This is a genomic window from Rhodanobacter panaciterrae (assembly GCF_014651895.1).
Lineage (GTDB): Bacteria > Pseudomonadota > Gammaproteobacteria > Xanthomonadales > Rhodanobacteraceae > Rhodanobacter > Rhodanobacter panaciterrae.
Window position 1 is genome coordinate 634,388 of the sequence record NZ_BMXT01000002.1, and the last position, 57,671, is coordinate 692,058.

General features: G+C 63.8%; 45 protein-coding genes and 1 tRNA gene (1 of these 46 cut by a window edge). 22 read left to right on the forward strand and 24 right to left on the reverse strand.

The features are described from left to right. The first annotated feature begins 11 nt into the window (after nt 1-11). Complete coding sequence (locus IE071_RS12265) at nt 12-1,052, forward strand: hypothetical protein (RefSeq protein ID WP_229792884.1); 1,041 nt, start codon at nt 12-14, stop codon at nt 1,050-1,052. A 787-nt stretch (nt 1,053-1,839) separates the two neighbouring features. On the opposite strand, the gene IE071_RS12270 is transcribed toward IE071_RS12265, so the two are convergent. The 5 genes from IE071_RS12270 to IE071_RS12290 form a co-directional block, all read right to left on the reverse strand. Continuing rightward, nucleotides 1,840-2,352, reverse strand: coding sequence for a hypothetical protein (locus IE071_RS12270; protein ID WP_189441468.1), 513 nt, complete (start codon nt 2,350-2,352; stop codon nt 1,840-1,842). Between the two features lie 67 nt (nt 2,353-2,419). Then, complete coding sequence (locus tag IE071_RS12275) at nt 2,420-3,433, reverse strand: NADP-dependent oxidoreductase (RefSeq protein ID WP_189441469.1); 1,014 nt, start codon at nt 3,431-3,433, stop codon at nt 2,420-2,422. A 293-nt stretch (nt 3,434-3,726) separates the two neighbouring features. Then, nucleotides 3,727-4,563 (reverse strand): transporter, encoded by an 837-nt coding sequence (locus tag IE071_RS12280; protein ID WP_189441470.1) that lies wholly within the window; start codon nt 4,561-4,563, stop codon nt 3,727-3,729. Between the two features lie 87 nt (nt 4,564-4,650). Next, nucleotides 4,651-5,385 carry a hypothetical protein gene (locus IE071_RS12285; RefSeq protein WP_189441471.1) on the reverse strand — a complete coding sequence of 245 codons (735 nt, stop codon included), beginning with the start codon at nt 5,383-5,385 and terminating at the stop codon, nt 4,651-4,653. 305 nt (nt 5,386-5,690) lie between these two features. Further along, the gene (locus IE071_RS12290; protein ID WP_189441472.1) at nt 5,691-6,272 is read right to left on the reverse strand and encodes a DNA-3-methyladenine glycosylase I; all 582 of its coding nucleotides are present in this window, start codon (nt 6,270-6,272) and stop codon (nt 5,691-5,693) included. A 100-nt stretch (nt 6,273-6,372) separates the two neighbouring features. Here IE071_RS12290 and IE071_RS12295 point away from each other — a divergent pair, with 100 nt between their 5' ends. Both IE071_RS12295 and IE071_RS12300 read left to right on the forward strand, forming a co-directional pair. After that, on the forward strand, nt 6,373-7,260 hold the full coding sequence (locus IE071_RS12295) for a DMT family transporter (protein ID WP_189441473.1): 888 nt from the start codon (nt 6,373-6,375) through the stop codon (nt 7,258-7,260). A gap of 69 nt (nt 7,261-7,329) precedes the next feature. Next, entirely contained in the window at nt 7,330-8,439 is a 1,110-nt protein-coding gene (locus tag IE071_RS12300; RefSeq protein WP_189441474.1) for a sterol desaturase family protein, read from the forward strand. 170 nt (nt 8,440-8,609) lie between these two features. Here the strand turns inward: IE071_RS12300 and IE071_RS12305 are convergent, their stop codons facing one another. Further along, nucleotides 8,610-9,560 carry a pyridoxal-phosphate dependent enzyme gene (locus IE071_RS12305; RefSeq protein WP_189441833.1) on the reverse strand — a complete coding sequence of 317 codons (951 nt, stop codon included), beginning with the start codon at nt 9,558-9,560 and terminating at the stop codon, nt 8,610-8,612. Between the two features lie 8 nt (nt 9,561-9,568). Continuing rightward, nucleotides 9,569-10,582 carry an aldose 1-epimerase gene (locus tag IE071_RS12310; protein ID WP_189441475.1) on the reverse strand — a complete coding sequence of 338 codons (1,014 nt, stop codon included), beginning with the start codon at nt 10,580-10,582 and terminating at the stop codon, nt 9,569-9,571. 65 nt (nt 10,583-10,647) lie between these two features. Between IE071_RS12310 and pepN the strand changes: the two genes are divergently transcribed. Beyond that, nucleotides 10,648-13,290, forward strand: a complete 2,643-nt coding sequence (gene pepN, locus IE071_RS12315; RefSeq protein WP_189441476.1) for an aminopeptidase N — start codon at nt 10,648-10,650, stop codon at nt 13,288-13,290. A 92-nt stretch (nt 13,291-13,382) separates the two neighbouring features. On the opposite strand, the gene IE071_RS12320 is transcribed toward pepN, so the two are convergent. Then, nucleotides 13,383-13,568, reverse strand: a complete 186-nt coding sequence (locus IE071_RS12320) for a hypothetical protein (RefSeq protein ID WP_189441477.1) — start codon at nt 13,566-13,568, stop codon at nt 13,383-13,385. Between the two features lie 576 nt (nt 13,569-14,144). Here IE071_RS12320 and mnmG point away from each other — a divergent pair. From mnmG to IE071_RS12340, 4 genes are all read left to right on the forward strand, one after another. Next, on the forward strand, nt 14,145-16,022 hold the full coding sequence (mnmG, locus tag IE071_RS12325; protein WP_189441478.1) for a tRNA uridine-5-carboxymethylaminomethyl(34) synthesis enzyme MnmG: 1,878 nt from the start codon (nt 14,145-14,147) through the stop codon (nt 16,020-16,022). Nucleotides 16,023-16,093: 71 nt separating this feature from the next. Continuing rightward, nucleotides 16,094-16,873, forward strand: coding sequence for an RDD family protein (locus IE071_RS12330; protein ID WP_189441479.1), 780 nt, complete (start codon nt 16,094-16,096; stop codon nt 16,871-16,873). Between the two features lie 157 nt (nt 16,874-17,030). Next, a complete protein-coding gene (locus tag IE071_RS12335) occupies nt 17,031-19,358 on the forward strand; it encodes a Tex family protein (protein ID WP_189441480.1) in 2,328 nt (775 codons plus the stop codon). 107 nt (nt 19,359-19,465) lie between these two features. Beyond that, nucleotides 19,466-21,484: an autotransporter outer membrane beta-barrel domain-containing protein gene (locus IE071_RS12340; RefSeq protein WP_189441481.1), complete on the forward strand. Its 2,019-nt coding sequence runs from the start codon at nt 19,466-19,468 to the stop codon at nt 21,482-21,484. A gap of 71 nt (nt 21,485-21,555) precedes the next feature. Here the strand turns inward: IE071_RS12340 and IE071_RS12345 are convergent, their stop codons facing one another. From IE071_RS12345 to IE071_RS12375, 7 genes are all read right to left on the reverse strand, one after another. Continuing rightward, nucleotides 21,556-22,449, reverse strand: a complete 894-nt coding sequence (locus IE071_RS12345) for a YbaY family lipoprotein (protein WP_189441482.1) — start codon at nt 22,447-22,449, stop codon at nt 21,556-21,558. Nucleotides 22,450-22,650: 201 nt separating this feature from the next. Then, nucleotides 22,651-23,946 carry a phosphoribosylamine--glycine ligase gene (purD, locus tag IE071_RS12350; protein WP_189441483.1) on the reverse strand — a complete coding sequence of 432 codons (1,296 nt, stop codon included), beginning with the start codon at nt 23,944-23,946 and terminating at the stop codon, nt 22,651-22,653. 93 nt (nt 23,947-24,039) lie between these two features. Next, complete coding sequence (locus IE071_RS12355; RefSeq protein ID WP_189441484.1) at nt 24,040-25,413, reverse strand: AMP-binding protein; 1,374 nt, start codon at nt 25,411-25,413, stop codon at nt 24,040-24,042. A 149-nt stretch (nt 25,414-25,562) separates the two neighbouring features. Further along, a complete protein-coding gene (tsaC, locus tag IE071_RS12360; RefSeq protein WP_189441485.1) occupies nt 25,563-26,135 on the reverse strand; it encodes an L-threonylcarbamoyladenylate synthase type 1 TsaC in 573 nt (190 codons plus the stop codon). After that, nucleotides 26,136-28,640, reverse strand: coding sequence for a DNA topoisomerase I (locus tag IE071_RS12365; RefSeq protein ID WP_189441486.1), 2,505 nt, complete (start codon nt 28,638-28,640; stop codon nt 26,136-26,138). Between the two features lie 130 nt (nt 28,641-28,770). After that, nucleotides 28,771-29,952: a DNA-processing protein DprA gene (gene dprA, locus IE071_RS12370; RefSeq protein ID WP_189441487.1), complete on the reverse strand. Its 1,182-nt coding sequence runs from the start codon at nt 29,950-29,952 to the stop codon at nt 28,771-28,773. A 94-nt stretch (nt 29,953-30,046) separates the two neighbouring features. Beyond that, nucleotides 30,047-31,168, reverse strand: a complete 1,122-nt coding sequence (locus IE071_RS12375; RefSeq protein WP_189441488.1) for a LysM peptidoglycan-binding domain-containing protein — start codon at nt 31,166-31,168, stop codon at nt 30,047-30,049. A gap of 188 nt (nt 31,169-31,356) precedes the next feature. Between IE071_RS12375 and def the strand changes: the two genes are divergently transcribed. The 6 genes from def to IE071_RS12405 all read left to right on the forward strand — a co-directional run bounded on the left by def (nt 31,357) and on the right by IE071_RS12405 (nt 38,405). Next, nucleotides 31,357-31,866, forward strand: a complete 510-nt coding sequence (def, locus tag IE071_RS12380) for a peptide deformylase (RefSeq protein WP_189441489.1) — start codon at nt 31,357-31,359, stop codon at nt 31,864-31,866. Then, on the forward strand, nt 31,863-32,804 hold the full coding sequence (gene fmt / locus IE071_RS12385; RefSeq protein WP_189441490.1) for a methionyl-tRNA formyltransferase: 942 nt from the start codon (nt 31,863-31,865) through the stop codon (nt 32,802-32,804). The genes def and fmt overlap by 4 nt, the downstream gene beginning before the upstream one ends. An 11-nt stretch (nt 32,805-32,815) precedes the next feature. Further along, complete coding sequence (rsmB, locus tag IE071_RS12390) at nt 32,816-34,147, forward strand: 16S rRNA (cytosine(967)-C(5))-methyltransferase RsmB (RefSeq protein WP_189441491.1); 1,332 nt, start codon at nt 32,816-32,818, stop codon at nt 34,145-34,147. A gap of 112 nt (nt 34,148-34,259) precedes the next feature. Continuing rightward, nucleotides 34,260-35,981 carry an ArnT family glycosyltransferase gene (locus IE071_RS12395; protein ID WP_189441492.1) on the forward strand — a complete coding sequence of 574 codons (1,722 nt, stop codon included), beginning with the start codon at nt 34,260-34,262 and terminating at the stop codon, nt 35,979-35,981. A 165-nt stretch (nt 35,982-36,146) separates the two neighbouring features. Continuing rightward, nucleotides 36,147-37,391 (forward strand): O-antigen ligase family protein, encoded by a 1,245-nt coding sequence (locus IE071_RS12400; protein WP_229792885.1) that lies wholly within the window; start codon nt 36,147-36,149, stop codon nt 37,389-37,391. A 12-nt stretch (nt 37,392-37,403) separates the two neighbouring features. Then, nucleotides 37,404-38,405 carry a glycosyltransferase gene (locus tag IE071_RS12405; RefSeq protein WP_189441493.1) on the forward strand — a complete coding sequence of 334 codons (1,002 nt, stop codon included), beginning with the start codon at nt 37,404-37,406 and terminating at the stop codon, nt 38,403-38,405. On the opposite strand, the gene IE071_RS12410 is transcribed toward IE071_RS12405, so the two are convergent. Genes IE071_RS12410 through IE071_RS12420 form a run of 3 tightly spaced genes read right to left on the reverse strand, consistent with a single transcriptional unit; the run spans nt 38,393 to nt 41,147 of the window. After that, nucleotides 38,393-39,247, reverse strand: coding sequence for a glycosyltransferase family 2 protein (locus IE071_RS12410; RefSeq protein WP_189441836.1), 855 nt, complete (start codon nt 39,245-39,247; stop codon nt 38,393-38,395). The two genes, IE071_RS12405 and IE071_RS12410, sit on opposite strands and share 13 nt — an antisense overlap. Before the next feature lie 14 nt (nt 39,248-39,261). Then, nucleotides 39,262-40,200, reverse strand: coding sequence for a glycosyltransferase family 2 protein (locus IE071_RS12415; protein WP_189441494.1), 939 nt, complete (start codon nt 40,198-40,200; stop codon nt 39,262-39,264). Further along, nucleotides 40,197-41,147 carry a UDP-glucuronic acid decarboxylase family protein gene (locus tag IE071_RS12420; RefSeq protein WP_189441495.1) on the reverse strand — a complete coding sequence of 317 codons (951 nt, stop codon included), beginning with the start codon at nt 41,145-41,147 and terminating at the stop codon, nt 40,197-40,199. The genes IE071_RS12415 and IE071_RS12420 overlap by 4 nt, the downstream gene beginning before the upstream one ends. Before the next feature lie 195 nt (nt 41,148-41,342). Between IE071_RS12420 and IE071_RS12425 the strand changes: the two genes are divergently transcribed. From IE071_RS12425 to IE071_RS12440, 4 genes are all read left to right on the forward strand, one after another. After that, the gene (locus IE071_RS12425) at nt 41,343-42,158 is read left to right on the forward strand and encodes a glycosyltransferase family 2 protein (protein ID WP_189441496.1); all 816 of its coding nucleotides are present in this window, start codon (nt 41,343-41,345) and stop codon (nt 42,156-42,158) included. 1 nt (nt 42,159) lies between these two features. Continuing rightward, nucleotides 42,160-43,200 (forward strand): CDP-glycerol glycerophosphotransferase family protein, encoded by a 1,041-nt coding sequence (locus IE071_RS12430; RefSeq protein WP_189441497.1) that lies wholly within the window; start codon nt 42,160-42,162, stop codon nt 43,198-43,200. An 84-nt stretch (nt 43,201-43,284) separates the two neighbouring features. After that, nucleotides 43,285-45,012: an ArnT family glycosyltransferase gene (locus tag IE071_RS12435; RefSeq protein ID WP_189441498.1), complete on the forward strand. Its 1,728-nt coding sequence runs from the start codon at nt 43,285-43,287 to the stop codon at nt 45,010-45,012. Between the two features lie 16 nt (nt 45,013-45,028). Further along, nucleotides 45,029-45,355 carry a hypothetical protein gene (locus IE071_RS12440; RefSeq protein WP_189441499.1) on the forward strand — a complete coding sequence of 109 codons (327 nt, stop codon included), beginning with the start codon at nt 45,029-45,031 and terminating at the stop codon, nt 45,353-45,355. Between the two features lie 12 nt (nt 45,356-45,367). Here the strand turns inward: IE071_RS12440 and IE071_RS12445 are convergent, their stop codons facing one another. After that, nucleotides 45,368-46,261, reverse strand: coding sequence for an LpxL/LpxP family acyltransferase (locus IE071_RS12445; RefSeq protein WP_189441500.1), 894 nt, complete (start codon nt 46,259-46,261; stop codon nt 45,368-45,370). A 113-nt stretch (nt 46,262-46,374) separates the two neighbouring features. Between IE071_RS12445 and dtd the strand changes: the two genes are divergently transcribed. After that, entirely contained in the window at nt 46,375-46,815 is a 441-nt protein-coding gene (dtd, locus tag IE071_RS12450; protein WP_189441501.1) for a D-aminoacyl-tRNA deacylase, read from the forward strand. A gap of 169 nt (nt 46,816-46,984) precedes the next feature. Beyond that, nucleotides 46,985-48,868 (forward strand): RNA polymerase sigma factor RpoD, encoded by a 1,884-nt coding sequence (gene rpoD, locus IE071_RS12455; protein ID WP_189441502.1) that lies wholly within the window; start codon nt 46,985-46,987, stop codon nt 48,866-48,868. A gap of 60 nt (nt 48,869-48,928) precedes the next feature. Here rpoD and IE071_RS12460 read toward each other — a convergent pair whose 3' ends face one another. Then, nucleotides 48,929-49,300: a SnoaL-like domain-containing protein gene (locus IE071_RS12460; protein WP_189441503.1), complete on the reverse strand. Its 372-nt coding sequence runs from the start codon at nt 49,298-49,300 to the stop codon at nt 48,929-48,931. Nucleotides 49,301-49,423: 123 nt separating this feature from the next. Here IE071_RS12460 and IE071_RS12465 point away from each other — a divergent pair. Beyond that, nucleotides 49,424-49,499, forward strand: a tRNA-Ile gene (locus IE071_RS12465). 244 nt (nt 49,500-49,743) lie between these two features. On the opposite strand, the gene IE071_RS12470 is transcribed toward IE071_RS12465, so the two are convergent. Next, nucleotides 49,744-50,118: an ABC-three component system protein gene (locus IE071_RS12470; protein WP_229792886.1), complete on the reverse strand. Its 375-nt coding sequence runs from the start codon at nt 50,116-50,118 to the stop codon at nt 49,744-49,746. Between the two features lie 231 nt (nt 50,119-50,349). On the opposite strand from IE071_RS12470, the gene IE071_RS12475 reads away from it, so the two are divergent. Continuing rightward, nucleotides 50,350-52,686, forward strand: coding sequence for an FG-GAP-like repeat-containing protein (locus IE071_RS12475; protein WP_189441504.1), 2,337 nt, complete (start codon nt 50,350-50,352; stop codon nt 52,684-52,686). A 374-nt stretch (nt 52,687-53,060) separates the two neighbouring features. On the opposite strand, the gene IE071_RS12480 is transcribed toward IE071_RS12475, so the two are convergent. From IE071_RS12480 to IE071_RS12490, 3 genes are all read right to left on the reverse strand, one after another. After that, nucleotides 53,061-54,389: an alkaline phosphatase family protein gene (locus tag IE071_RS12480; RefSeq protein WP_189441505.1), complete on the reverse strand. Its 1,329-nt coding sequence runs from the start codon at nt 54,387-54,389 to the stop codon at nt 53,061-53,063. 128 nt (nt 54,390-54,517) lie between these two features. Further along, nucleotides 54,518-56,074 carry a glycoside hydrolase family 30 protein gene (locus IE071_RS12485; RefSeq protein WP_189441506.1) on the reverse strand — a complete coding sequence of 519 codons (1,557 nt, stop codon included), beginning with the start codon at nt 56,072-56,074 and terminating at the stop codon, nt 54,518-54,520. A 53-nt stretch (nt 56,075-56,127) separates the two neighbouring features. Continuing rightward, on the reverse strand, nt 56,128-57,671 hold the 3' portion of the coding sequence (locus IE071_RS12490) for a glycoside hydrolase family 3 protein (RefSeq protein ID WP_229792887.1). 1,072 nt of this gene lie beyond the right edge of the window; only the last 1,544 of its 2,616 coding nucleotides appear in the window; its start codon lies beyond the right edge, outside the window; its stop codon occupies nt 56,128-56,130.

The following is a 57,671-nucleotide window of genomic DNA, read 5'->3' on the forward strand; positions in this document are numbered from 1 at the left end:
CGCTGCAGGCCATGGCCTGTACGCGGCAACGGGCGTCGCTCCATTCCATGTGTTCCACCGGCCTTGCCTGCAGGAGACTGATGATCGAATTGGAAATCCAGGGCCTTTCGCCAAGCCGGGAGGGCCTGCTGATCGAAGTCGGCCGGTTCGTGATGGCCAACGGATTCACTTTGCAGCGGCAGCGGCTGGTGCAGGATCCCCATGGGATCCTGCTGACGATGGTGGTGCGCGGCCCCTCGCGCGGAAGGAAAGCGCTGGAAGCGGCACTGGGCGCGTATGAGCGCTTCATCAGCTTTCAGATGTTCCCGTATGTAGAGGGCGAGCCGAAACCACATTTCGCGATGTCACTTCCGCGAGCAGCGTATACACCACCGCCGGCACCGCCCACGGTTGCACCCGCGTCGTCTGTCACCCCACCAGCGGCACCGTCGACGAACACTCCCGCAAAGGCTGCCGAAGCAGTTGCCGCGAGCACACCGGTGGATGCGTCTGAGTCGCCGCAAGCTCCGCCCGCGGAACCGGAGTTCGAATTCATCCAGCCCACGCCGCGACCATCTGCACCGCCGCCCACCGCCGTGGTTGCGACGCCATTCGTCGAGCTGGTGCCCTTGGGGCCCGACGAGCCCGCCGTCGAAAAGATGCTGAGCACGCTGGAACGCGACTATCCGAAGATCGTGCCGCAGCTGCTGTTATTGCAACAGTCGGTGGCCGAGGCGGCGCGCGCGTCATCGCTGGCGCTGGCAGGCAAGCGTACAGGGAGCTGGGTTTTCCAGAGCGAATACCTGCTGGATGACGGACTCGATCTGCGCGATGCCATCGAGCGCCTCGGCGTGCCTGCGCTGCACGCGCTGGTTGAAGTCGATCAGGAGGGTAGCCAGCTGCACATCCACGACAGTCCGCTATGCACCGACGGCCATTCCGGTTGCAGTTTCTTCGGCGGCTTTCTGGAGGGTTTGCTGGGACCTGCCATCGCGCCGGGCAGCATGTCGATCTTTCCGGTGTGTTGCCGCAGTTACGGGGCGGATGAGTGTGTGTTGGCGATTTCGGATTAAGTGGTGTGGCTTCGCGGACGATTCCTGCGAAGGGAAGTCCCGCTAAAAGCAGAGCTAGAGCTTTCACCCTCCTTCGGAGGGCGAGGTACTTCTCTTTTGCTTGTCCAAAAGAGAAGTACCCAAGAGAAAACGACACCCCGCTTACGCGCCTTGCGGGCATCCCTGCCCGCAAGGTCCGCGGCCGGGTTACGGGGTTTGTCGACAGGGCATCCTGCCCTGACGCCAAACTGGCCGGCATCCATGCCGGCCACCCTGCGGGCTTTTCCTCCACCCGCCCGCCGCTTCAGAGGGGGCCCGGGTAGAGCAACGCGCATCCTGCGCGTACTTTTCAGAAGAGCCAGATCAACAGCAGACCAAGAGCAAAGCCGCGGCAGAACACGCTTCGCTCTTGCCCTGGCTTTTGAGCTTTTGAGCTTTTGAGCTTTTGAGCTTTTCACCGAGTGCGGGCCACGAAGGCCCGCTGCTCTACCCAGGGCCCCTGTGCGGCGGTGAGCTGGGGACGACAGGCCCGCAGGGGCATCGGCATGGATGCCGATGCCTTTTCGCCAGGGCAGGATGCCCTGTCGAAAAGCCCGGCCTCAGCTCACGGACTTGCCGGGCAGGATGCCCGGCAAGCGCCAAGCGGGGTGGCCTTTCTCTTTGGTTAGCTTTCTCTTTGGCCACACAAAGAGAAAGTAACTCGGGCGCCGAAGGCGCACGAAAGCCCTTGCTTCAACGTTGACCGCAAATAAGCCAGAACGATATCTGGGAACATCTACTTTGGGTGGAGGCGGATATTACAAATCGATCAAAAAACGCCCGCTTCTGTGATACCCGCGTCGATCTTTGGGGGAGAGCTAACATCTAGCGGTGCCGTCAGATCGCACGACACGAGTCCCTGCATGAGAGCCAAAGAACTTAATGTTCGGGGCAAATGTGTTCCAACCAACAGAGACACATATACGCTTGGATAAGCGTCATAGCTGGTCTTCTTGACGCCCACGTAGTCATTTCCACTCTTCACTAAAATCAAAGCGCCGCCACGCCAACGATCGAGTTCGTCGTTAGGAACGACAATCTCTGGTCCGAGGATGTTTGTTCGGAACTGAGCAACAACGCGCCCCTGATAGATCAGACTCGCAAATTCCACATCTGAGGGACCGTTGACCTTGAGGGGCAGCTCGTTAAAGCCGATTAGGCAGATTCCATAGATCGACGATATGGGTCTCGCTTCACCAGCAAAACAGCTCGTCACGCCAAATAAAAGCAACGCGCCCAAGGTCCAAGTTGCCAGCATTCTGGTCGCTCTGAATGTCAACATCCACCCAATCCTTGACCAAATTAGATATGTCCGCCGTCGAAAGCAGACATTACAGAACAACCGCACCTTACGCTTGCGGGTCCACCCGCAACACCAACTTCCCCCGATGACTCCCATCAAACAACCGATTGAGTACCACCGGCGCATTCTCCAACCCCTCCGCCACCGTCTCTTCCGCCTTCAACTTCCCCTCACGAATCCACCCTGAAAGCGCCTGCACCGCCTCACGCGTCTTCGTGTAATCCAGCACCAGAAATCCCCGCATGCTGAGCCGCTTCATCACGAACACACCGTAGTCGTCGCTGGGCCGCTCGCCGCTGTTGTAGCCGGAGATCAACCCGCACAACGCGACACGCCCGCCGATGACCATGCGTGAGAGCACCGCGCGCATCACCTCGCCGCCGACGTTCTCGAAGTTGACGTGCACGCCGTCGGGCGTGGCGGCCTTGAGCTGCTGCTTGAAGTCCGCCGCCTTGTAATCGACGGCGGCGTCGAAGCCCAGCTCGTCGGTGAGGTAACGACACTTGTCGGCGCCGCCGGCGATGCCGACGACGCGCGCGCCCATGATCTTGCCGATCTGGCCGGCGATGGAACCCACCGAGCCGGCCGCTGCGGAGACCACCAGGGTTTCCCCGGGCTGCACCGGGGCGATGTCGGTGAGGCCGTAGTAAGCGGTGACGCCACTCATGCCGCAGGCGCCGAGCAGGGTCGGCAGCGGTACGCCGGGGTCGGCAGGCAGGCGTGTGTAGCCCTTGGCGCTGTCATGCAGAACCAGATAATCCTGCCAGCCGGTGACGCCCTGCACCAGGTCACCTACCTGATACTGCGCCGAACGCGATCGCACCACGCGAGCGAGACCGAGCGCGCGCATCACTTCGCCGATCGCCACCGGTGGCAGGTATTGCGGGATGTCGCGCATCCACACGCGGTTGGTCGGGTCCATCGAGATGTACAAAACGCGCAGCAGTACCTCGCCGTCCTTCAGTTCGGGCACGGCCTCTTTCACCAGATCGAAATTCTCGCGCTGTACCAGGCCTTCGGGGCGCGTCTTGAGGCGAAGTTGGCGGTTGATGAGGGACATGGGGTATCTCCGGGAGCGGGACGACGACATTCACGTCGAACGATGAAGTTGGCCGGACTGTCCGCGCGTCACACCTGCGAGGCAATCCGTAACACCAGCTTCTCCCGATGACTCCCAACAAACAACCGATTGAGCACGACGGCGGCGGTCCTGCGACACAGCGTCAACGTCTTTTCGGTTTCAACCACCCTCTCGAATCCACCCGCAGCTACATCCGCCGCCCGTGGATCGCGGTGCAAATAGCGCACGCCAGCAGACGGCTCCGTGCGGCATTGCGCACGGAGCCGGGTGGATCAGAAGCTGTATTTCAGCGATGCACCAACGCCGTAATCCGGGCTGCCATTGGCGAAGCCGGCGAGCGCGTAGGCTTGCACGCGCAAGCTCTCGTTGAACTTGTGGTTCCAGTAACCGGTGAGCTCGCTCTGCGGTGCGCCGGTATCGGCAATCCGCTCGCGGTAGTAGTAGTACGCGCCGATGCTGTCCGTGGAGCTCAGCTTGTAGTCGGCACCGATGTTCGCGTTGAAGCCGTTCTTCAGCTGGATGTACTGCGAGCTGCCGTATTTCATCCAGCCCACGCCACCGAACGCTGTCCAGGCACCGCTCACCTTGTAGGTATCCAGCGAGACGCCGTAGTCGTTCTTGCCGGTGCCCAGGCCCTGGTTCTCGTCGGCGGTACCGAACTTCACCTTGCCGGTGAGATCCAGGCCGAACGAGTGATCGGCGCTACCAAACAGCTCGTAGCCGGCCGATGCCGTGATGTCGCCCAGACCCGAGGCCGAACCGCTGGTGGTGGTGCTTGGCGTGGGTGTCGTCCCGCCATTGCCGTGACCGTTGCCGCGCCCTTTCGGATTGCCGTTCTTCACCTTGCCCACGCCGGGAATCACGTCGCCCGCACCGCTGATGCTGATGTACGGCACGGTGAGCTTGAACGTCCAGCGATCGGTCTGATACGCCGCCGTTACCGGCACCGACCAGATGTCGGTGGTGGTGTCGGTGCCGTACTTGCCGCTGCTGTAATTGGCACCGGCGGAAACGCTGAACTGGTCGCTGTCGGACGTGGCGGCATGGGCTGCCGGTGCACCGATCAGCAGCAGTCCGCCGACGATCATCCAGTGTTGTGGGTTACGCATGTAAGGGGTTTCCTTGCAGATATGGGAATGGCAGCAGGCCCGGTATCACACCGGGCCTGCATGAATTACAAAATGGGAAGGGCGAGCTCAGCCGCCGGGACGACCGGCATGATCGGGGTGATCCGGGTGCTCGGGACGATCCGGCTTGCTGGGGCGATCAGGGCGATCCACCTTGGCCACATGCTCGGGCTTGCCCGCATGATCGACGCCATGCGTCTTGGCCAGCTCAACCTTCTCCACGTGGACATGCGCATGTCCATTCGCGGCGGCGACGCCGGCAGCCTTCGGCGAACGCATCACGTCACCCAGCTTGAAACCGTCGGCCTTGGCGATCTGGCCCCAGCCCTCGCCAGCGGCACGCTGGGCCAGCACGCCTTTCAGGTCGATGCTGGTGCCATCGGCCAGCACCAGCGTGCCGCCGTTCAGCGCGGCGGTCAGCTCGGCCGCGGTCGGGTCGGTGATGCCGTCTTTTGCGAGAATCGCCTCGGTCAGCGACAGCGCGATCTTCACGTTGCCGTAGCCCATTTTGCCGGTGTCCGGCGTGAACGTTGTCGTCGTCGTTGTGCTCGGCGTGGTGGCCGTAGCTGCGGTGGTCTCAGTCAGCGTGATCGCGGTGCCGTCGCGCAGCCCGGTTACCAGCGCCTGCGAGTTCGCGCTCGAACCGGCGAAGCTGGTGAACTCGGTGCTCAACCGGGTCGACTCGTGATTCGTGGTGCTCGTGGAAACGGGCGTGCCGGCGGTCTGCGCCATCACCGGTGCGGCGGACAGTGCGCCGAGCACCGCGAGGCAGATCAGTGTGGATTTGAGGCGGCGGGTATGCATGGAATGCTCCGAAGGATGCAACGTTGGCGGAATGCCTGGCGAGACGACACCGTATATTTCCTTCCGTGGCCCCTGTGCCCGAATCCCGCCTGATTGACGCTGACGATTCGCTTGCCGGTGAAGTCCCGCGGCATCTTTGCGCCATGCATGCCTGGCATACAAGCACCACTGTCATATTTGTTCAGCACGGATTTCACAGGCTGAACGATAGCTGCCATCGTTTCGCGCGATTGTGTGAGCGGATCGACATTTGCATCAGTCTGCCCACCGACGTGTCGGAAGTTTTTGCGACGCAGCCAGCGCGTTTAACGCAACCTGTCATGCCGGAAACAGCCGACCAGGTGATCGTTGATCATCCCGGTCGCCTGCAGCAGCGAATAGCAGATGGTGGTGCCGACGAAACGGAAGCCGCGCTTCTTCAGCGTCTTGCTCATGCGGTCGGACAACTCGGTACTGGCCGGCACCTCGCTCTTGTCGCGCCAGCGATTGACCAGTGGCTTGCCGTCGACGAATGACCACAAATAGACGTCCAGACTGCCGAACTCCTCGATCACTTCCAGCGCGACTTTCGCGTTGTCACGCGTGGCTGTCACCTTCAGCCGGTTGCGGATGATGCCGGGGTCGAGCAGCAGCTTTTCCAGTTCGCGGTCCTTCATCGCGGCGACCCGGGCGATCTCGAAGTTGTGGAAGGCCTTGCGATAGTTCTCGCGCTTGGCCAGCACGGTGCGCCAGGACAATCCGGCCTGCGCGCCTTCCAGGCACAGGAACTCGAACAGGCCGCGGTCGTCGTGCAGCGGCGTGCCCCATTCGGTGTCGTGGTAGTGGCACATCAAGGCATCGCTGCCGGTGGCCCAGTGGCAGCGTGACAGGTCGGACGGCTTGGTCATGAGAGGCACTGGATGAGTGGGACAATGAGGCGCATGAATGCGCCGGCACAACGTAGCCGACACCGCTAGACTTGTCGCCCCCTTTCCTGCCGGCCTCCGCATGTCGTCTTCCTCATCGCCGCGCCGCGGCGCGGTGCTCGCGCTGCTCGTCACCATCCTGGTCTGGGCCTACAGCTGGGTGGTGATGAAACAGGTGCTGGCGCATGCCGGGCCGTTCAACTTCGCCGCGTTGCGCTACCTGCTGGGCGCGGCGGTATTGTTTGCGGCACTGCTGATCTCGCGACAATCGCTGCGGCCACCACCGCTGCTGCCGACGATCCTGATCGGGCTGTGCCAGACCGCCGCGTTCCAAGGGTTGGAGCAGTGGGCGCTGCTCGACGGCGGCGCCGGTCATGTGGCGCTGCTGGCTTACACGATGCCGTTCTGGGCCGTGTTGCTGGCGTGGCTGCTGCTGGGTGAACGGCCGAGCCGGCGACACTGGCTGGGGCTGGCGCTGGCCGCGCTGGGACTGCTGTGCATCATCGAGCCATGGCATGGCATGGGCAGCGTGGTGAGCACCACGCTGGCGATTGCCGGCGGCGTGGCATGGGCAGCCGGTACGGTGTTGAGCAAGCGGCTGTTCCGCCAGCACACGTTCTCCGTGCTCAGCCTCACCGCGTGGCAAATGCTGGCCGGCGGTGTGGCGCTTGCCGTTGTCGCACTGGCGGTGCCGCAACGCCCGATCGACTGGAACTGGGCGTTCATCGGCGCGCTGGCCTATAGCGTGGTGATGGCGTCCAGCCTGGCCTGGTGGCTGTGGTCGATCGTGCTGCAGCGCCTGCCCACCACGGTGGCCAGCCTGTGCAGCCTCGGCGTGCCGATCGTCAGTGTGTTGCTGGCATGGCTGATCCTGCACGAGCAGCCGTCGATGATGGAAATAGTCGGCATCGCGCTGGTGCTGCTGGGGCTGGTCGCGGTCAGCGGGGTAGGCGCGCGACGGCGCGCTTGAGGAGGCCATTCAGCCTCCGGGCTTGCCACGGCGATATCATGCAACGCTGCCAGAACTGAAGAAATGCCGATGTTTGATCTGTCTCAATGTTGGGCCCACGGAGTCAGCTGGCTGAGTGCCCATGCCGTCGTGCCGCTGCTGACTGTGCTGCATCTGGACGGGTTGGCCGGTGACCCCAACGACATTGCCGCCTCGCTGATGATCGCGGCGCTGCAGGTGGGCATCATCGGTTTCCTGTTCCGTCCGCTGGAGACCTGGTTTCCCGCCGAAAAGTGGACCGATCGCAAGCTGACCCTGGTCGATCGCAACTACACCTTGCTGATGCTGCTCGGCATCTTTCCGCTGTTCACTTATTTGGTGCTGACCCCGTTCAGCCATCTGTTCGGCGGCGTCGACAGCGCCACCTCGAGCACCGGTTCGCCGCTGGCGCTGACGCACTGGGTGCCGTGGTTCAACCAGCATCCGTTCGTGCTGTTCGCGACGTACTACGTGGTGTACGACTTCGTGTACTACTGGATGCACCGCACCCAGCACGCGATCCCGTGGTGGTGGGCGCTGCACAGCATGCATCACAGCACGCGCCAGATGAGCTGCTGGACCAACGACCGCGGCAGTCTCGTGGACGGTTTCATCCAGTCGATGATCCTGGCCACAGTCGGCCTGGTGATCGGCGTGGACCCGGACCAATTCGCGTGGCTGATGCTGATCGGCGAACTGGTGCAGAACTTCTCGCATACCAATACGCGCATCGGCTTCGGCAGGGTGTTCGAGCGGGTGTTCGTCGACCCGAAGTTCCATCGCCTGCATCACATGCTGGTCGACCCTGAGCGACCGACCCTGCATATCTGCAACTACGGCCAGGTGCTCTCGATCTGGGACGTGCTGTTCGGTACGTCGCTGTACGGTCTGGCGCCGCGACCGACCGGCGTGGGCGATCCGGTCGTCGATGCCGACAACGACCACGGCCTGGTCGGCCTGCACTGGGCCGCGCTGAAGCGCTTCTGGGGCGCGGTGCGCTGCATCGAGGGCTGGCGACCGGGCGAGGTGGCGTTCGGCGAGGGTTACCGACCGATTCCGGTGAGCCAGCTGGATCTGCATGCGTTCGAACACAAGCCATCCGTCGCTGTGCTCGCCGAAGCGAATCTGGCGAGCACCGCCACTTCTGCGGAAGTGGCATGACCTAAAGAATTCTCGTCATCCCAGCGAAAGCTGGAAGCGCTCTTCAACAGCGAAGCTGGTCATCCAGTGCCGTTGCAAATCACCGAAGACTCTAGATTGACCAGCTTCGATGTTGTGGAGCTTTTCAGCTTTCGCTGGAATGACGGAAAAAGGCTTAAGTCAGACCCTCTCTAATACCAGGGCAACGCCTGCAGATCGACGTTGCCGCCGGTCAACACCACGCCGACACGGCGCCCGGCAAAACGCTCGCGCTGCTGGAGGATCGCTGCCAGCACGGTGGCACTGGATACCTCTACCACCTGCTTCAGCTCCGACCACAGCAGTTGCATCGCCACGATGGTTTCCGCGTCACTGACCGTGATCACGTCGACCCGATGCGCGCGCAGCGCGTCGAGGTTGCGTTCACCGACCAGCGCGCGCAGGCCGTCGCAGACCGTATCAGGCACCACCGTGGTCACTCGCGTAGTGTGCGCCAGTGATTGCGCGGCATCGTCGGCACCCTTCGGTTCGGCGCCGAACAAGGCCAGCGTGGGATCGATCGCATGCGCGGCAATCGCCACGCCGCTGGCCAGGCCGCCGCCGCCGACCGGGGTGATCAGCGCATGCAATCCGTCGACTTGTTGCAGTAACTCCAGCGCCAGCGTGCCCTGCCCGGCCATCACCTGGGTGTCGGCATACGGATGCACCATTACCGCGCCGGTGGCGTGCTGCACTTCGGCGGCCATCGCCTCGCGGGCGGCCTGGGTCGGTGCGCAGCGATGCAGGATCGCACCGGCACGTTCGATCGCCTCGACCTTGGCGCGCACCGCGCCTTCCGGCACCACCACGTGCGCGGCGATGCCGCGTGTGGCGGCGGCCAGTGCCAGCGCGTTGCCGTGATTGCCGGACGAGTGCGTGACCACGCCGTGCGCGGCCTGCTCGTCGCTCAACGCCCATACTGCATTGCAGGCACCGCGGAACTTGAACGCGCCGCCGCGCTGCAGGTTTTCGCACTTGAAATACAGCTCGGCGCCGCTCAACGCATCCAGCGTCGCGTTGCGCAGCACCGGCGTTACCCGCGCATACGGCGCGATGCGCGCGGCGGCATCGCGGACCTGTTCGAAGCTCGGCAACGCACCCATCACGGCACTCATGACAACTCGACCTCCACACCACAACGGAAACGGCGCTCGGCGCCCGGCTCGAGGCGGATCGCCTCGGCACACTCGGGCCGGTTGAACGCATCGGCCATGCACTCCATCGGTTCCAGCGCGATCGACCGGCGTGCATCGCGACTGACCGTGTCGGCGGTGAACGCGTGCATCACGCCGCGCTCCTGCCAGACCGCGATGCCGAAACCGTTGAACGGATCGCGCAGACGGGTGCGGATGCGCCCATCCGCCTCGATGTCCAGATCGGTATAGCCCTGATCGAGAATGCTGTCGCCGATGCGTCGTGCTTCGCGGAAATCCAGCGCCGGTGCATTGTCCAGCGCCACGTAGGCTGCGGCACCGGGCAGTGCGATCAGGTCGGCACCGGTACGGATCAGCGTCTGTGCGGGAATCTGCAATTGCCAGCCATCGACCAGACCATCGGCCAAACGGAAGTACGGATGCCAACCGAAGAAACATGGCGCGGCGCTGTCGCCGACATTGCGCATGCGCGCTTCCAGGGTGATGCCGCCGGCGTCCAGCGTGATGATCACGCTGAGGTCGATCGCATGCGGATAGCCCGGCTGCGGACGGATCGCGGTGGTACTCAAGCTGACCTCCGCGCGGTGATCGTCCGCGCTCAATGTCGCGATATCGAACTCCGTATCGCGCACGAAACCGTGCCGGCTGGCGCGCTCGGCGCCAACGACACCTGGCTGCAGGTCCTGCGCCTGACCATCGAAGCGGTAGCGCGCATCGGCGATGCGGCCGGCGAACGGCACCATGATCGCAAAGCGCGAACCCGGGCGGCCGACGATCTCGGCGGCGTCGCGGTGGCCGTCGGCGAGGTCGTGCATGGCACCCTCGAACGGCACTTCGAAACTGAGCAGGGCCGCGCCGTGCTGCGCGATACGCACGCGCCGGTCACCGATGCGATCGGTCAGCACCACGATGGCCTGATCGCCCAACTGGGCCCGTTCGACGCCGTAGCGCAGTGCGCTCAATGCCGCCATGGGATTCTCCTGCCGTCAAATCGCCCCATGGTAACCTGAGCAGTCCCCACCCCATCGTTGTTCCCATGCACGCACTTCCAGAGCAAGCCCCTGCGTTGATCCGCCTCAGCGACTACCGCGCGCCCGCCTGGCGCGTGGAGACGGTCGAGCTGGATTTCGACCTCGGCATCGATGCCAGTGAAGTGTCCGCACGCCTGCTGCTGCGGCGTGACCCGGCGCAGAACGCGCCGCTGCGACTGGACGGCGAGAACCTGCAGTTGCTGTCGATCACCCTCGATAGCCGACAGCTGCCCGCCACCGCGTATCGCTACCTCGGCAACGTGCTGGAAGTCGATGGCGCCCACGACGGCAGTGTGCTGGAAACCCGCGTGCGGCTGCGTCCGGCTGCGAACACCGCGCTGGAGGGTCTGTACCTGTCCGGTTCGCGCGAAGCCGGCTTCCTGCTGACCCAGTGCGAGGCCGAAGGCTTCCGCCACATCACGTTCTTCACCGACCGGCCCGACGTGCAATCGCGTTACACGGTCACCCTGCGCGCCGATCGCGCACGCTTCCCGGTGCTGCTGGCCGGCGGCAACCCTGATGGTGCGGGTGAACTGGAAGGTGGCCGGCATTGGGCGCGTTTCGTCGATCCGCATCCGAAGCCGAGCTATCTGTTTGCGCTGGTGGCCGGACGGCTGGAAAAGATCGAGCGCGACTACGTCACCGCCGACGGCCGCGCCGTGCAACTGAAGATCTGGGCCGAAGCCGACGCGATCGACCGCTGCGACTACGCGATGGATGCGCTGGAGCGCTCGATGCGCTGGGACGAGCAGGCCTACGGCCGCAACTACGATCTGGACGTGTTCCATGTCGTCGCCACGCATGACTTCAACATGGGCGCGATGGAGAACAAGGGCCTCAACATCTTCAACGCGAAGTGCCTGCTGGCCGATCCGGACTCGACCACCGACGACGAATACCGCCATGTCGAGGCCGTGGTCGCGCACGAGTATTTCCACAACTGGAGCGGCAACCGTGTCACCTGCCGCGACTGGTTCCAGCTGTCGCTGAAGGAAGGGCTCACGGTCTTCCGCGAGCAGAGCTTCTCGGCCGACATGAACTCGGCACCGCTGAAGCGCATCGAGGACGTGGCGTTGCTGCGTCGCGCGCAGTTTCCCGAAGACGCCGGCCCGCTGGCGCATCCGGTGCGCCCGGCGCAATACAGCGAGATCAACAATTTCTACACCGCCACGGTGTACGAGAAAGGCTCCGAGCTGGTGCGCATGCTGGCCGGCGCCCTGGGCAAGGACGGTTTCCGCCGCGGCATGGATCGCTACTTCGAACGCAACGACGGCCGCGCCGCCACGCTGGAGGATTTTCTCGCCGCGCTGGGCGACGCCAACGGTACCGACCTCACGCCGTATCTGGCCTGGTACGGTCAGGCCGGCACACCGCGGTTGAGTGCTCGCGGTCATTACGATGCCACCCGGCACGAGTACACGCTGACACTGGCCCAGCACATGGGCGGAACGGAATCGCGGCCACCACTACCGATCCCGGTCAAGCTGGCTTTGTTCACGCACCATGGCGACATGTTGCCACTGCATCTGGACGGCCAGACGTCCAAAAGCGAAAACGAACTTGTCCTGGTGCTGACCCAGGCCGAACAGGATTTCGTTTTCACCAATGTCATCACCTCGCCGGTGCCGTCCCTGCTGCGCGGATTTTCGGCGCCGGTGATCCTGGAATGCGATTACACGCCGGACGAGCTGGCCTTGCTGCTGGCCCATGACGTCGACGGCTTCAATCGCTGGGAGGCCGGTCAGCAGCTGGCCACGCGCGCCTACGAGAACCTGCGCGACGGCAGCTCGACCGAAGCACTGCATGCGTGGTGCGAGGCGCTGGCGTTGCTGTTCAACAACAGCGCGATCGACGACGCCTTGCTGGCCGACCTGTTGACCCCGCCGGGCGAGGTCGAGCTGGCCGAACGCGAGACGGCGATCGATCCGCAGCACATTCACCACTTGCGTCAGGGCCTGCAGCAACGACTGGCCGAACGGCTCGGTACCGCTGCCCTGAGGCAGCGTTATCAGGCGCTGGCCGCGCACACCAGCATCGCGCTGGATGCGCCGAGCCAGGCGCGCCGCCGGCTCAAGCGCCGCGTGCTGGAGCTTCTGCACCTGCTCGACAACCAGGGCACTTGCGAGTTGGCCGCCGCCCAGTATCGGAATGCACCCGGCATGACTGACCGGCTCGCGGCGCTGACCGTGCTGGTGCGTGGCCATGCTCCACAGGCCACGGCGGCGCTGCGCGATTATCGCGAACGCTACGCCGACAACGCGCTGGCGCTGGACAAGTGGTTTGCGGTGCAGGCACAGCTGCCGGGCGAACCGGCACTGGAGCGCGTGCAGCGGCTGGAGCACGACGACACGTTCACGCTGAAGAATCCGAACCGGGTGCAGGCCTTGCTGGGAGCGTTCGTTCGCGGCAACCCGAGCGGGTTCCATCGAATCGATGGCGCCGGCTATCGGCTACTGGCCGAGCGGCTGATCACGCTGGATACGTTGAACCCGCAGGTCGCGGCGCGACTGGCCACGGCATTCAACGGTTGGCAGCGGTTGGAATCGCGACGTCGCGAGGCAGCGCATGCGGCGATCGTGAAACTGGCCGCGCATGACGGGCTTTCGCGCAACTTGACCGAAATCGTCGGCAGCGTACTCAATCATTGATCGGCAGCGGAGCTGCTGGCGCTGCGCACATCTTGTTGCATCGTCCTGCTGCGCGTGGTGGTACCCCCACGCACACGGGCGGGATGTTTCATTCAGACGGCCAGATGATCGAGCGCTTCGAGCAGGCTCTGCATGCGCGACTCCAGACCCGGCTGCAGCGCGCCGCGCTCGTTGTCTTCACGCTCGCTCAAACCGTCGATCGCCATTTCGACCTGACCCAGCTCGACCAGCAGATCGTGGTGCGGATAAACCGGTTGGAAATCGAAGCTCATGTCCATGACGTTCTCCTTCGTGGTGGGTAACGGGATGGATGCAACCGCCATGCCAATGCGTGATCACGATCACAATTGATTTGCGGTCGGCATCACACGACTGACGCAACACGTCAGCTGCTGCCGCGGCCCGGCACAAATTTCCTTTTCAGTCACCCTTTGTTCACGCGTCTGCGGTGAATATCCACTCGTGTTTCGCGCCATGAATTACCGGTTTCTGGCGCTCGGCAACACGGTCATCCTGGATTCCCCCTGTTCCTGAGACCGCCGGGCGCCAGATCTATCAGCACAAGGCCCCGCAGCTGCAAAGCTGCGGGGCCTTGTCTTTGGGGACTTGCGTGGATGCTGACCCCACAAAAGACGACGGCACCCCGAGAGGTGCCGTCTTGCTTCCTTTCCCGGTACGCGATCGAACCCCTGTCCGTCCGATCTCGGCGCGCGTAGTCGCGCAGCGTCTGCCCGTGAAAGTGCTGTGTTGGTAAAAGCAGGAAGCATGCCAGTCCAGCCAATCCACTGGCCCAACGCTGACGGCGTTACCATAGCGCCCCGTTTCGTCACTTTTTGCGTGCTCAGGTCAGTTTGATGCGCCACCCGACCCACTACGACGTCATCGTTATCGGCGGCGGCCATGCCGGCACCGAGGCCGCGCTGGCGGCCGCGCGCGCCGGTGCGCGCACTCTGCTGCTCAGCCACAACATCGAGACGATCGGCCAGATGAGCTGCAACCCGGCGATCGGCGGCATCGGCAAGGGCCACCTGGTCAAGGAGATCGACGCGCTGGGCGGGGCGATGGCGCATGCGGCCGACCGTGCCGGCATCCAGTGGCGCACCTTGAACGCCTCAAAGGGCCCGGCCGTGCGCGCCACCCGCTGTCAGGCCGATCGTGCGCTGTACAAGGCGGCGATCCGTCACATCGTCGAAACCGAGCCGAACCTGCAGCTGTTCCAGCAGGCGGTGGACGATCTGATCATCGAGAACGGTCGCGTCTGCGGTGTGGTGACCCAGATGGGTCTGTCGTTCGCTGCATCGAGCGTGGTGCTCACTGCCGGTACCTTTCTCGCCGGCAAGATCCATATCGGCCCGGCGCAGTACGCGGGTGGTCGTGCCGGCGATCCGCCGGCCAGCGCGCTGGCACTGAAACTGCGCGAGCTGCCGGTCGCCGCCGACCGCCTGAAGACCGGCACGCCGCCGCGCATCGACCTGCGCAGCATCGACTTCAGCGGACTTGAGGAACAGCGTGGCGACGATCCGGCGCCGGTGTTCTCCTATCTCGGCACACGCAACGAACATCCGCGTCAGGTCAGTTGCTGGATCACCCATACCTCCGAACAGACGCATGAGCTGATCCGCGGCGCGCTGGACCGCTCGCCGCTGTATACCGGCCAGATCGAAGGCGTCGGCCCGCGCTACTGTCCATCGATCGAGGACAAGGTGGTGCGCTTCGCCGAGAAGTCATCGCACCAGATCTTCATCGAGCCGGAAGGACTGGATACGTTCGAGATCTATCCGAACGGCATCTCCACCTCGTTGCCGTACGACGTGCAGCTGGCGCTGGTGCGTTCGATCAAGGGTTTCGAGAACGCGCACATCACCCGTCCCGGCTACGCGATCGAATACGACTATTTCGATCCGCGCGGCCTGAATCCATGGCTGGAAACCAAGGCGATCCCCGGCTTGTATTTCGCCGGCCAGATCAACGGCACCACCGGTTATGAAGAAGCCGGCGCGCAAGGCCTGATCGCCGGCTTGAACGCAGCGCTCGCGACGCAGGGCAAGGCGCCGTGGTATCCGCGCCGCGACGAGGCGTACATCGGCGTGCTGATCGACGACCTGACCAGCAACGGCACGATCGAGCCGTACCGCATGTTCACCTCGCGCGCCGAGTACCGGCTGCATCTGCGCGAGGACAACGCCGACCTGCGTCTCAGCGAGACCGGCCATGCACTGGGCGTGGTGCCGCAGGCTCGCTACGACGCGCTGCGCGCCAAACGCGAGGCGGTCGAACGCGAGCTGCAACGCCTGGGCGGATTGTGGGCGACACCGGGCAACGCGCTCGGTGCCGCGATCGAGCGCCAACTCGGCATCGCCGTCAGCCGTGAAACGAATGCACTGGATCTGCTGCGTCGCCCGGAACTGGACTACGCGAAACTCACTTCAGTCGCCGAACTCGGTCCTGCGGTGGAGCGCGACGACATCGCCGCGCAGGTTGAAGTGCAGACCAAGTATTCCGGCTATCTCGAACGCCAGCGCGAGGAAATCGAACGCCAGCGTCGGCACGAACACACCGCGATTCCCGCCAGTTTCGACTACGACAAGGTGCGCGGATTGTCGGCCGAAGTGCTGCTCAAACTGAAGCGCACGCTGCCGGCCACGCTTGGTCAGGCAGCGCGCGTCAGTGGCGTCACGCCGGCGGCGATCTCGTTGCTGCTGGTGCATCTGAAGCGGCGCGACGCCGCCTGACATGGTCACCGAGCCGTTCTGCGCTCCACTCATGGCATCATGCGCACTTTGACCAGCATGGGGTGTGCGCAATGGAAATCTGGATCGGTCGCGACGGCGAACGGCACGGCCCGTACAAGGAAGACGATGTGCGCCAGTGGCTGCGCAGCGGCCAGGTCAGCCCGAAGGATCTGGCGTGGTACGAAGGCCTCGCCGACTGGCAGCCGTTGTCGGTGCTGTTTCCCGACGAGATATTGCGCAACGCGCCGCCGCCCGCCAACCCGTACAGCGCACCAGCCGCGCCACTGATTCCGCTGCCGCAGACCAATGCGGCTGCGCTGGAAGACTATGCCGGGTTCTGGAAGCGCGTAGCCGCGTTCATCCTCGACGGTATCATCCTGTACATCCCGAATCTGATCATCCTGAAAAGCATGGGCAGCGATGCGGCCCAGGCGACGCTGACGCAGGCCATCCTCGCTGCGCCGGGCGATCCACACGCGATGATGGCGGCTTATGGCCAGTTCTACTCGACGATGGCAGCGGCGTCCCTGATCACCACGGCGCTGAGCTGGCTGTATTTTGCCTTGTGTGAAAGCTCGACCTGGCAGGCCACGCTGGGCAAGCTGGCATTGGGTATCCGGGTCACCGACCTGCAGGGCAACCGCATCAGCTTCCTGCGTGCCCTGGGCCGTTACCCGGCAAAATTTCTCAGCTACATCATCCTGTTCATCGGCTTTTTGATGGTTGCCTGGACCCAGCGCAAGCAGGGCCTGCATGACCTGATCTGCGGCACCCTGGTGCTGAATGGCCGCGCCAGCGAGTTCAAGTCGACGCCGACATCATCCAGCAGCAGCAACTCGTTCAGCGCCTGATCCAGCGTCTTCCCTGCACGGCGCCGCGACTGAGTCGCGGCGCCGTGCTTGTTTGCGCACCCGTGCTGCCGGCACAACCGGGCTGCTTGGTATCATCAACAGCTTGATCTCTCTACATCCGGCGCATCACGCCGTTGCCAGGAAACCACTCGCACCCATGCTCAGCATCGAACAACGCATTGCCAACGATATCGCCGCCAAAACCGAACAGGTGCGGGCCGCCGTGGATCTGCTCGATGGCGGCGCCACCGTGCCGTTCATCGCGCGCTACCGCAAGGAAGTCACCGGTGGCCTCGACGATACCCAGCTGCGCCTGCTCGAAGAACGCCTGCGTTACCTGCGTGAACTGGAAGACCGACGCGCGGCGATCCTCGCCAGCGTCGAGGAACAGGGCAAGCTCGACGATGCACTGAAAAGCGAACTGCTCGCCGCCGACACCAAGGCGCGCCTGGAAGATCTGTACCTGCCGTTCAAGCCGAAGCGCCGCACCAAGGCGCAGATCGCCCGCGAGGCCGGACTGGAACCGCTGGCGCTGGGTCTGCGCGAGGATCCCACGCGGACACCGGAAGCGTTCGCCGAAGCGTTTGTCGATGCAGAGAAAGGGATTGCCGACGTGCGTGCCGCACTGGATGGCGCCCGCGCGATCTTGATGGAGTCGATCGCCGAGGACGCGCACCTGGTCGGCGAGCTGCGCGACTGGCTGTGGGCGCAGGGGCAGATCCGCGCCAAGGTCGTCGAAGGCAAGGAAAACGAGGGCGCCAAGTTCCGCGATTACTTCGACCACGTCGAACCGATCGGCAAGATTCCCTCGCATCGTCTGCTGGCACTGATGCGCGCGCGCAACGAAGGTGTGCTCGAACTCGAACTCGCGCCCGCTGCCGACAGCGAGCAAGGCCACGCCGAAGGCGAAGGCCGCGTGGCCGCCCACGCCAACATCCACAACCGCGGCCGCGCCGCCGATGCGTGGCTGCGCGAGACCGTGCGCCTGACCTGGCGGGTGAAGCTGCACCTGCATCTCACCCTCGACCTGTTCGGCCGCGTGCGCGAAGGCGCCGAGGACGAGGCGATCCGCGTGTTCGGCGACAACCTGAAAGACCTGATGCTGGCAGCGCCAGCCGGCGCGAAGACGGTGATGGGGCTGGATCCGGGCATCCGTACCGGCGTGAAAGTCGCGGTGGTCGATGCCACCGGCAAGCTGCTCGCCACCGACGTGATCTATCCGCACGAGCCACGCCGGCAGTGGAATGAATCGCTCGTGCAACTGGCGAAGCTGTGCAAGCAGCATGGTGTGAACCTGATCGCGATCGGTAACGGTACTGCCTCACGCGAAACCGACAAGCTGGCTGGCGAGCTGATCAAGAAGCTGGCCGATACCGGTCTATCGAAGGTGGTGGTCAGTGAGGCCGGCGCGTCGATCTACTCGGCGTCTGAACTGGCGGCGAAGGAGTTTCCCGATCTCGACGTGACCTTGCGTGGCGCGATCTCGATCGCGCGCCGACTGCAGGATCCGTTGGCCGAACTGGTCAAGATCGAACCAAAGGCAATCGGCGTGGGCCAGTACCAGCACGACGTGAACCAGATCAAGCTGGCACGCGCGCTGGATGCGCGTGTCGAGGACTGCGTCAACGCGGTCGGCGTGGACGTGAACACCGCCTCCGCCGCGTTGCTGTCGCGCGTGGCCGGCCTCACTGCCAGCGTCGCCGAGAACGTGGTGAAGCATCGCGATGCGAACGGCCCGTTCGCCAACCGCAAGGCACTGCTGAAAGTGCCGCGGCTCGGTGACAAGGCGTTCGAGCAGTGCGCCGGTTTCCTGCGCGTATCCGACGGCGACAATCCGCTGGACGCCAGTTCGGTGCATCCGGAAGCGTATCCGGTGGTCGAACGGATCATCGCGCAGTGCGGCCGCGAGGTGCGCAACATCATCGGCGACAGCGGCTTCCTGCGCGGCCTGAAACCCGAGCAGTTCACCGACGAGAAGTTCGGTGTGCCGACCGTGCGCGACATCCTGAAGGAACTGGAGAAACCTGGCCGCGATCCGCGCCCGGAATTCGTCGCGCCGAGTTTCGCCGAGGGCGTCGAGGACGTGAAGGATCTCAAGCCCGGCATGATTCTCGAAGGCCGCGTCACCAACGTCGCTGCGTTCGGTGCGTTCGTCGACATCGGCGTGCATCAGGACGGCCTGGTGCATGTCTCTGCGCTGTCGCACACCTTCGTGAAGGACCCGCGCGACGCAGTGAAGGCCGGCGACATCGTCAAGGTCAAGGTGATGGAGATCGACCTGCCGCGCCAGCGCATCGGCCTCAGCATGCGACTCGACGACGAACCCGGACAGGCACGTGGCGGCCGGCCCGCCAGTGGTGAAAATTCGAGCGGTCAGCGCAACGATCGCAACGGCGGTCGCCCGAACAATAACGTGCCGAAACCGGCAGCGGCACCGGCCAATAGCGCCTTCGCCGACGCCTTGGCGCGCGCCGCCAAACGCTGACGAGGCCACGATGCGGAAGCGCGCTGCGATGCAGCATGCGCTTCCGTATGGGGTGCATTAACGTAACGCTCATATAACAAGGCCATTCCGGCCCAGGAGTGTTACCCATGCTTCGCACTCGCCAACTCGCCGGCGCCATCGCCGCCACCTTGCTGTTCAGCAGCGCTGCCGCCGCCACCGATTTCAGCAAGGTGGTTGTGTTCGGCGACAGCCTCAGCGACAACGGCAATATTTCGCTGGCCACGGCGCCCGGCATCCAACCGCCATTGCGCTTCACGACCAATCCCGGCCACGTGGCGATCGAAAACGTTGCCAGCAAGCTCGGCCTGGCGCTCAGCCCGTCGCTGGCTGGTGGCAGTGACTACGCCTGGGGTGGTGCCGGTGTGCTCACCAACTCGCCCGGTACGCCGGCGGCGGTACCGACCCTGACCGGTCAGGTCAACGCCTATCTCGCCGGCGGCGCGGTCGATGGCAACGCGCTGTACTCGATCTGGGGCGGTGCCAACGACATCTTCTATGCCGCCACCTCGGCCGGTGCCGGCGCCACGGCGCAGCAGCTGATCAATCAGAACGTCGCGGCGCAGATCGCGCAGTTGCAGGGCGCGGGATACACCGCTGCGCAGATCCAGGCGCTCACTCCGCAGATCACCCAGCAGGTGACGGCGGCGGTGACCCAGCAGGTGCAGGCAGCCGCCGGCGTCTCCTCCCTGATGACGGCCGCTCAGGCGCAGACGGCCATCGGCGCCGCCGCGCAGCAGGAGGTCAAGTTGATCGGCCAGCTGCAGGGCGCCGGGGTGAAGAACATCCTGGTCTTCAACCTGCCCAATATCGGACTGACGCCGGAGGCTGCTGCGCAGGGCGCGTCCGCCGCCGCGTCGCTGACCGGCCTCAGCCTGATCTTCAACGGTCAGCTCAATGCCGGTCTGGGACAACTGGGCAAAGGCATCATCCCGATCAACGCCTACGGCCTGCTGTCCGAGGTGATCGCCAATCCGCACGCTTACGGTTTCACCAACGCCACCACGCCGGCGTGCGGCGCCGGCTCCAGCTCGGTGCAGTGCGGACCGCAGGGTTCGGGCCTGCCGTATACGTATGCGCCTGGCACGGATCAGAGCTACGTGTTTGCCGATGGGGTGCATCCGACCACCGCCGCGCACGCACTGCTCGGCCAGTACGTGGTGTCCGTGCTGCAGGCGCCGGCACAGATTTCGCTGCTCGGTGAATCGGCGCTGGCCGCCAGCACCACGCAGACCCGTGTCATTCGCAACCAGATGCTGGTGGACGGCGACGGTGGCGAAACCCGCACGTTCGTCAATATCGATTACGCGCGGCAGCGCTTCGACGCCAACAACGGCGCGCCGAAGACCAGCAGCGACAACGTCAACTTCACTCTTGGTGTGGACGCCCACGCCACCGACAACCTCTCGGCCGGCATCGCGCTCGGCGTTGGCCAGAGCAACGCGAATGTTTCCGGCGGTGGCGGTTACAAGCTGCAGGACGTCAGCGGGCTCGGCTACCTCACCTATCACGCCGGCGGCGGCTATGTCGGTGGTTACGTGGATTTCGGCCAGTCCAACTTCAAGAACATCGCTCGCCGGATCGAACTTGGCAGCATGAATCGCACCGAAAGTGGCAAGGCTGACGGCTCGCATCTGGGCGGCGGACTCACCGGCGGCTGGTGGTTCGATTTCGGCAACCTGCGCACCGGACCGTTTGCCAATCTCGAATGGCAGACCGCCAAGGTCAACGGCTATAGCGAAAGCGGCAATGACAGCAGCGCGATGTGGTTCGGCGACCAGCAGCGTGATGCGCTGATCGGCAGCCTCGGCTGGCGTCTGCAAGGCCATTGGCAGGTCGCCAATCTGGCCATGTCACCGTATGCCGAACTGGCATGGAACTACGACGACAAGGCCGATCCGCGTGAAGTCAGCGCCGGCCTGAACAGCATGAACGGCACGTTCGCGCTGACCGGCTTCGTGCCGGACAAGAGCTGGGGCAACGCCAACCTTGGCGTGTCCGCCCAGCTCACGCCGAGCATGACCAGCTGGATCGGCTACAGCGGCCGTTTTGGCGACAGCAGCCAGAAGTACAACAGCTTCAACATGGGCTTCCGCGTCAACTTCTGAGCAGATCCCTCGCAACAAAAAAGCCGCCGGTTCGCACCGGCGGCTTTTTCATGTACGGACGTCTGGACGGCTTACTTGTTCTTGCCACCGGTCGCCATTCTGAGGATTTCCATGGCCTGCTTCTTCAGCTTCGCCGCGGCATCGTCGCCGAGTGCCTGCACGTCGCTGCCGACCTGATGCTCCTTCAGCACCAGCGTGCCATCGTCGCTCCAGCCGGCACGGTCGATCGCACTCGGCCTACCCTCACGACTGGCCTTGGTCTGCTGCACGACCGCCCAGACCTTGCCATCCGTATAGGCATAGTCCGTGCTGGTGAAGCCCTTGTCGCCATAGTCCACTTCTTCGCGGATGAACTTCAGCTCACCAGCCTGACGAAACACCTGCCAGCCACGTGAGACGTCCCCGTCGAGCTTGGTGCCGGGCGTAATCTTCATGCCACCAAGCTGCTTCTGCTCGGCGGTGAACGCGTCCGCCACCTTCTCGCCGGCAGTCTGCGTCGCCACCAGCTCGATCGCCACGCCGTCATTCTTGCTGCCCTTGGCCAGCACCGGTGCCTGGATCGGCATCGTGTAATGACGGTCGCCGTCGGTCAGCGTGGCCTGGATGACGTACAGGTCATCCGGCTTCACCTCGGCCGGATTGAAGTCCAACTTGAACGGCTGCGGAAAGGCGCCAGCCGGGGCCGTCTTGCTCGCCAGCGGCGCAGAGCCCGCGGCGGTGGCCGACACATCGACCAGATTCAGCACCAGCGTGGCATTCGCCGACGGCTGCACCGCGCCACGCAACGAGATCGTGCCGCTCACCGCATTCGCGACGGTATTGCTGGCCGTGGTTGCCGTACCCGGGGATGCAGGTGCGGGTGCAGGGGCCTGTTCAGTGCCCGCCTGCTGTGACGGCGGGGAAGCGTTGCAGCCAGCCAGAGCCAGCGTCGCAACCGACATCAGCGACAAAACCGTCTTGCGCATGGGAAAACCTCATCAACGTGGAAACATACACGAGATCGTTCAGACGCCTTGGCGCCACGACTCTACGCGGGGGAAGTTCCAAGCATAGCCCAAAAATACCGGCTCGGAAAAGTCAAGCCAGCTGATGGCATACCATGCGTCGGCGTACGCAGCGCTCACCCGATAACGGGGCACTGCCGTGTCGCCAAATCAAATGTGAATTCAGTCGCGCCGCAATGCCCGATGCGCGATATCACGGCGGCAGAACGCCCCGTCATAACGGATCCTGCTGACTGCGGCATAGGCGCTTTCACGGGCCCCGGCGATGTCTTGCCCCAACGCGCACACCGTCAACACGCGGCCACCAGCGGTCACTGCCCGGCCTTGAGCGTCGAGTCGGGTGCCGGCGTGGAACACTTTCACATCGGCCGATACACCGCTATCGACCGGTGCATCAAGCCCCTCGATCACGTCGCCACTACGCACCCTGCCCGGATAACCGCCGGCCGCCATCACCACGCCGATCGCCGGGCGCGCATCCCAGCGTGCCTTGCTGTGTTCCAGCCGGCCATCGAGTGCAGCATCGATCAGCTCGACCAGATCGGACTTCAGCCGCAGCATGATCGGCTGGGTTTCCGGATCGCCGAAGCGCACGTTGAACTCGATCACCTTCGGCGCGCCGTTCTTGTCGATCATCAGGCCGGCATAGAGGAAGCCCATGAACGGCGCACCTTCGGCCGCCATGCCGCGCAGGGTCGGCTCGATCACTTCGCGCAGGATGCGCTGTTCGACTTCCGGGGTGACCACCGGTGCCGGCGAATACGCACCCATGCCGCCGGTGTTGGGCCCCAGATCACCTTCGTCGCGGCGCTTGTGATCCTGGCTCGAGGCCATCGGCAGCGCGTGGCTGCCGTCGCTCATCACGATGTAGCTGGCCTCCTCGCCGTCGAGGAATTCTTCGATCACCACCCGCGCCGACGCATCGCCAAAACTGTGGGCGCCAAGCATGTCGTGCAGCGCCAGCTCCGCATCGGCCAGCGTCAACGCGACCACCACGCCCTTGCCAGCAGCGAGACCATCGGCCTTGATCACGATCGGTGCGCCGTGCTGGCGCACATAGGCCAGCGCCGGATTCAGATCGGTGAACACTGCGTAATGCGCGGTGGGAATGTTGTGGCGCTGCAGGAAGTCCTTGGCGAATGCCTTGGAGCCTTCCAGCTGCGCGGCAATCGCGCGCGGGCCGAAGATGCGCAGGCCGGCGGCACGGAAGCGATCGACCACGCCGGCCACCAGCGGCACCTCGGGACCGACCACGGTCAACCCGATCTTCTCGCGCTTGGCCAGCTGCAGCAGGCCATCGAGATCATTCATCGCGACATCGGCATTGCGCACGCCTGGCTCATGCGCGGTGCCGGCATTACCGGGCGCCACGATCACCTCGTCGACCTGCGACGATTGCTTGAGCTTCCACGCCAGCGCGTGTTCGCGACCGCCGCTGCCGATGACGAGAACCTTCATGCCTGCACTCCGAGAGCCACCATGCGCCACGCCGCGCAGGCGCGCATTGTAGCGGCTGCAACGGACCGCACGCTCGGGTTCAATCGTGCGGATTCAATCGTGATGGTGCAGCAGCTCCAGCAACGCCGCACGCGGCAGCTTGCCGGTTTCGTTGCGGGGCAACGCGGCAACCAGCCGCAGTGGACGCGGCAGGAACAGCGGATCGATGGCCCGGCGCAACGCGTCGAGAATCATGTGCTCATCCAGCCCCGGCGCCACCGCCAGTGCCGCAATCCGGTGCACGCCGAGCGCATCGGCGGCCTCAAGCTGGAACACCACGCCGTCCTGCACGCCGGGAATCGCCAGCAGGCGCCGGCTGAGATCGCTCAGTGAGGCACGTTTTCCGGCGATCTCCAGCATGTCGGCATGCCGGCCGCGCAAACGGAACCGACGGCCGCCATCGGACAGGCTGACGATATCGGCCAGCGTGATCGGCGTGCTCAACTGGGGTGCCTCGATCGCGGTGCCGTCAGGCTGCGGATGCAGGGTGACGCCGTCGTACAGCGACCAGTCCTCGTCCACGGTGGGGCGGCGACTGGCGAATACGCAGGTTTCGGTGGAGCCGAATACCTCCAGCACGAGTGCGCCGAAGCGCTGCTCGGCGGCGGCGGCCAGTTCGACCGGCAGCGGCGCGGTGGCCGAGACCACCGCCGCAATCGGCGGCAACGCAATACCCGACTCGACCAACGCGCGCAGATGCACTGGTGTGGTCACCAGCAGCCGCGGCGCCGGCACTTCGGCTAGAGCCGCCGCCACGTCGGCCGGAAAGAACGGCCGTCCGGCATGCACGCTGACCCCGCCGAGCAGCGGCAGCAAGACCGACATCTCCATGCCGTACATGTGCTGCGGCGGCACCGTGGCGACGATCTCGAGATGCCGTCCGACCGCCGCGTGCAGCATGCCCAGATTGCCGGCGTTGCTGGCATGAAAACTGCCCCAGGTCTTCACGTTGGCGCTGGGCATGCCGGTGGAGCCGGAGGTGTAGCCGATCGCCACCGCCTGGTCGGCCGGAATCATCGGCCAGCTCGTATCGGCGTCGAGCGGCATGGTGAGGTCCAGCGATGGCAACAACCGATAGCCGGGTGGCGCCGGAACGAGCGCCTGCTCACCCAGCGCATAGCAGCCCGGATGCGCCGCCATCACTTCATCCACCGCCTGTGGCGCGCGCGATGACGGCAGCAGATTGATCTGGCCGCGCAGCACGATCGCGCAGAACGCCACCAGGAACGCGTAACGGTCTTCACACAGGTTCACCACGGCCGTCGCGACAGGCAAGCCAGCAGCCACCGCATGCACGTGTGCCAGGAACTGCGCGGCAGTCACCGCAGCGCCGTGTTGCCGGACCAGCACCCGCGAAGGATCGGCAGCGCTCAGCAGCGGTAGCCGTTCTGGCGCTTCACGCTGGTAGGTGTCGTAAACGATGGCCAAGCCGCACTCTCCCGGATGTTCAATTCGTCGCGTTGCAGGAACAGCATCGCCCCGGCCTGTTCACGCCAACGTGAATGGCTAGAGCAGTCGCTCCGCAACGGTTCATGGAGCCGCTGGTTGGCACCATTCCGACGCGTTCCTTCGACCGTTCAGGCGCGGATGATAGCGCCCGACAATGCATCGCGGATCACGGTGGGGCTGGTCTGGCCACCCAGTGGGGCGTCCAGCAGGCCGTCCAGCGCGTCGCCAAAATAATCCGCGACGGTCTGCGCCAGCCGCGCCGGTGGCTGGCCGTGCGGGTTGGCACTGGTCGATACCAGCGCACCGCCAAACGCGCGACACAACGCAGCAGCGGGTTCGTGGGCGGTGACCCGCAGCGCGATGCCGGCATGCGCACCGGCGATCCATGCCGGTACGTCCGCCGAGCGCGGGAAAATCCAGGTGTGCGGCCCCGGCCAGCTTGCGCGCACCTGCCGCAGGACTTCCGCTGGCACGGCGCCCAGCTCGATATAGCGCTCGACCTGGGCGAACTCCGCGGCGATCAGCAACACGCCCTGCGTCGGCGGGCGCTGTTTCAGCGCGAACAGACGCTCGAACGCAACGTGATCATGCGGATCGCAGCCGAGGCCGAACACCGCCTCGGTCGGATAGGCCAGCACGTCACCCGCGTGCAGCCGCTCGGCGGCAGCAGCGGACTCAGTGGAGGTGAAGCGCCGCAGCACTCAGGCCTCGACTTTCTCTGCCACGACTTTCTTCGTCGCCGCTTTTTTGGTGGCGGTTTTCTTGGCCGTCGTCTTCTTGGCAGCTTTCTTCTTCGTCGCGGCCTTCTTGACGGCGACCTTCTTCACCGCAGGCGTCGCCTTTTTGGCGGCAGCCTTCTTGGTCGCAGTTTTCTTGGTGGCGGTCTTCTTGCCGAAGCGGCCCGGCTTACGCGCGGGTGCCGCCGCCAGCAGTTCGAGACACTGCTTCTCGGTCAGCTCCTTCGGCTCCTGCTCCTTCGGGATGCGTGCGTTCTTTTCGCCATCGGTGATGTAGGCGCCATAGCGGCCATTGAGTACCTGCACGCCGTTGCCGAAGTCGAGAATCAACCGGTTCGCCAACATCTCGAGTTTCTCGGCCACGATCTGCAGCGCGCGCGGCAGTTCGATCGTGTACGGATCGTCCTCGGCCTTGAGCGAGGCATAGGTGCTGCCCTGCTTCACGAACGGACCGAAGCGGCCGACGCCGACCATCACCTCGTCGCCGTTCTCGGCCTGACCAAGCTGACGCGGCAGCTTGAACAGCTCCAGTGCCTCGGCCAGGGTGATCGTGTGCATGCTCTGGCCGGGACGCAGCGACGCGAAGGTCGGCTTGTCCTCGTCGTCCTTGGTGCCGATCGCGGCATATGGCCCGAATCGCCCCAGCCGCACCGATACCGGCTTGCCGGTTTTCGGATCGGCGCCGAGTTCGCGCGCGCCGGTGGCCTCGTTGCGATCGACCGACTCGGTCTTCTCGTCCACCTGCTGCTTGAACGGCAGCCAGAAGCGCTCCATCAGCGGCACCCAGGCTTCCTCGCCACGACTGACCGCGTCGAGCTCGTCTTCCATCTTGGCGGTGAAGTCGTAGTCGACGTAGCGGGTGAAATGCGCGGTGAGGAATTTGCTGACCGCGCGGCCGACGTCGCTGGGCTTGAAACGGCGGCTATCGAGCAGGACGTATTCGCGGTTCTGCAGCACCTGGATGATGCTGGCGTAGGTCGACGGACGGCCGATGCCGTGTTCTTCCAGCGCCTTGACCAGGCTGGCTTCGGAGTAGCGCGGCGGTGGCTCGGTGAAATGCTGGTCGGCGGCGATCTCGTGCAACGGTACCTGCTCACCCACCGCCAAGCGCGGCAGACGACGACCCTCGTCGTCATCCTCGGCGGTCTTCTGGTCCTTGCCTTCCTCGTACACGGCGAGGAAGCCCGGATCGATCACGGTAGTGCCGCTGGCGCGGAACGAAGCGTCGCCGCCAACAACATCGCGCAGTGCAAATTCCACCGAGACGGTATTCAGCGTAGCGTGGATCATCTGGCAGGCGACGGTGCGCTTCCAGATCAACTCGTACAGCTTGCGCTGGTCGTCGTTGAGGAAGCCGGCAATCGCTTTCGGCGTGTACATCGCCGAGGTCGGACGGATCGCCTCATGCGCTTCCTGCGCGTTCTTCGACTTGGTCTTGTAGACCTGCGGTGCATCGGGCAGCGCGTGACCACCGAAATCGCGGGCGATCAGCTGACGCAGCTCGGCCACCGCATCGTCGCCCAGCATGGTGGAGTCGGTACGCATGTAGGTGATCAGGCCGACATTGCCCTCGTCGCCGAGCGCCACGCCTTCGTACAAACCCTGCGCCACCTTCATCGTGCGGCTGGTGGTGAAACCGAGCTTGCGCGCGGCCTCCTGCTGCAGGGTCGAGGTGGTGAACGGTGCCGCCGGCCGGCGCTTGCGCTCCTTCGAGCCGACGTCGCTGACCGTGAGGCGGCCACGCGCGGCCTGCTTCAATGCATCGCGCGCAGCCTGTGCATCGGCCTCGTTGGTAAGGTCGAACTGTTCGAACTTCTTGCCGTTGAGCTTGGAGAGACGCGCCGTGAAATCACCATCGACATGTTTCAGCTGTGCCTCGATGCTCCAGTACTCGCGCGCCTTGAACGCCTCGATCTCATCCTCGCGCTCGACGATCATGCGCAGCGCCGGCGACTGCACGCGGCCGGCAGACAGCCCGCGCTGCACCTTGCGCCACAGCACCGGCGACAGGTTGAAGCCGACCAGATAGTCCAGCGCGCGACGCGCCTGCTGCGCATCGACCAGGTCATGCGACAACTGGCGCGGTGCGGCGACCGCGGCCTTGATCGCCTTCGGGGTGATCTCGGAGAACACTACGCGATGCAACTTCTTGCCTTCGGTCAGGCCGCGCTCTTTCAGGATCTCGCTGATGTGCCAGCTGATCGCCTCGCCTTCGCGATCCAAGTCGGTCGCCAGATAGATGTCGTCGGCCAGCTTGGCGGCCTTGGCGATCGCGTCGACGTGCTTCTCGTTGCGCTCGATCACCTCGTAGGCCATGGTGAAACCGTGCTCGGTGTCGACCGCGCCCTCCTTCGGCTTCAGGTCACGCACGTGACCGTAGGAGGCGAGAACCTGGAAGTCCTTGCCGAGGTATTTGTTGATCGTCTTGGCCTTGGCCGGTGACTCGACGATGAGCAGGTTTTTTGCCATGAAGCTGGATTTCCGCAAGTGAACCACCGGCGCTTCCGTGCCGGACATATATATAGTTGAAACCATGTCGCGCCGGCGGCTGTCAAGCCCGGACCCACCAGACTGGCCGGGCCGATGCGGATATCACTGATCAATCGGCGTCAGGTAATCGCTGGTAGCGGTTGCCCGGCAGACTCTCGATCCTGGCGTCCAGTTCCAGCATCAACAGCATCGAGGACAATGCGGCTGCCGATTGCCCTGTGCGCTGGACAAGTTCGTCCAATGTCACCGCATCGTAGCCAAGTTCGCTCAAAAGACCACAATATTCGGTATATTCACCGTAACCGAAACGATCACGCGAACTACCTGCGCCACTCTTGGCAACCAGCTCTCGAGTCGCCTCGTCGCCGGCCTCCGTCTGCAATCGGGCAGCCAGTTCGCGGCCAAGCATGCGCGCTGCCGGAGCCAATGTCTCGATAATCTCCGCCGCACTCTCGACCAGTCGCGCGCCATCACGGATCAACCGATGACAGCCGCGCGCCAGCGGATTATGGATGGAACCGGGCAGCGCGAACACCTCACGCCCTTGTTCCGCGGCCAGTCGGGCGGTGATCAACGAACCGGAGCGCAGGCCCGCCTCGATCACCAGCGTACCCAGCGACAGACCCGCAATGATCCGGTTCCGCCGCGGAAAATGATCGGCGCGCGCGGCCGTGCCGGGCGGAAACTCACTGATCAGCACACCGTGCGCAGCGATCCGCTGGGCCAGCGCATGGTGCTTGCGCGGGTACACCCGATCTGGTCCGGTGGCGATCACCGCCAGCGTCGCCGCACTGGCATCCAGTGCCGCCGCGTGGGCCGCACCGTCGATGCCATCGGCCATGCCGCTGGTAATCGCGAAGCCGGCCTGCGCCAGCGCCCGGGCAAACGCACGGGCATGCACCAGCCCGCTCGCACTGGCGCTGCGGGCACCGACGATCGCCACTTGCGGATACAGCAACAGGCTGGCGTCGCCGACCACGAACAATGCAGCCGGCGGTTGCGGAATGTTTTCCAGCTGCGGAGGAAAATCCGCTTCGGTACAGCGCAACAACCGATGACTGGGCTCGGCCAGCCATGCCTGATCGGTTGCCAATAGCGCCTCATCGGGCTGTGCCAGCCACGCTTGCGCCGGCTCACCGAGTGCCGCGGCGTGGCGCTGCAGCTGCGCCACTGCCTTCCCGATATCGCCATCGGCTGCATCCAGCCGCTCGCGCAGACCACCCGGGCCCAGGCCCGGCGTGCGTAGCGCGATCAGCCATGCGCGCAGTTCATCCCTATCGTCCATGTGCATGTGCTGCAGTTTACGGAACCGGCGCAAACAGAAACGGCGCGGTGATGGCCGCGCCGTGCTGTAGGCAGATGCCGTTACGGCAAGCGCCGCGTGGTTATTCCGGTGCGCGCAGACGACCGCCGACATGCACCGGCCGCAAGCCATCCATGATCAAGCCGTAGCTGACCCGATCGAAGGTACGGAACACCATCACATGGCCGACGTACTCGTCCGGCAAGGTGACATTGTGGCCCACGCCGCGATTCCAGCTGTTGCTGGCCACGTCGTCGTGGATGGTCTCGCCCGGCTCGTAGATCGTGAAGGTCTGGCCATTGTCGACGCCGTCCTTCGCACCAATCGACAGCATCACCACCTGACGCGAACCGGCCGCGTCCATCGCATCGGCAAAGCCGATCACCTTGGCGTCAGCCGGCACCGACTTCGGCGGGTGCGGGTAGTAGAACGCGTCGTACGGCGCGTCGTCGACCGGCATGATGCGGTCGCCACTGCGAATTTCCATGGTCGAATCGAGCAGCAGCAGGGTCGACGGGTCGCCCGTTCGCAGCGTCTCGGCGGTGCCGATTACGCTGACTTCGACACCGAGGTCATCGCCGCGACCGTAATGTCCGTCGTTACGGGTGTCTTCATCCCACGGCGCATTGACCATCGCCGCATTGCTGTCCAGCTCGTGGCCCACCAGATCGGCGCGACTCGCATCGTTCTGATTGAAGCCACGGAACACATGGGTAGGACGCACGATCGCCCAGCGCTGACCCGGCTCGCCCTGCAGGCCCCGCACGTAGAGGTTCTGACCCACCGTACCGCGCAGGCGGGCCTCTTCCAGGCCGACCACATACGGTGCGGAGTTGACCGCATTCGAGTCCATCACCCGCATGTTCTTGAGGAACATTTTCAGTTCGGACAATGGAATCGCCGGTACCGCCTCGCCTTCGGGATGCGTCTGCGGCTGCAGTCGCAAACGTGGTCCGTTGATGAAGGACAGGTTGAGCACGTCACCGGGGTAGATCAGGTGCGGATTGCGTACCTGCGGATTGGCCTGCCAGATTTCCGGCCACAGCCATGGTTTGGACAGGAATTTGGCGGAGATATCCCACAGCGTGTCGCCTCGGCGCACGGTGTAGCTGTCGGGATGATCGGCTCGCAGTTGCGCGCCCGCTGCATACACAGCCACGGTGACCAGCATGCCGGCCAGCAACACGATAATTTTCTTGATCATTGGCGGGAATCCCCCTTCCCCAGATGCTCGGTCGAGTGTAACCGAATGGTTAACACGCGCAACAGGCGCGAGTTGGCAAAAATCGTCTGCACTCGGATGGTTGCCGACGTACAATAAGGCACATTCTAGATCGCACCGGGGGTGGCTTTTTACCAAATCACCCGCAATTCCGGCGCCGAGGTGATTCCATGTCCGTACTACCCATACTCGAATTCCCCGACCCTCGCCTGCGTACCCGTGCCGAGCCGGTGCGCACGTTTGACGCGAAGCTCAAGCAGTTTGTCGCCGACCTGTTCGAGACCATGTACGCCGCCAATGGCGTCGGCCTCGCCGCGACCCAGGTCGACGTGCATCAGCGCGTGCTGGTCGCCGACATGAGCGACGACCGCCAGCAGCCGCTGGCACTGATCAACGCGCAGATCCTTGAGAAGGAAGGCTCGCAGGTCTATCAGGAAGGCTGCTTGTCGTTTCCCGGCCTGTATGCCGATGTCACCCGCGCATTGAAGGTGAAGGTGAAGGCGCAGGACGTCGACGGCAACGAGATCGTGGTCGAGGCCGAAGGCCCGTTGGCAGTGTGCATTCAGCATGAGATGGATCATCTGGACGGCAAGGTGTTCGTCGACTACCTGTCGTCGCTGAAACGCGCGCTGTTGCTGAAGCGGCTGGACAAGCAGCGCAAGCAGGCGGCGACGGCTTGAGTCGTCCAGGTCTGCGGCTGGTCTTCGCCGGCACCCCGGAATTTTCCGTACCCTGCCTGGAGGCCTGCCGCGCCAGCGGCGCCGAAGTGGTGGCCGTTTATACCCAACCTGACCGCCCTGCGGGCCGCGGCCGCAAGCTCACGCCCAGCCCGATCAAGCAGGCAGCACTGGCCGCCGGCATCGTGGTCGAACAACCCGAATCGCTGAAATCCGCGCAGACGCAGCAGGCGCTCGCGGCCTATCGACCGGATCTGCTGGTGGTGGTCGCCTACGGACTGATCCTGCCGCGCAAGGTGCTGGCGATTCCGCGACTCGGCTGCTGGAACGTGCACGCCAGCCTGCTGCCGCGCTGGCGTGGTGCCGCGCCGATCCAGCGCGCGATCCTGGCCGGCGACAGCGCAAGCGGCGTCGACCTGATGCAGATGGAAGCCGGCTTGGATACCGGCCCGGTCCTGTTGCAGCGACGCACCCCGATTGCCCGCGAGGACACCGGCGGCTCGCTGCATGATCGCCTGTCCCGCTTGGGTGCCGAGGTATTGGCCGAAGGCCTGCGTCGCACCTTGGCCGGCGAGGCACTCACCGCCATGCCACAGCCAGCCGAAGGCGTCACCTATGCGCACAAGTTGGACAAGGCCGAGGCGAGACTCGACTTCAGCCGACCGGCACGCGAACTGGAGCAGCAGGTGCGTGCATTCGATCCATGGCCGGTCGCCGAAGGTGAGATCGCCGGCGAGCCGCTGCGGATCTGGGCTGCACAAGCGATCGAACTTGACCACCACGCCACGCCCGGCAGCGTGCTGGCCGCCGGCCGCGGCGGCATAGACCTTGCCTGCGGTCACGGCGCACTGCGCGTTACTGCCCTGCAGCGCGCTGGCGGCAAACGCATCGGCGCCGTCGACTACCTCAACGCCCGCCCTGAGCTGCGTCAGCCCCAATGAAGACTGGGCCCATGAAGACTAGTCCGGTGAAAGCTGGCTCGACGAAAGCCGATACCCGCGCATTGGCCGCCAAGGGGCTCGCCGAAATTGCCTTGCACGGCGCCTCGCTGCGTGACGTGATGGAGCGTTACGCACCGCGACTGGCCGACCCGCGCGACCGTGCCTTGCTGATGGCCCTGCTCAGCGAAGGCGCGCGCTGGTGGCTGCGCTTCGATGCCGCGATCGACGGTCTGCTGGAAAAGTCCCTGCGCCACAAGGATCCGGCGATCCATGCGCTGCTGGTGCTGGGGCTGGTGCAACTGGAAATCCTCGAACTGCAGGATTACGCCGCCGTGGCGGCTACGGTTGAAGCGGTTCGCGCATTGCAGCGACCGCAACTGGCCGGACTGGTCAACGCCGTGCTGCGCCGCTGGCAGCGTGAGCGCGAAACCCTGATCGCCCGACTCGATGCCAAGCCGCAGACGCGCCATGCGCATCCGGCGTGGCTGGCCACAGCGCTGCAAAGCGACTGGCCGGAACAGGCCGACGCGGTAATGACGGCCGACAATCGCGAGCCGCCGCTGATGCTGCGCGTCAATCGTCAGCGCAGTGAGCGCGGCGCGCTGGTCGAGCAATTGCAAACAGCCGGCTATACCGCCGAAATCCATCCGTGGCTGAGCGACGCGCTGGTATTGCCGCACAGCACCGATGTCACCCGCATGCCCGGTTTCGAAGATGGCTTGTTCGCCGTGCAGGATGGCGCCGCGCAAATAGCCGCCGACCTGGCCGAACTCAAGGATGGCCTGCGTGTGCTCGACGCCTGCGCCGCACCCGGCGGCAAGGCCTGCCATCTGCTCGAACGCGCCGACATCGATCTGACCGCGCTGGAAGTGGATGCCCCACGCGCCGAGCGCATCCGGCAGAACCTGATGCGGTTGCGGCTGAATGCCAAGCTGGTGATCGGCGATGCCGGTGCGCCGAAAGGCTGGTGGAAAGGCCAGCCCTTCGACCGCATCCTGATCGACGCACCATGTTCGGCTACCGGCGTGCTGCGCCGCCGGCCGGACGTGCGGCTGCATCGGCGCGAAAGCGACATCGCCGCCATGCATGCGCAGCAACGCCGGATCCTGTCCGCGCTGTGGCCACTGCTGGCACCGGGCGGGCGCTTGGTCTACATCACCTGCTCTGTACTGCGCGCGGAAAACGAGGCCATCGTTGGCGAACTGCTGGCGGCCCAGCCCGATGCACTGCCTGTGGCATTCACACTACCGGTGGGGCATGCCGCATCGGCGGGTTGGCAGATCCTGCCCGGTGATGGTGACCTCGACGGCATGTACTACGCCGTGCTGCAGAAACAGCCCTGAGCCCTTACCGGGACGGTCAGCACTGACCTGCCGCCATCATCGCAACACGAATACTTCGGCCGGCCCGGCTATGCTTGACATCATCGATCGCCGCTGACGGAACGCCCCGCCCGTGAAGCCTTGTACGCCCCTGTCCCGCGCACGTCCGCTGTGGTTGCGCGACGCCCGCTGGGAGCTATTGCTGTTCGGCGTGTTCGCCCTGCTGCTGCTTGGCCTTGGCATCGGTCTGCGCGATCCGTGGCCGTCCGACGAGCCACGTTTCGCGCTGGTCGCACGACTGATGGTCGAGCATGGCCAATGGTTGTTCCCGCACCGCGGCCACGAGCTGTATCCGGACAAGCCGCCGGTATTCATGTGGCTGCAGGCGCTGGCCTACCTGGTAACTGGCAACTGGCGTGTGGCTTTCCTGTTGCCGTCGCTGGCGGCGGCGTTGACCGCATTGGCACTGGTCTACGACTTGGCACGACGGCTGTGGAATCATCGCAGCGCGCTGCTGGCGACAGCCACGCTGCTGGTGACCATTCACTTCACCTACCAGATGCGCAACGCGCAGATCGATCCGCTGCTGCTGGGCTGGATCACCTTTGCCAACTACGGCTTGCTGCGGCATCTACTGCTGGGACCGTCGTGGCGCTGGTTCGCCGCGGGTTGCTTCTTTGCCGGCGTCGGCGTGGCGACCAAGGGCGTTGGCGTGCTGGCGTTGTTGATGCTGATTCCGTACCTGATCGCACGCCGTGGGCATTGGCATCAACTGGCGTTGCCGAGCGGCGGCTGGCGCTGGGTCGGCGGTCTGGCGCTGTTCCTGCTGCCGATCCTGGGCTGGCTGTTGCCGATGCTGCTGGTCGCGCATGCCGATGGCGATCCGCAGCACGCCGAATATGTACAGAACATCCTGTTCGGACAGACCGTGCATCGCTACGCGACACCGACCGGGCATATCCATTCGCCGTTCTATTTCCTCGGCATCATCGTGGTCGACTGGTTGCCGCTATCGCTGCTGTTGCCGTGGGCGCTGCCGGCATGGTGGCGGCGACTGAAGCGACGCGACGCGCGTCTCCTGCTTCCGCTGGGCTGGATCGTACTGGTGCTGCTGTTCTTCTCGTTCAGCCCGGGCAAGCGCGACGTCTACATCCTGCCGGCACTGCCGATGACTGCGCTGGCGCTGGCACCGCTGTTGCCCGGCCTGCTGCGCCGGCGTGGCGTGCGCGTGGCGGTGTTCGCGCTGACCCTGCTGCTGGCCGGCGCGCTGACGATCGCCGCGACGCTGGCGATTCATCGACATCCGGCCTGGGCCGGCAAGATCGAACAAAGCCTAGATCCGCAGATCTGGTGGCTGCTGCTGAGCATCGGCGTAGCCGGCCTCATCGTCGCCGCCTTCACGCGGGTGCGCCGCGCACCACTGGGCTGGCTGCTGTTCGCCAGCATTTTGTGGACGCTGTACGGCCTGTGGGGTTATCCAATGCTCAATGGCGATCGCTCGGCACGCGACGTGATGGCTCAAGCACGCGCCATCGCCGGACCGCAGGCTGAGATCGGCTTACTCGCATGGAAAGAGCAGAACCTGCTGATGGCGCAAGGTCCAACCAGCGAATTCGGTTTCCTCAAACCCTGGCCGCAGCAGTACGCCGAAGCCATCGCATGGCAGCAGCAGGCTCCGGTACACCGCTGGGTCTTCAGCCTCGACGAAGCGATGGGCACATGCGTGAACCGTCATCACGCCGCTTATGTCGGCCATGCCAATCGCCGTGAATGGTGGATGTTCAGGGCTGACGCCGTCATGCCCGGATGCGTGCCCGCGACATACACGGACGAAGATGCCGAGGACACACCCTGAAAACGTGATGTGCTTCCGCGCGAGTGAAAAAAAGCCCGTTCACCTCGGCCATACACGAACGAGATGAACCTTCGCGTTATAGTGCACCGCATACAAGCCACGTCGACAGCATGGCCCGGTAGCATTTCCCGAATGGATTCTATGTTGGCTCGACAGGTACACGACGTGCGCGCGCAACCGGTTTCATGGCAAGTCTGGGTCGCCTCTTTGCTGCTGGCGATCATGCCGCTGTGCTTTGCTGTGTCCTCGCGCCTTAAGGCTATGCCGATGGCCGCGCTGTTTGTGATCGGCATGCTGGCTCTGATCACCCGTGCGGAAATCCGGCTCGGCTATCGCCTGGCCTGGCCGGTCGCTGCGGCCTGTCTGTTGCGACTGCTGTACGACATCGGCAACTTCCTGGGGCACCGACTCGACTGGTCCACGCTCGACCTTCCAGCCCAGACGGCACTGTTTCTGGTAATCGCCGCCGCATTCGCCATGCCGCTGAAGCAGCGCGTGATCGCCATTGGTTTCAGCCTGACCACCATCCTGCTCGGTGCGGCCAGCCTGTTTCAGCGCTATGGGCAAGCTGTCGACCGTCCCTACGGACTCAACGGCGGCGACTGGGCCTCGGTTGAATATGCGATGTACCTGCTGATTCTAGTATTGCTTTCAATACTGCAGGCGCTGCGCCCTAACACGACACGCAGCGACCGATGGCTGCATATCGTGGCGGCGGCGATCGGCTTGTATGGCGCAGTCCTGACCCAGAGTCGCGGCCCACTGCTGGCATTTGCCCCGATCTACCTCGGCCTGATGCTGTGGTATGCCGTGCGCTATCAACGCTGGAGTCGCATGCTGATGCTGTTCGCCGTTACCGTAGCGGGTATGTTGGCAGTTACTGCCACCCTGCACCGGGAAATGGTCCATCGGCTGGCCGCTGTGTCGACCGAAATTGCCACTTACAGCCCTGACGACACTTCCGGCGCCGTGCGCGAACGGCTGGAGATGTGGCACACGGCATGGCAGGCGTTCCTTGAACATCCGCTGGCCGGCATCGGCCTGGATCAGTTCGGCGTGTATGTCCGAGCACAAGCTGCCATCGGCAACGCCAGTCCGACGATCGCCAAATACGTGCATCCGCACAGCGAATATCTCGAATCACTGGCCGCTGGCGGACTGCCCGCACTGCTTGTGCTGCTGCTGTTCCTTGGTGTTCCACTAGGGTTCTTTGCTCGCCATCTCAATCATGCGCAGGAGCCTATCGCCGCCGCCGCCGCCGCCGGGCTGATGGTGATCGGCATGTATGGTCTATGTGCATTCAGCGACAATGTGTTTTATCGGGCCATGCCGCAATCACTCTATCTGTTCCTCGTGTTGGGTCTGGCGGTCGGTATCGGCCGCCAGCTGCACGACGCTCCATCCCGCTGACGTCGATCTGCCATGGCCCGTATCAACCTGCTCGCGTGGGACAACCAACGCGGACTCACCCACGATCTCCGACTGCTGTCCAAGGCACTGACCGCGCTCGGCCATCAGGTGCACGTGACTCGGCTCGGCCCGCATCGGCACGACGGCCGTTGGAAAAGCCTGCTGCCGCATCTGCGCATGTGGTGGCAACGGCTGCTCAAGGCAGATCGTCGAGCCACCCTGTACGACGTAAACATCGCACTGGAACACGTGCGCCCTGACTGGTTCGGGTTGGCACGACTGAATCTGCTGGTACCGAATCCGGAATGGATGTCGCCGCGCAGCCAGCGTTATCTGACCCGCTTCGACGCGATTCTGTGCAAGACCCACTATGCGGTGGATCTGTTCACGACACGTGGCTGCCGCGCCTTGCATATCGGCTTCCACAGCACCGACTGCCTTGTTCCCGACATACCGCGCGAACCGACCTTCCTGCATCTGGCTGGTGCCAGCCGAATGAAGGGAACGCAACGTCTGCTCGCTCTGTGGCAACGCCATCCGGAATGGCCGAAGCTGCTGGTGCTGCAATCGCCCCGCACAGCGACCTGCCTGCCCACACCGAGTCCCACCAACATCGAACACCGGGTGGGTTATCTAAACGACATCCGCGAAATCCGGCGGTTGCAAAACTCCCACATGTTCCACCTGTGCCTGTCGGAAACCGAAGGCTGGGGCCACTACCTCGCCGAGGCGATGAGTTGCAAAGCGGTGGTGCTCACCTGCGATGTGCCACCCATGAATGAACTGGTCACGGCGTCGCGCGGCGTTCTGGTGAAGGCCCATAGGACGGGTCCGTTCAATCTGGCCACCCTGCACCACTTTGACGAAGCCGCACTTGAAGCCGCCATCGAACGTCTGCTGGCCATGCCCGAGTACGAACACACAGCACTGGGCGAACAGGCACGGACTTGGTTTGCATCGAACGAAGCAGCCTTTGTCGGCCGACTGGACAAGGCATTGCGTCAACTGCTCTGAGAGATCCCGTGATCGCGCATGACAACGCGTAGATCGACCGCTGCAGTCGCGAATTCAGACAGATGCTGATCAAGGCCAAACTCGCAGCGGATCAGCTGGCGAGCTCGCGTGTCATCCACGATGCGGTCATTCGGATTGTCGACGATGTGCTTGCGTGTGCGATGGTAGAGATGTGTTGCCAGTGCACTGAAGCGCAGTTCACGCCGCAGCAGGCCCGCATGAAAAGCACGCGCCGCCAGCTCGGTATCCTCGCGCCCCCAGCCCGTCATCGCCTCGTTGAAACCGTTGACGCGCAGCAAATCGTCGCGCCAGAACGCCATATTGCAGCTCTTGATACCGCGACGCTTGGTGCCGGGCCTGGCATACCAGCGAGCGAGCGCAGGTAGGCGCAACGTATGTCGGCGCCGCTCGATGCCACGACTGAAAAAACCCGGCATCACCAGCCCCCCTTCCAGCATGCGCCGAGTCAATGCGGCATTGGTCAGCACGCGTGAGCCCTGCACGAAGCAACCGCTGCGCGCGAACGAGCGATGGTCGGCGACGAAATGCCGCTCGGCCACCATGTCGCCATCGAGCAGGATGATGTAATCGCCCTGTGCGGCCGCAATCGCGCGGTTGCGCGCACGACTCATTCGAGCACCGTCGTCTGGCTGCCACAGGTGTACTAGGCGCACTGGATAGTCGCGCGCGATGCGTTCCAGCAATTCGCGCGTGGCCGGCTGCGAGCCATCGTCGGTGACGATCACCTCATAGGGCAGTTCGCTCTGCGCAGCCAGTGCCGCAAGCACCCGCTGCAGCGCCTCGGGCCAGTTGTAAGTGATCACGGCAACGCTGATGCGCATCGCGGCAGTCTCGCTCAATCCATGTCCCGCAGTTCTTTCGGTGCCTGTTGACGGGTCTTGAACACCGGCCATAAAATCGACGCAGCACGCTCCAGATTTCCCAACCATGAACCGCGGCGCAATTGCGCCACTTTGGCGTAGCGTTTCGCCTCACGCCATGTGGGGTCGGGCTTGGTGCGAAATTCATGCTTGGCGCTCTCTACACAGCGCACGTCCAGCCCGATGCTCTTCGCATAGATCTCGATCAGGCAGCGCGATCGGAATCGGTTGAGATATTGGTTGGCAGCGGTCTGCTTGCCCCACCAGCCGTTGTTGCCATGAATGCGGTAGTGCACTGCGCCAGTGCGCAAGTAGTACTTGTGCGCGCCCAGCACACTGGCGCCATACACCAGGCAATTGTCGGCGGACAGCCGCCAATTGCTGCTCAGGTCCGCCGGCAGTTCCAGTGTGCGGCGCGCCCACAGCGCGCGCATCGACAACGCCGACGTCGGCGCACCGTACCAATGCATCAACGCGTAAGTACTGATCACGGTGAATCCGAGATCCAGCGAACGATTGGCGTAGCCCATCCAGCGCTCTTCATCGCCGAATAGCTGCATGTCGGAGAACACGAAGTCGATGTCACGGCGACTGTCGTAAACCTCACCAATGCGCGCCAGATAATCCGGCTCCCAGCGATCATCGGCATCGAGAAAACAGATCACGTCGGCCCGCGCCTCGGCCACGCCGCGCTGAAACGCGACCAGTTGCCCGCCATTTTCACCGCATAGCAGGGTCACCCGCGCATCGCTGCCGTAATGCTCGCGCAGATAATCCGGTGAACCATCGGTGGAACCATCATCCACCACGATGATCTGGGCGGCCGCGCGGGTCTGCGCCAGTGCGCTGTCGATCGCTGCGCCGACAAAGTCACGATAGTTGTAGCTGGTGATGACAACGGCGAAGCTGGTCATGCGGCAGCGCCGTCCTGCAACAACTGGCGAAAATAACCGATGGTCTCTTTCAGGCCATCTTCCAGCGCCACCTTCGGCTGCCAGCCCAGCTTGTCATGTGCCAGGCTGATATCCGGCTGACGTTGCCGCGGATCATCCGCCGGCAGTGGCTTGAACACCAGTTTCGAGCGGCCGCCAACCAGCGCGATCACCTTCTCGGCCAGCTCCAGCATGGTGTGCTCGACCGGGTTGCCGATATTTACCGGCCCGGTGAAGTCGCGTTCGGAATCCATCATCCGCACGATCACATCGATCAGGTCGTCGACATAGCAGAAGCTGCGGGTCTGGCTGCCATCGCCGTAGATGGTGATGTCCTCACCCTTGAGCGCCTGCACGATGAAATTGCTCACCACCCGACCATCGTTCGGATGCATGCGCGGACCGTAGGTGTTGAAGATGCGCACCACCTTGATATCCAGCGCGTGCTGGCGGTAGTAATCGAAGAACAGCGTCTCGGCGCAACGCTTGCCTTCGTCATAGCAGCTGCGGATGCCGATCGGATTGACCTTGCCCCAGTAACCTTCGACCTGCGGATGCACTTCCGGGTCGCCATACACCTCGCTGGTGGAGGCCTGCAGGATGCGCGCCTTGACGCGCTTGGCCAGCCCCAGCATGTTGATCGCGCCATGCACGCTGGTCTTGGTGGTCTGCACCGGATCGTGCTGGTAGTGCACCGGTGAAGCCGGGCAGGCCAGATTGAAGATGCGCTCCACTTCCACATACAGCGGGAAGGTCACGTCATGCCGCATCAGCTCGAAATACGGATGCGTGAGCAGATGCGCCACGTTGCGCTTGCTGCCGGTGAAGAAGTTGTCGACGCACAACACGTCGTGGCCATCCGCGATCAGGCGATCGCACAGGTGCGAGCCGAGAAAGCCGGCGCCGCCGGTGACGAGGGTTCGTTTCATGAGCTGCCGTTTCGGTGCGGTTGCAGGGAATGCGCGACGCGGACTGAGCCGCCATCCATCGACACAAGTGAATATTGTCATGGATTGGCGGGCAAAGATGCGACCCGTCCAGCTGAACGCAATGATCGTTCCCGACCGCTGGCAGCCGAACCGCGGCAGCACAGGCGAAGCGCGGGCTTCGGCTAGAATCCGCATATGCCAACTCTCCCGCTGACCCTCGCCGTCATCACCCACAACGAGGCCGACAACATCGCCCGTTGCCTGAACAGTGTGCCGTTTGCGGCCGAGAAGCTGGTGATCGACAGTGGCAGCGATGACGACACGGTGGCGATCGCGCAGGCGCACGGCGCCCGCGTAGTGCAGCAGGACTGGCTCGGCTTCGGCCCCCAGCGCAACTTCGCCACCACCCAGTGCAGCCACGACTGGATCCTGGTGCTGGATGCCGACGAATACCTCAGCCCGGAACTGGCCGCGGAACTCGAGCAACGTCTGCCGGAGCTGATGGCCAGCGATGCACCGGCCGCGTATCTGCGCCGCAGCACAATCTACATGGGCCGGCCGATGCGCTGGTACCGCCCCGCGGTCGGCGAGCGGATGGCGCGGCTGTACCATCGCGGCCGCGCGCGCTGGAGCGATGCACGGGTGCACGAGTCACTGCGCTTCGACGGCGCCGCGCCGACGCTGCGAGCATCGTTCAACCACCTCAACAACCCGACCCTGCCGCACAAGCAGCTGAAAGTGTTGCGCTACGCCGAACTGAAATGCCGCGACTGGCTCGACAAGGGCAAGCCGGTACGGATGTGGCAGGCGCCGTTCGTGTTCGCGCTGGCCTTCCTCAAGGATTACGTGTTCCGGCTGGCGTTCATGGACGGCTGGCGCGGCTTCATGATCGCGCAGACCGCCGCCAGCTATGCGCTGTACAAGCGCATGCGCTATTACGAGATGGTCAACCATCCGGAGTCGGTGGCGCGCGCCGCCGCCGTGCTGACCCGCCACCAGATAGACCGCTGACATGTCCAAGCCGGCTTCACGCAAGCACTACCTCCTGTACGGCTCCGAACGCTACGCACTGGCGATCCTGCGCCCGCTGCAGGACGCGATCCGCGCCCGCGGCGACGAAGCGGCTTGGTTCTTCGACGGCCCCGGCGCCGAGGATCTGGTCGAAGGCGAGCGCCTGCTGAGCGTGGCCGAGGTGCGTGCATGGAAGCCGATTGCCGTGATCACCTCCAGCAACGCGGTGCCGCATTTCTTCCCCGGCGTGAAGGTCGAGACCTTCCACGGCTTCGACGCCGGCAAGCCGAGGCACATCTACGTGCGCGGCTTCTTCGACCTGTACTGCACGACCGGCCCGCGCGATACCGCGCAGTTCCAGGCGATCGCCGACAAGGTCGGCCACTTCGCGGTGACCGAGACCGGCTTTCCCAAGCTCGATCCCTTCATGAAGGAGATCACCGGCCCGCTGCCGCCGGTGCGCCAGCCGCCGGTGATCCTCTATCACTCCACCTTCTCGCCCTCGTGGAGCGCCGCGGAGACGCTGCACGACGAGGTGAAGCGGCTGTCGCGCGATGGTCGCTGGCGCTGGATCGTCACCTTCCATCCGAAGATGAACCCGGAGACCGCAGCGAAGTTCAAGGCGTTGCAGAACGAGTACCTCACCTTCGCCGAGAACGACAACATCCTCGAACTGTTCCCGCAGGTCGACATGATGTGCTCGGATACTTCATCGGCATTGAACGAGTTCCTGCTCACGGGCAAACCGGTGGTGACGTTCAAGAACCGTCGGCCGGGCCCGCAACTGATCGACATCGACGAGCCGGCGCAATTCGAACCGGCGATCGAGCGTGCACTGGCGCGGCCGCCAGAGTTGCTGCAGGCAATCCGTGCTTACGCCGACGCGATCCACCCCTATCGCGATGGCCGCTCCAGCGAGCGCGTGCTCGATGCGATCGACACCTTCATCGCCGCCGGCGCCCGCAATCCGCGCCGCAAGCCGCTGAACCTGTGGCGCAAGCTGAAGATCCGCCGCCGCATCGGCTACTGGGGTCCGGCCTGAGCCTGCGGCGAACCAGGCTTCCGGTCGCCTTGCGAGCACCGCGCGCAGGCTAGAATCACTCATCCGCCCGCCAAGAGTCCGCCCGTGTCATCGAGCCCCTATAGCCGTACCGAACAACTGCGCGCCGTATGGCCCTGGTTGCCGCTGTGGACCGTGGTGGCGCTGCTGGCGATCTTTTCGCACGGGCCGATGCCACTGTATTCCACCCGCACGCTGGCGGTGGCCTGGGAGATGTGGAGCCAGGGTCACTGGCTGGTACCGCACATCAACGGCCAACCGTACAGCGAAAAAGCGCCTTTGCTGTTCTGGCTGATCCAGGCAGGCTGGTTCGTGTTCGGCGTTGACGATATCTGGCCGCGCGTACTCGAGGTGCTGATCGGCGGCGCGCAACTGGTGCTGATCTCGCTGCTGGCGCGGCGGCTGTTCGCGAGCCGGCCGTGGATGGCCAAGGCGACACCGTGGATGCTGCTGGCCTTCGCCTATGCGTTCCTGTTCGGCCTGCAGATCATGTACGACGTGCTGCTGGCGACATGGACGCTGGCCGCGCTGCTGTGCCTGACCCCGAAGCCGCAACGGGCCGAACCGCGCTGGCTGCTGTTCGGCCTGTGCATCGGCCTGGGTCTGCTGACCAAGGGCCCAGTGATGTTGCTGCACGTGATCTTCCCGTGGCTGCTCGGTCCGCTGTGGAACGACTGGGCGCGCCAGCATCGCGCGCGCTGGTATGGCCGCGGCGTCTTGGCGCTGCTGCTCGGTGGCGCGATGCTGCTGGCATGGGCGCTGCCGGCCGGGTTCTCCGGTGGCGAGGCGTACCGGCAACGGCTGTTCTTCACCCAGACCGCGGGCCGCGTGGTCGACAAATTGTCCGCCGGCAAGGATCTGCAGAACCATGCCGAACCATTCTGGTTCTACCTGCTGTGGTTGCCACTGCTGCTGTTTCCCTTTAGTGGCTGGCCGCGCGTCTGGGTGGCCGTCGCCGGCTTGCGACGGCCGCTGGAGCCGGGTTTGCGTTTTGCGCTGTGCTGGCTGATCCCCGGCTTCATCGTGTTCTCGCTGATCAGCGGCAAGCAGTTGTATTACCCGCTGCCGGAATTCGGCGGCATCGCACTGCTGATGGCCGGCGCGATCGCCGTATTGCGCGAACGCCAGCCGGCGCTGGCCGGCAACAGCTGGTTCGGCACCTGGCCGCTGGGCGTGGGCGGCATCGTGTTTGCGATCCTGCTGTTCGCGCTGCCGTTGCTGGTCGACGCGAATTATCTGCATGGCGAATGGCCCGTTGCGGCGGCGCCGTACAGCCGCTATTTCAGCGTGGTCTTCCTGCTGATCGGTGGCCTGCTGTTGTTGCGTGGTCGTGGCGAACTGCGCCGACTGGCGGTGGCTGGATTGGTCGGCGTACTCGCCCTCAATACCTTGTTCACCCTGACCCTGTGGACACGCTGGGACTTGCGTCCCACCGCGCACCTGCTCGGCGCCACCGAACGGGCGAACCATCCGATCGCGTTTCTGGGCAATTACGAAGGTCAATTCCACTTCGAGGGCCGGTTGACACGCCCGATCGCGGAGCTGTTCGGCGATCAGGCCGTGCAGGATTTTGCCCGGACCCACCCGGACGGCGTGATCGTGACGCACCCGGGGAAACTCGACGCGAACGATCTGCGCTACGCGATGCTGGTGCAGCCGTTCCGTTCGTCGTGGCTGGTGGTCTGGTCGGCCGTTTCGTTGGCCGACCTGTCGGCTGGCCACACCCCGCCGGAGCCAGCCCAGCCTACCCAAGTCTATCCCATCGACGACCGGCGCTATCACGCGCAGCCATGAATGCCGGCGCGCAGCCATGAATACGGGATTGATCGCCAGCCTGCGTCAGCAGTGCGGCGGTCCGCGCGATGGCGCGCTGCTGCGCTTCTCGCTGGGCAATGCGCTGCTCGCTGACGGAGACGCCCTTGCGGCGATCGATGAACTGCGCCACGCCGTCGCCTTCGATCCGACCTATTCGGCCGCCTGGAAACTGCTGGGCAAGGCCTGCCTCGACGCCGGTCAGACCCAGGCCGCCGCCGAAGCCTGGCGCAACGGTATCGCCGCCGCCGCACAACGCGGCGACAAGCAGGCCGAAAAGGAAATGGGCGTATTCCTGCGCCGGCTGGAAAAGACCGCGCCGTAGCGGAGTGCCGGACTAGCCCTGCTCGCGATCGTACGGACTGATCAGGCCATCGGCCGAATAGCGCTTGTACTGCCACTGGTACTGCGCAAACGCCAGCTCGACACAGTTCTGCACGCCCTGATTGAGCGCGCAGCAGGCGATGCCAAGATCGGCATCCGCCAACCCCGGCGCTGCCGGCAGCAGATGGATGCGATAACCCGCCCCACGCGGCAACCGTTCGGCAAATGCAAACAGCACGGTGGCGCCGGTGCGCGCGGCCAGCCGCGGCAGCAGCACCATGGTCAGCGCCTGGCGACCGAAGAACGGCGCGAACTGGCCCTCGCCGGCACGCGGCTTCTGGTCCGGCAAAATGCCGACCGTGCCGCCCGCGGCCAGCCGCTTGTACAAGGTACGCACACCGGCACCATCGGCACGTACCTGCTCCGGCGCCAAGGCGCCGCGCACCTTGCGTAGCAGACCCTCGATCGCGGCGATCCGCGGCGGCCGGTACAGGATCGCCATCGGCGTCCTGCGGCATAACCAGTAATTCAGCAATTCCCAGCAACCCAAGTGCGGCGCGGCAATGATCACGCCTTTGCCCGTGGCGAGCGCGGCATCCAGCAAGGCCGCACCGCGCACCTCGCGCACCAGTTCCAGCGCACGCTCGGCACCCGCACCCCAGACCTTGACGATCTCGCTGGCCGACTTGCCGCTCTCGACCATTACCTCATGCAGCAGCGCCGCCTGCCCTGCATCGTCCAGCGACGGCTGTGCGATGCGCAGATTCACCGCCGTGTTGTGCACCATCCGACCGCGCCGCCACAGCAGCAGCCGGCCCAGCCCGCCGCCGATACCGTGCAGCACACGTAGCGGCAGCAGCGCCAGCAGACGCAGCAGGAGATAAAGGAGATACATGTCGGCTCGCATCCCTGCAGTTTACGGGAGCCGACCGCAGACACCGAGGCCGCCTCGCCGACCAGCCATCTTTCGCCACTGTCGACAGCGCCGTAAGCTAGTCGCCTCGCCTCCGCCGTGCCGCCATGATTGCCCTGATTCAGCGCGTAGTGTCAGCCAGTGTCAGTGTCGGTGACGAAACCGTCGGCGCGATCGGCCCCGGCCTGCTGGCCCTGGTCGCGGTACAGCCGGACGACGGCGAAGCGCAGACCAAGCGCATGCTGGAACGCCTGCTCGGCTATCGCGTGTTCGCCGACGGCCACGGCAAGATGAATCGTTCGCTCACCGACACCGGCGGCGGCCTGCTGCTGGTCAGCCAGTTCACCCTCGCCGCCGACACCCGCTCCGGCATGCGCCCCAGCTTCACCAGTGCAGCGACGCCGGAACACGGCCGACGCTGGTTCGACCGCCTGCTGGAACTGGCACGCGTCACGCATCCGGGGGTGGAAACCGGGCGCTTCGGTGCCCATATGGTGATCCAGCTGGTGAACGACGGACCGGTAACTTTCTGGCTCGACACCGGTTGAGCAGGCACAGCCGGACCGTGCGTAGCCAGCAATCAGCAAAAACATTGCAAGGTCGTGATCTGGCGCGATTTTTGCGTGTCTCGTTGAAACCTTTTTCCACTTGAAAACTGGTCAAAAAAGCAGCACATCGCTATAATGTCCGGTTCTTGAACCCCGCGGCGGTCGGTTAATGAATAGCAAAGCTCCCCACGAGCAACAGTCTGAAATCAAGGCGCTCATCTCCAAAGGTCTGGAGCAGGGCTACCTGACGTACGCCGAAATCAACGACCACCTGCCCGACGACATCGTCGATCCGGAGCAGATCGAAGACATCATGGCGGTGCTCAAGGGCGTCGGCATCGAAGTGCACGACGCGGCACCCGACACCGACACCATCGCCGACGGCGCAGCTCCAGGCAGCACCTCCGGTGATGACGATGCCGCCGCCGAAGAAGCCGTGGCGTTGCTGTCCGCCGTCGACGCCGAAGTCGGCCGCACCACCGACCCGGTGCGCATGTACATGCGCGAGATGGGCACCGTCGAGCTGCTCACCCGCGAAGGCGAAATTGCCATTGCCAAGCGCATCGAGGAAGGCCTCGGCCAGGTGCAGACCGCGCTGGCCAGCTTCCCGCTGACGATCGAACTGCTGCTGGAGGAATACGACCAGCACCTGGACGGCAAGCGCCGTCTCAGCGAAATCCTGGCCGGCTTCCTCGATCTGGAAGAAGCCGCCGACCTCGCCCGCAAGGAAAAGGAAGCCGCCGCCCTGCTGCTGCCGGAACCGGATCCGAACGACGAGACCGAAGCCGACGACGACGAGACCGCGACCGAGGACGAGGAAGAAGCCGGCCCGACCGGTCCCGACCCGGAAGAGGTCAAGCGCCGCATGGAGCTGCTGCGCGACTACTACGGCAAGTTCCAGAAGGCCGCGCCGAAAGCCGCCAGCATTCTCGACAAGAAGATCGTCAAGCTGCGCGACCAGATGGCCGAGGAATTCCTCAAGCTCAAGCTGCCGTCCGCGCTGATCGACGGCTTCGTGCGCAAGCTGCGTGAAGTGGTCAACGACATCCGTCACCACGAGCGCGTGCTGATGGACATCTTCGTCAAGCAGGTGAAGATGCCCAAGGCCGAGTTCATCAAGACCTTCCCCAGCAACGAGGGCAACCTCGAGTGGGCGGCCGAACTGGGTCGCAAGCGCCAGAAGTGGTCGCCGAACATCAAGACCCACCGCGAGGCGATCGACGCCGAGCAGGAGAAGCTCGCCACCATCGAGCGCAAGCTGTTCCTGCCGCTGATCGACATCAAGGACATCAACCGCGCCATGGCCAGTGGCGAGGCGAAGGCCCGTCGCGCCAAGAAGGAAATGGTCGAGGCGAACCTGCGCCTGGTGATCTCGATCGCCAAGAAGTACACCAACCGCGGCCTGCAGTTCCTCGACCTGATCCAGGAAGGCAACATCGGCCTGATGAAGGCGGTCGACAAGTTCGAATACCGTCGCGGTTACAAGTTCTCGACCTACGCCACCTGGTGGATCCGCCAGGCGATCACCCGCTCGATCGCCGACCAGGCGCGCACCATCCGCATCCCGGTGCACATGATCGAGACGATCAACAAGCTCAACCGCATTTCCCGCCAGATGCTCCAGCAGTTCGGCCGCGAGGCCACGCCGGAAGAACTGGCCAAGGAAATGGAGATGCCCGAGGACAAGATCCGCAAGGTCTTGAAGATCGCCAAGGAACCGATCTCGATGGAGACCCCGATCGGCGACGACGAGGACTCGCATCTGGGCGATTTCATCGAGGACGGCAACGCCAGCTCGCCGATCGACTCGGCCACCGAGACCGGCTTGATGGAAACCGTGCGCGACGTGCTCGCCGGGTTGACCCCGCGCGAGGCCAAGGTGCTGCGCATGCGCTTCGGCATCGACATGAACACCGATCACACGCTGGAAGAAGTCGGCAAGCAGTTCGATGTCACCCGCGAGCGCATCCGCCAGATCGAGGCGAAGGCGCTGCGCAAGCTGCGTCACCCGAGCCGTTCGGAACAGCTGCGCTCGTTCCTCGACGTGGAGTAAGCCTCACTGGCGCCATAACGAAGAAGCCCCGCACATGCGGGGCTTCTTCGTTTCAGGGGTTCAGCCGACGTCGTAGAAGAACTGCTCGCGCACGATCTTGCCGCCATGCACGCGGTACACGCAGATCTCGCTCATGTTCACCCGGCCACGCCCCTTCATGGTCACGTCCATCGCCATCGCGATGCTGAACCAGTTCTCAGCGATCACCGGCTCGCTCACGTTGCCGCCATGCACGGCCTCGATCATCGAACCGAACTGTCGTCCCTTCTCGTAAATCGCCGCCAGTCCCTGCACGCTGCCCAACGCGCCCGGCGGCAAACCGTCCGGCTCGATACTCGCCGCATCCTCGGCATACAGCTCGCGCTGCGCGTCTTCGTATTTGCCTTCGCGACACAGTTCAACCAGTCGCTTGGCGATCGCCTCGGTCTTCATGCGCACTCTCCGATCTGAAGGGAACGTCAAACGTACCCCGGGACGTGATCACGTACAGTGAAGACATCGACGCGTCATCCTCGTGCGCAATGTGCTCTCTACGGTAAACTTCCGCCCTTGCGCGGGCCTATAGCTCAATGGTTAGAGCAGAGGACTCATAATCCTTTGGTTCGAGGTTCGAGTCCTCGTGGGCCCACCACACATTCGTCCAATGGTGTCCGGCCAAGTCCGAGATATCCAAGAAACCCCGCGCAATGCGGGGTTTCTTGTCTTCAATTATCCGAACGCATCCAATTGCATCCGGCTTGAACGTGAGTCAGGCTGTGAATCATTGAGACACATTCGGCCCTACCTGACTCACAATCCACTGACTCACACCAGGGATTTCCACATGTTGCCGGCCTCAAGAGGGCCATTAAACATGATGGGCTTTCGTTCTTGACTCATGATCGTGTCCAGCGCAGGTGATCCTCGTTCACAAGCTGGTGGCAGATGCCATCACGGTCTTTCGGCTTGGCGCAGGTGATCAAGGCGTTCGCTGTGATCTGCACTTCGCGGGCGGCCTTGGTGACGGCGTAGACCTTCTCGAAGCCATCAGTGTGGTTAGAGTCATGCGAGTCAACGACTCCGTCGTAGATGTCATCTTGCAAGGACTCGAACGTGCCGGATGGCACGGAATCGCGGGCGAAGACACGAAGTGATTCCGCTTCGTAGAATGCTTCGCGCTGGCGACGGAAGTGTTCCTTGAGCTTCGGCTGCGGTAGCGCGTACGGATCACCATCAGTTCCCCATCGACCGCAACAATAAACACCATCCACGCAAGCTGGCCAAACTATGCTTTCAGCAACATATGTGCGCGATCTCACATAAGCTTGGCCACATAAGGGAACCCGGTCGGCCGCCAGACGCTCACTTGGGAGCTCGCCGCACTACTCAACATCGTGACTAGAGGCTAGTATCTTCGGTGGCTTAGTCGCGGGATGCCGGAGCGACAAGCGGTGTTGGAGGGATACCTTCGGCAAAGGGATTTAGGGGGGAAAATGCATCGCTTGATCGCTACCGTCTTCACGGCGGCCATGGCACTGTGCGTCAGTGCGGCATGGGCAGATGGGACTTTCATCGCGGCACCCAACCGCACCGATATGGTCATCGACACCGCGCGGCAGATGATCTACATAGCCAACGGCACAAAGGTGCTTCGCTATGACCTCAGTTGCGACTGCCAGGCGACACCCATCACCCTCGGTGGTGCACTCAAGGGCATGGACCTGTCGCCCGACGGGAACACTCTGGCGGTTGCTGACGAGACCAACGATGGCACGTATGCGTGGGTTCACCTCGTCAATCTGAATACGCTCGGTGACAACAAGGTTACGGTTCCCCTAGTTTCGACCAATGGATACCTCGAAGAAGTCGGAACCTTTTCCGTGGCCTATGCGTACGACGGCACGCTCCTGACGACGTCCCAATTTCCCGGTTCGGGCTGGGTGCCGTTGCGCAAGCTGGATCCTGCAACCAACACATGGACCGTGCTGGCCTCGGTGATGCAGGACACCATGCTCGCCCCCAGTGCCAACCGAAAGGTTATCGGCTTCGCCGAATCGAATATTTCCGATGGGAGATGGGGTGTGTATTACGCCGATACCGGCGTAATTGTTCGCCGTCAGTTGTACACGGACGGAACGTCCTGGTTCAACTACGAAATGGCCACGAATCCCGACGGATCGCAATTCGCGATCCCGACATATGGCGGCACGTTCGTCTACGACAGCAACTATCAGAAAGTTGCCACGCTGGGCACTTATGCCGGCGCGCAGCCGATCGGTGGCACCTATGACCCCGTCCATCCACTTCTGTATCTGCCCTGGACGACCACGAGCGAGGTGCGCATCTACGACACGACCACGCTGACCCAGGTCGGCAGTTATGACGTTGGTGACGTATTCAACAACGTGGGCAATATGGCTTTCGTGCAGGGCCGCACCAGGATGGCGAACGACGGTTCGATTCTGGCCGTCTCGGTGACCGGTGGAGTCCAATACATCAATCTATACGCACCCGTCCAGGCGAATCCCGTCAATGAGACCAGCGATGGTGGCCGTGTGGTCATTCGCCTTCCGGCCAGCATCGGCAACGGGCGACCGATGGCGTTCAACTTCCCCGTTGCGCCTACGCACGGTCAGATGTTCGTGACCAACGGGGTTATGACCTACGTCCCGGACCCCGGTTTTACGGGGACGGACACCTTCAGCTACGCAGCACATTACGGGAACGACTCGGCATCTGCTCCGGTAACGATCACAGTGACTGCCAGTCAAGCGACCTATTCGCCAACGGTCTCATTTGCCACACTTCCGGTACTGAGTCCCTCAACTCCTGTGCCCGGCCGCAGTACGGTGCCTGGAGATTTCAACGGAGACGGCGCGTCAGATCTCCTGTGGTTCAATCCAGGATCGAGCCAGGTGGGTTACTGGACGATGTCTTCATCCGGCGGCAGCCCCCACCGGACGGGTGCGCGTACGTTCCAGGTGACTGCCGGCTACTACGTTGGGGCTTCGGGTGACTTCAATGGCGACGGCTATGCCGATCTCATATTCACCAGCGCCGGGCGCGATCTCTGGCTCTGGACCAACAACACCCAAGGTGGCTTTCAATCCCAATATGTGGGGATCTATCCGTCCGCTTGGCAGCTGATTGGGGCGGGTGACATCAACGGGGACGGGTATGACGACCTGCTATGGCTGGATCCCTCTGATTGCCAGTTTGCCTACTGGTTGATGAAAGGGGCGACGCGGATCGGCTCCAAGGTGTTCAACGTGGCCTGCGGGTATTACCCGGTCGCGGTGGGATACTTCAGCTCAAGCCAGAAGCTCAGCATCTTCTGGACCAGTGCCGCAGGCGATCTCTATCTGTGGGACAGCACTGGAGCTGGATTCCGCAGCTACGACATATCGACCGTATTCGATGGATCGGGTTCTACCGTCCGTCCTGCTCGGACCGCCTGGGCCATCGGTGGCGGCTATGCCGGCAGTGGCATCGGCTTGGAACGCTATGACACGACAACCGGCCAAGGCTACGGCTTCACGCTGCAGCGCTTGTTCGATGCCCAAGGCTCTCAGTCCAGCGTCGCGAAGACTCCAACGTGGAGCGGTGCCACGCCTTTCCTGTCACCAGGCTCGGCTGGCTACCTCGTTCAGGGCCTCGCTACCGGCCTCTACACGTTGAACCCACAGAACAATGTCATCACGACCTTCGGTCCGGTTGCTGGAAGCCCGTCGGCTTCCGGTGCAGCACCGCAACCCGGTGGCAGCAGTTGGACCTACCCGATCGGGTGGTATGTTGTCGGATCGTGGGCCAACGGAGCTGCACCGCTTCCTTGGCGTTGAGTCCATCCAGAATCCAGGATTTGCCCCACGAATCGAGTGCCAATGAACTCAGTCTGCGCGGGAACCGGGGCTACCCGGTTCCCGCGTCGATGGGCGCCAGAACCCGGCAATCCGAATCCCTGCCTGCCGTCCATTACAAACGTGTCCATGGAACTACCCCGTTTCGGGGTGTGGCCGCGGGGACGGGCATGCAAGCTGGAGGCGCTGACGCAGGTCATGCCGCGCCTTGGACTGCCTTACCGGTTTCCATCGATCGCAGTCCCTATTCCCGCATCGGGCTCTAACCGCACATTAGCGACATCCGCCATGGATTGTTCTCGCAATTAAGGCGCGCTCCTGCCACATGCTGAAGTCCTCCCAAAGGCGCCTTACGTCTACTTAGTCGTGCGAGCATGCGGTTCAAGAATTTCCGTCAGCGGCTTGCCCTGGACCGTTCCGAGGGAAAGATGCAGCAGCTGCGCGATCGTCGGCGCGATATCGACATTGGGAAATGCAGGGATCTCGCCCTTGGCCCGAATGCCGAAGCCTGCCGCAATGAAAATGCCCTGCATGAGCGGATCCGAGTTGGGATAGCCGTGGGCCCCGATTTCATTGGTCGGTGTCACGTAGTCTCCCGTGTCGCCCTCCTTGAAGGCGTAGCCGTCTGCGGCGTAGAGCAGCAGGTCCGGTGCTTGATCGCTCTGTGCCGGCGTCGGCCAACCTTCTTTCGCCGCCTCGGCGGGAGTCAGTACCGAGCGGATGCCGGGCGTGCCCGCGAAGAGCGACTTCAATGCCTTGATCGACGCTTTCGTGGCGTGCTGCTGATAGACCAGCGCGAAACCGTCATCCGGCACGCTGAAACTGGGCTGGCTCGCCGAGGCTGCCTGCAGGCCGGCCTGTTTGAGCAGGACATTGGGATGCAAGGTCTGATGAACACTCTGCTGACCGTGGTCGGAGACGATGATGAAGGTGGTGCGATCGAAGTCGCCGGCAGCGCGCACCGCGTCGACGACCTCCTTCACGCGATCATCGAGAAAGGCGATGGTATTGCGCCCCGCGTTGTTGCCGAAGCCTGTCTCGTGCTCGATGCTGTCGAGCGCCAGCAGATGCAGCAACAGCAGGTCGGGGTGATGCTGCTGGATGATGTCGACCGCCGCGCGGGTATACATGCGATCGCGCCATGCCTGCGATGGCACGCCGAAATGCACGAGTTGGTCATCGGTGAGGACCCCCTGCCGCACGAGATCCTGCTCGATGGCGCCGTGGGGATCGGGATGTTCGGCGAATTGCCAGTCGATGCTCGGTGTGCCTTCGATGGCAACCCAGTCCACCTGTGCTGTCGTGAGACCCGCCTTGTGCGCGGCGTCGTAGACGGTAGGGGCAGCGACCAGTCGGGACTTCGGCGCCTTCATGTCGATCCTTGGCAGCATGGCGGTGCGCTGGTCGACGATCAGTCCGTTGACCAGCACGTGATGCCGGCTCGCGTCGACACCGGTGACCATGGCGGTGTGATTGGGCCAGGTGACGGTGGGGTTGATCGGCTGCATGGAAGCCGCATAGGCGCCGCGCTGCATCAACGCATGCAGCGTTGGTGCGGGCAGTTGCGGCTCATGCAGGCTGACCGCAGCGAAGGCATCCAGACTGATCACCACGACCTTCGGCCGCTGCGTGGCGGGCGCGGCCTGTGCGCAAAGCGGAAGTGCGACGCTGCCCGCGAACAGCATCGCCGTGGCGACGACGTTTCGAAGCAAACCGGAGCGTGGGAACATCATGCGATCCTCTCGCTGGAGAAATGACGCTTTCGGAACACCGTATCACTCATTCACGTTGCGATTGCCGAGCGTCCCACTCGTCAGCGGACGCTTTTCAACCAGTCGAGAGCTCGTCGTATCCACACGCTTGCCTGATCCGGATTCCATACGAAAGTCGCCACGCTCTGCGCTGGCAACGTGTATTGGAAACCGGTTCGGTCCTCCCTCACGGAGACGTGGCGTGTACTCGTATTGCTGTTCACCATCACCAGCACGATCGATCCGTCAGCAGCATTCCGGAATGCGACATTCTCGATGCCCTTGTCTGTCTCACTGGATCCCACCCGAACGGCACCGGGCAGCACGAATCGACTGAAGTGGGCGAACGCGTAGTATTCATCGTTGCGGCTCACCTCGCCCGTGCTTGAGTCGATCGTGACCACGCCCTTGCAGGCGTCGCACCCACCGAAATGCGGGCCATGCTTCTCGTCGAGCGCCAGGTTCCAGTACACCACGCCACGTGCCCATTGCCTGAGTCCGGCGAGCAGCAGGTCGCGCGTAAACCAGAGCAACTCGCCGTTTGCGCTTGACGCCCAGTCGCCACCGGAACACTCGGTGATGTAGGCGTCTTTCTTGGGATACGCACGATGCACCTTGCTCTGCGCATACGGGCTGCCGCTGTAGCAGTGCCAGGCCACGCCATCGATATAGCGCGCCGCATCAGGGTCGGCCAGCACGCTCAAGGGTTCTTCCGGCTTGTCCCAGTTGTGGTCCCACTCAAGAAGGTGTGTCTTTGGCTTGCGGTTGGCCAGCGCCGGGCCGAGATACTGTCCGATGAGGCGTGCCCGCGTGGCCGCAGGCACTTCCATGCCCGGGTAGGTCACAGGCACAAAGCCCGGCTCGTTCTGCAAGGTCAGGGCGAAGATGGGGATGCCGTAGCCGCGATAGGTATCGAGGTACTTGACGAGATAGTCCGCGTAGGTGCTTTCGAACTGCGGCAGCAATTCCCCGCCAATCAGGTTTTCGCTGGTCTTCATCCACGCCGGCGCACTCCATGACGACGCGATGATGCGCAACTGTGGATTGACCGACAAGATCTCGCGTACGGCCGGTATCACCTCCAACAGATTGGCGGCGACATTGAAGTGCTGCAAGGCGGGATCGACCTGGCCGAACGGGAGATCATCCAGGGTGTATTGCTGCAGCGAGAAATCCGAGGCGCCGATGGTCAGCCGCATCATGTTCATATTGAGGTTGGGCGGCGGCCCAAACATTTCGAGCAAAAGCGCACTGCGCTGCGCCCCACTCATCCTGTCCTGAAGCAACCATGCCGACGAGTCCGTCAGCGCGGCCCCGAAGCCGACGATGGACTGGTAAGTCTTGCGGGTGTCGATGACCACATCGGCGGGCAGCGACTCGTGGGCGCTCATTTCGATATCGGGCTGCTGCACCAATCGCAATCGGCGATCCGCCGTGCTCAGCCAAAGCTGGACGGTGGGCATGATCGGATGCGCCGGGGCAACTCTGGGCGCTATCGCGCGATGCGGGCGGCGCGATGCATAAAGGAAAGCCAGTGCAAGCAAGGTAATCAAGGCAATGGATGCAATCGCCATCCAGCCGTGGGCACCTTTGCGCTCATCGCCTTTGCGCTCATCCATGCTATACACGAGGCCCATTACCCACGTTGCGGTTCATCGCGACAACCTCACGCTCACGGAGCATCCGGGCTTGCGCATGGCAAGTCGGCGTGCCCAGCCGGCGTACCCGCCATGATTTTCACGTCGGCGAAGGCGGCCGAAAACGGCGGCGAGGCCAGCACACCGAACGGAACATCAACATGCGAGAGGTCGCCACCGTTCTTGATGAAACATGCCAGTGGAATCGACACGGTATGGCGGCTGCCGTTCGCATAGCCGCTGAAGGTGCGCGCAAGATCGACACTGGTCGTGCAGTGGTCGCCACACCCCATGTACACCTTTACCGGCCCTTTGCCGGGCGTGGCGATCACTACATCGAACTGCAAGGCCGCATGGGCGGATACCAGCGGCATCAGGTTTCTTGGTTGAGGACTCCGCGCAAAAAATCGGCCGGCGCCGAGCCAGGTGACGGACTTGGCGTCCTGCTGGGTGTTGACTTGCACGGTGCTCAAACGCAGCACCGGATGGTTTGCCGGCCACTCGATCACCGCGTTCAAGTCGGAGCCGATGTCATGCGCAGGCTGCTCCGGATTCGCATCGGCCAGGTAGAGCGAGAACGGCGGCACGGCCAGCGTGTGGAATACCGACAGCATTGACGCGTTGGCGCACGCGTCGACGCCGGGGTCGGTGGGCAATACGCCTATCACGCTCTTGCTCGGATAGCGCAGTCCATAACCCGGCGCGAACAGCCAGCGCGTCACCTTGGCACTGCTGCCGCCCGCGTCTGGACAGGGCACACCCGGCCACGGCATGGCGAGTGCTCCGCTGAAATTGTAGGAACCCGCGCCGGAATGACCCGCAAACAATACGTCAGCCACGCCCTCGCCTTCGGTGCCGGGCAACCACGCGGCCACGAACGCGTCGGACAGATTGAGCAGATTGTTGACGTAGAGCGGACGCCCCGCCACCAACACGGTAATCACCGGCTTGCGGCTCTTGGCTACCGCCTGCAAGACGGCCAGATCCTCCGGATAGCGGTCGCTATGCCGCAACGTTGCCGACGGCATGATGTCGCCCATGGTCTCCGCATACGGTGTCTCGCCAATCACCGCCACGATGGCATCGAAGGATGTGAGATCGACGCCCTGCGCTGTTTCGCTGTAGGTGACATTCGCCGCACCATCGGCGTGGCGCAGCCCGGCCAGGATCGTGTCGCCGCTGGGAAAGTCGGCATTGCTGTTGCCCGTGCCTTGCCAGGTCGACGACCAGCCACCAGTCTGGTTGGGCAGGCTGTCGGCACTCTTCCCCACCACCAGAATCTTCGCCCCCGGCTTCAACGGCAGCACATTGTGATTGTTCTTCAACAGCACCAGCGATTCGCGCACGGCGCGCCGTGCCAGCGCGCGGCTCTGCAATGCGCCGGCGTCGCCCGCGCCCGCGCGTTGCGAAGGCCGCGTGCCGAACAGACCCATGCGCAATTTGACGCGGACGATCCGGCTGACGGCGTCATCGATGCGCGCCATCGGGATCTGGCCATCTTCGACCTGACTCGTGGTATTCGCGATGAAGGCCTTCCAGTCATCGGGCACCATCACCATGTCGATGCCGGCATTGATCG

Bases quoted from the DNA above. Each gene is read 5' to 3' on its own strand.
- IE071_RS12265 (WP_229792884.1), top strand. From the start codon at position 12: ATGGCCTGTACGCGGCAACGGGCGTCGCTCCATTCCATGTGTTCCACC.
- IE071_RS12270 (WP_189441468.1), bottom strand. From the start codon at position 2,352: ATGTTGACATTCAGAGCGACCAGAATGCTGGCAACTTGGACCTTGGGC.
- IE071_RS12275 (WP_189441469.1), bottom strand. From the start codon at position 3,433: ATGTCCCTCATCAACCGCCAACTTCGCCTCAAGACGCGCCCCGAAGGC.
- IE071_RS12280 (WP_189441470.1), bottom strand. From the start codon at position 4,563: ATGCGTAACCCACAACACTGGATGATCGTCGGCGGACTGCTGCTGATC.
- IE071_RS12285 (WP_189441471.1), bottom strand. From the start codon at position 5,385: ATGCATACCCGCCGCCTCAAATCCACACTGATCTGCCTCGCGGTGCTC.
- IE071_RS12290 (WP_189441472.1), bottom strand. From the start codon at position 6,272: ATGACCAAGCCGTCCGACCTGTCACGCTGCCACTGGGCCACCGGCAGC.
- IE071_RS12295 (WP_189441473.1), top strand. From the start codon at position 6,373: ATGTCGTCTTCCTCATCGCCGCGCCGCGGCGCGGTGCTCGCGCTGCTC.
- IE071_RS12300 (WP_189441474.1), top strand. From the start codon at position 7,330: ATGTTTGATCTGTCTCAATGTTGGGCCCACGGAGTCAGCTGGCTGAGT.
- IE071_RS12305 (WP_189441833.1), bottom strand. From the start codon at position 9,560: ATGGGTGCGTTGCCGAGCTTCGAACAGGTCCGCGATGCCGCCGCGCGC.
- IE071_RS12310 (WP_189441475.1), bottom strand. From the start codon at position 10,582: ATGGCGGCATTGAGCGCACTGCGCTACGGCGTCGAACGGGCCCAGTTG.
- pepN (WP_189441476.1), top strand. From the start codon at position 10,648: ATGCACGCACTTCCAGAGCAAGCCCCTGCGTTGATCCGCCTCAGCGAC.
- IE071_RS12320 (WP_189441477.1), bottom strand. From the start codon at position 13,568: ATGGACATGAGCTTCGATTTCCAACCGGTTTATCCGCACCACGATCTG.
- mnmG (WP_189441478.1), top strand. From the start codon at position 14,145: ATGCGCCACCCGACCCACTACGACGTCATCGTTATCGGCGGCGGCCAT.
- IE071_RS12330 (WP_189441479.1), top strand. From the start codon at position 16,094: ATGGAAATCTGGATCGGTCGCGACGGCGAACGGCACGGCCCGTACAAG.
- IE071_RS12335 (WP_189441480.1), top strand. From the start codon at position 17,031: ATGCTCAGCATCGAACAACGCATTGCCAACGATATCGCCGCCAAAACC.
- IE071_RS12340 (WP_189441481.1), top strand. From the start codon at position 19,466: ATGCTTCGCACTCGCCAACTCGCCGGCGCCATCGCCGCCACCTTGCTG.
- IE071_RS12345 (WP_189441482.1), bottom strand. From the start codon at position 22,449: ATGCGCAAGACGGTTTTGTCGCTGATGTCGGTTGCGACGCTGGCTCTG.
- purD (WP_189441483.1), bottom strand. From the start codon at position 23,946: ATGAAGGTTCTCGTCATCGGCAGCGGCGGTCGCGAACACGCGCTGGCG.
- IE071_RS12365 (WP_189441486.1), bottom strand. From the start codon at position 28,640: ATGGCAAAAAACCTGCTCATCGTCGAGTCACCGGCCAAGGCCAAGACG.
- dprA (WP_189441487.1), bottom strand. From the start codon at position 29,952: ATGCACATGGACGATAGGGATGAACTGCGCGCATGGCTGATCGCGCTA.
- IE071_RS12375 (WP_189441488.1), bottom strand. From the start codon at position 31,168: ATGATCAAGAAAATTATCGTGTTGCTGGCCGGCATGCTGGTCACCGTG.
- def (WP_189441489.1), top strand. From the start codon at position 31,357: ATGTCCGTACTACCCATACTCGAATTCCCCGACCCTCGCCTGCGTACC.
- rsmB (WP_189441491.1), top strand. From the start codon at position 32,816: ATGAAGACTAGTCCGGTGAAAGCTGGCTCGACGAAAGCCGATACCCGC.
- IE071_RS12405 (WP_189441493.1), top strand. From the start codon at position 37,404: ATGGCCCGTATCAACCTGCTCGCGTGGGACAACCAACGCGGACTCACC.
- IE071_RS12410 (WP_189441836.1), bottom strand. From the start codon at position 39,247: ATGCGCATCAGCGTTGCCGTGATCACTTACAACTGGCCCGAGGCGCTG.
- IE071_RS12415 (WP_189441494.1), bottom strand. From the start codon at position 40,200: ATGACCAGCTTCGCCGTTGTCATCACCAGCTACAACTATCGTGACTTT.
- IE071_RS12420 (WP_189441495.1), bottom strand. From the start codon at position 41,147: ATGAAACGAACCCTCGTCACCGGCGGCGCCGGCTTTCTCGGCTCGCAC.
- IE071_RS12425 (WP_189441496.1), top strand. From the start codon at position 41,343: ATGCCAACTCTCCCGCTGACCCTCGCCGTCATCACCCACAACGAGGCC.
- IE071_RS12430 (WP_189441497.1), top strand. From the start codon at position 42,160: ATGTCCAAGCCGGCTTCACGCAAGCACTACCTCCTGTACGGCTCCGAA.
- IE071_RS12440 (WP_189441499.1), top strand. From the start codon at position 45,029: ATGAATACGGGATTGATCGCCAGCCTGCGTCAGCAGTGCGGCGGTCCG.
- IE071_RS12445 (WP_189441500.1), bottom strand. From the start codon at position 46,261: ATGCGAGCCGACATGTATCTCCTTTATCTCCTGCTGCGTCTGCTGGCG.
- dtd (WP_189441501.1), top strand. From the start codon at position 46,375: ATGATTGCCCTGATTCAGCGCGTAGTGTCAGCCAGTGTCAGTGTCGGT.
- rpoD (WP_189441502.1), top strand. From the start codon at position 46,985: ATGAATAGCAAAGCTCCCCACGAGCAACAGTCTGAAATCAAGGCGCTC.
- IE071_RS12460 (WP_189441503.1), bottom strand. From the start codon at position 49,300: ATGAAGACCGAGGCGATCGCCAAGCGACTGGTTGAACTGTGTCGCGAA.
- IE071_RS12480 (WP_189441505.1), bottom strand. From the start codon at position 54,389: ATGCTGTTCGCGGGCAGCGTCGCACTTCCGCTTTGCGCACAGGCCGCG.
- IE071_RS12485 (WP_189441506.1), bottom strand. From the start codon at position 56,074: ATGGATGAGCGCAAAGGCGATGAGCGCAAAGGTGCCCACGGCTGGATG.